Origin of the sequence: Oryzomicrobium sp., assembly GCF_036820405.1 — a bacterium.
Taxonomy (GTDB): domain Bacteria; phylum Pseudomonadota; class Gammaproteobacteria; order Burkholderiales; family Rhodocyclaceae; genus Oryzomicrobium.
Genome location: NZ_DAISLS010000001.1, coordinates 57,672 through 113,172, shown reverse-complemented (window position 1 = coordinate 113,172; position 55,501 = coordinate 57,672). Strand labels below are relative to the sequence as shown.

Genomic DNA, 55,501 nt, shown 5'->3' with positions numbered 1-55,501 from the left:
ATGGCCACGTCGAGCACGCTGCGCGAGGTGTGGCCGAGCAGGTCCAGGGCCAGGTCGCGGCGCAGTTCGTCCTTGATCGACTGGTAGGACTGGCCTTCGTCCTCCAGATGGCGGCGCAGAGTCGAGGCGGCCATGTTCAGATGCCGGGCCATGCGTTCCAGGTCGGGCCAATCGGCCGGCGCGGTCTGGCGCAGGCGGTGGCGCAGGCGGGCGGTGAGGCTGCGCGGGTTGCGGTACTTCACCAGCAGGTTGGCCGGGGCTTCGCGCAGGAATTCCTTGAGGGTACGTTCGTTCTGCACCACCGGCAGGGTCAGGTAGCGGGCGTCGAAGGCCACCACCGTGGCCGGCCCGCCGTCGCTCAAACTGGGGCCGAAGAACACCCGGTATTCATCCTCGGTGCCCGGCGGCAGGGCATCGCGGAACACCACCGACTGGTAGGGGATGCGCCGGCCCACCAGCCAGCAGGCCAGGCCGAACAGCAGCAGCAGGAAGGTGGCGTGGGCGAAGAAGCGCTGCGGCCCCCGGTGCTGGTGCAGGGTCAATTCGGCCCGGCCGTCGCGCACCTCCAGGGAACCGCCCAGGTCGTCGAGCACCAGGCCGAAGAAGCGCAGGGCCCGGGTCAGGGCCCGGCCCAGGTTGGGAGCGTCCAGGGTGGCGTGGCCGAGCAGGGTGAAGCAGCCGGGCTTCATGCCGTGGGAGTCCATGGCGAAGAATTCGTCGTCAAGCACCCGGGTCAGGCCGTGCCACAGGATGGCGTACTGGCCGGCGGAGACCCGGGCCTGGGGCACGTCGAGCAGGCGCGGGGCAATGCCGGCCTCGGCCAGCAGGGCGTCCACGCCGATCCCCCGCTGCCGGGCCACGAGCAGGGCTTCATTGACGAAATTGACGGCGATGGTGCCCTTTTCGGAAGCGGTGAGGGCGGTGGAAGCGGCGGCGGGCATGGACGGAAACGACGGTGGGAGACAGGTGGGAGCGGGGCAGGGCGGGATGCTGCTTTGCAGTATGGCAAAAACGCTCAGTCATTTTGACCGATTTTGGCATGGAGAGGGGGCCGGGGGCTTTCTAGACTCTGCGTTTTCCGGGCGTCCGTGGGCATCCGGACGTGTTGCCAGAATTTCCAGAATTGCCCGAAGGAGCGAGAGAGACACCATGAGCATTCCCAATTACGCCGACGCCATTGCCAATTTCCGCGTCGAGGACGTGGCCGCCCTGTTCGACGGCGATCTGGAAAAGGGCATCAACGCCTGTTACGAATGCTGTGACCGCCACGTGGCCCCGGGCAAGGTGGCGCTGCAATGGGAAGGCAAGGACGGCGATTCCGCTACCTACACCTTCGCCCAGCTCAAGGAGCTCTCCGCCAAGTTCGCCAACTACCTGGTGAGCCGGGGCGTGAAACCGGGCGACCGAGTGGCCGGGCTGATGCCCCGGGTGCCGGAACTGCTGATGGTCATTCTCGGCACCTGGCGTGCCGGAGCTGTCTATCAACCTCTGTTCACCGCCTTCGGCCCCAAGGCCATCGAATACCGCCTCGACCGCAGCGAAGCCAAGCTGGTGGTGACCGACAGCGTCAACCGCAGCAAGCTCGACGACGTGCACGGCTGCCCGCCGGTGCTCACCGTGGTGCGCAGCAACGCCACCCTGGCTGCCGGCGACGCCGACTTCTGGGCCGAGGTGGACAAGCAATCCACCGAATTCGCCCCGGTCATGCTGCGCGGCGACGACCTGTGCATGATGCTGTTCACCTCCGGCACCACCGGCCTCGCCAAGGGTGTGCCGGTGCCGATCAAGGCCCTGATGGGCCTGGGCCAGTACATGCGCCAGGCGGTGGATCTGCGCCACGGCGACGTCTACTGGAACATCGCCGACCCGGGCTGGGCCTACGGCCTGTACTTCGGCGTCACCGGCCCCCTGCTGCAAGGCCACGCCACCACCTTCTACGACGGCCCGTTCACGGTGGAATCCACCTACCGGATGATCGAGAAGTACAAGATCACCAACCTGGCCGGCGCCCCCACCGCCTACCGCCTGCTGATCGCCGCCGGCGAACAGGCGGCCCTGCCGGTGAAGGGCAAGCTGCGGGTGGTGAGCAGCGCCGGCGAACCCCTCAACCCGGAAGTGATCCGCTGGTTCGAGGAGCACCTGGCCTGCCCGATCTATGACCACTACGGCCAGACCGAAATCGCCATGGTGGTGTGCAACCACCATGCCCTGAAGCACCACGTCCAGCCCGGTTCCGCCGGCTTTGCCCTGCCCGGTTACCGGGTGGCGGTGGTGGCGGAAGAGGGCGGCGAAGCGGTGGAACTGCCCCCGGGCAAGCCCGGCATCCTGGCGGTGGACCGATCCCAATCGCCCCTGTTCTGGTTCCCCGGCTACTGGCAGCAGGACACCAAGTCCTTCGTCGGCCCCTACTACCTGACCGGCGACACCGTGGAACTGAACGACGACGGCAGCATCAGCTTCGTCGGCCGCAGCGACGACATCATCACCTCGTCGGGCTACCGCATCGGCCCCTTCGACGTGGAAAGCTGCCTGATCGAGCACGAGGCGGTGATGGAAACCGCCGTGGTGGGCAAGCCCGACCCGGAGCGCACCGAGCTGGTCAAGGCCTTCGTCATCCTGCGCGACGGCTACAAGGCCAGCCCGGAACTGGCCGAGGAACTACAGATGTACGTCAAGCACCGCCTGGCCGCCCACGCCTATCCGCGGGAAATCGAATTCGTCGCCGAACTGCCCAAGACCCCCAGCGGCAAGATCCAGCGCTTCCTGCTGCGCAAGCAGGAGGCCGAAAAGGTCAATCCGCCGGCCCAGCACTCCTGATTGCCGAATCCCCGGGGACGGCCTAAGGTGGTCCCCGGGGCCCTGTTCCGCCGCGCCCGCCCCATGCGGGCGCGGCACCATGCACAACTCCCAACACTCCACTAAGAAGGACGACTCCATGCAACTCGAAAACAGCGTCTTCATCGTCACCGGCGGTGCTTCCGGCCTGGGTGCCGCCACCGCCCGCATGGTGGTGCAAGCCGGCGGCCGCGCCGTGCTCGCCGACATGAACGCCGAGGCCGGCCAGGCCCTGGCTGCCGAGCTGGGCGCCAACGTCCGCTTCGTGCAGACCGACGTGGCCGACGAAGCCAGCGCCAAGGGGGCCGTGGATGCGGCCGTGGCCGCCTTCGGCAAGGTCGATGGCCTGGTCAACTGTGCCGGCGTGGCCCCCGCCGAGAAGGTGCTGGGCAAGGAAGGCCCCCACCGTCTGGCCAGTTTCGCCAAGGTCATCAACATCAACCTGGTGGGCAGCTTCAACATGATCCGCCTGGCCGCCGAAGCCATGGCCAAGAATGAGCCCAACGGTCAGGGCGAGCGCGGCGTGATCGTCAGCACCGCCTCGGTGGCCGCCTTCGACGGCCAGATCGGCCAGGCCGCCTACGCCGCCTCCAAGGGCGGCATCGTCGCCCTGACCCTGCCTATCGCCCGGGAACTGGCCCGCTCCGGCATCCGCGTCATGACCATTGCCCCGGGCATCATGGAAACCCCGATGCTGCTCGGCATGCCTGCCGAAGTGCAGGACGCTCTGGGCAAGATGGTTCCCTTCCCCTCGCGCCTGGGCAAGCCGGCGGAGTACGCCTCCCTGGTCAAGCACATCGCAGAAAACAGCTACCTGAACGGCGAAGTGATTCGCCTCGATGGTTCCATCCGCATGGCGGCAAAGTAATTTAAACAAGGAATTAGCGATGATTCTTAATCAAGAACATCAGATGATCCGGGACACCATGCGCGCCTTCGCGCAGGAGCGCCTGGCCCCCTTCGCCGCCGAGTGGGACAAGAACCACACCTTCCCCGCTCAGGCCCTCAAGGAGTTGGGCGAGCTGGGTGCCCTGGGCATGGTGGTGCCCGAGGAGTGGGACGGCGCCGGCATGGACTACATGAGCCTGGTGCTGACCCTGGAAGAGATCGCCGCCGGCGACGGCGCCACCTCCACCATCGTCTCGGTGCAGAACTCCCTGGCCTGCGGCATCACCATGAAGTACGGCAGCGATGCCCAGAAGGAAGAGTGGCTCAAGCCTCTGGCCCGGGGTGAAAAGCTCGGCTGCTTCTGCCTGACCGAACCCCACACCGGCTCCGACGCCGCCGCCATCACCACCCGGGCCGACCGGGACGGCGACCATTTCGTGCTCAACGGCGTCAAGCAATTCATCACCACCGGCAAGCACGCCCACATGGCCATCGTCTTCGCCGTCACCGACAAGGCCGCCGGCAAGAAGGGCATCTCCTGCTTCCTGGTGCCCACCGACACCAAGGGCTTCGTCGTCGGCCGCACCGAAGAGAAGATGGGCCAGCACGCTTCCGACACCGTGCAGATCATCTTCGAGGATTGCCGCGTTCCCGCCTCCGCCCTGCTGGGCAAGGAAGGGGAGGGCTACAAGATCGCTCTGTCCAATCTGGAAGCCGGCCGCATCGGCATCGCCGCCCAGTCCATCGGCATGGCCCGGGCCGCCTATGAGGCCGCCGTGCGCTACGCCAAGGAGCGGGTCACCTTCGGCGTGCCGATCATCGAGCACCAGGCGGTGAATTTCCGCCTGGCCGACATGGCCACCCTGCTCGACGCCGCCCGCCTGATGGTGTGGCGTGCCGCCCAACTCAAGGACGCCGGCCAGCCCTGCCTGAAGGAAGCTTCCATGGCCAAGATGTTCGCCTCGGAAGCCGCCGAGAAGATCGCCTCCGACGCCATCCAGATTCACGGCGGGGTTGGCTATACTGCCGACTTCCCGGTGGAACGCATCTATCGGGACGTGCGCATCTGCCAGATCTACGAGGGTGCCAACGACATCCAGCGCCTGGTGATCGGCCGCTCCATCGCCAGCGAATAAGGCTGGGGCCGAGACCGATCGGCAACCACAACAGGATCAACGAGACATGAGTTACGAAAACATTCTGGTCGAGACCCGCGGCAAGGTGGGCCTCATCACCCTCAATCGGCCCAAGCAGCTGAACGCCCTCAACGACGCCCTGATGGACGAAGTGGGTGCCGCCCTGGCCGTGTTCGAAGCCGACGAAGGCATCGGCGCGGTGGTCATCACCGGCTCCGAGAAGGCCTTCGCCGCCGGCGCCGACATCGGCATGATGGCCCAGTTCAGCTACATGGATGCCTACAAGGGCGACTACATCACCCGCAACTGGGAAAAGGTGAAGACCTGCCGCAAGCCGATCATCGCCGCGGTGGCCGGCTTCGCCCTGGGCGGCGGCTGCGAACTGGCGATGACCTGCGACATCATCATCGCCGCCGACACCGCCAAGTTCGGCCAGCCCGAAGTCAAGCTGGGCATCCTGCCCGGCGCCGGCGGCACCCAGCGCCTGCCCCGCGCCGTGTCCAAGGCCAAGGCCATGGACCTGTGCCTGACCGCCCGCATGATGGGCGCCGAGGAAGCCGAGCGCGCCGGCCTGGTGTCCCGCGTGGTCCCCGCCGACAAGCTGCTCGACGAGGCCCTGACCGCGGCCGCCCAGATCGCCGAGTACTCCCTGCCGGTGGTGATGATGATCAAGGAAAGCGTCAACCGCGCCTTCGAATCCGGCCTGGCCGAAGGCCTGCTGTTCGAGCGCCGCGCCTTCCACAGCTGCTTCGCCCTGGACGACCAGAAGGAAGGCATGGCCGCCTTCGTCGAAAAGCGCAAGCCCAGCTTCAAGAACAGCTAATCGCCGTTCTCCGCCGCAACGAAAACCCCCGGTCCAGGCCGGGGGTTTTCGTTTTGTGCTTCGTACTTAGTGTTTCGGGGATCAGAAGCCGATGCGCAGCCCCAGCCGCACCGTGCGCGGCTCCAGAGGGTGGATCAGCCGGCCGTCGATGCCGGTGCCGCCGCCGCAGGCCCCGGCGTTCAGTTCGTTGCGGGTGCAGGCCCCGCCCCAGTACTCGATGTCGTTGGCCTTGCGGTCGAACAGGTTGAGCACGTCCAGGGTCAGCTGGACCCGCCGGTCGAAGCGGTAGCCGAGCCGCAGGTTGGCCATCCAGAACGGGGACGATTTCTCCTGGCCCGTCTCCTCCAGATCGTAGGCCCCCAGGTAGCGCAGGCGCAGGCCGCCGGACCAGGGGCCGCCCTGGTCGTAGCTCAGGGCCACGGATGCGGTGCGCGGAATGGCGTTGGGCACCCGGTCGCCGCCGTTGACCGGCGTCTTGAAGCGGGCCTGGGACAGGGCCAGGTCGGCGTCGAGCAGGAAACCCCGGCCCAGGGCGACGCTGTTCGACCATTCCAGCCCATGGCGGCGCGAGGCGCCCCGGGGCTCGGTGACGCCCTCGTCGCCGACGAACACCAGCTCCGAATCCAGGTCCATGCGCCACACGGCCAGGGTGGATTGCCAGCCCGGCAACAGGGTGGTGCGCACCCCGATCTCGCTGCCCTGGGTGCGCACCATCAGGGGCACCGCGTCCACCGGCGTGCCGTCCTTGGGATTGACCCGGGCCGTGGCGCCCCGGGCGTCGTTGCTGTGGAAGCCCCGGCCCCAGTTGGCGTAGTACTCGGTGCCGGAGAAGGGGCCGAAGGCCACGCCGAGCTTGGGGCTGGTCTGGCGGCCCGTGGCGCTGCCGCCGTTGTCCATGTTGAAGACGCCGGCCAGGGGCGTCACCTCGGCGCGGATCTGGTCGTGGCGCAGGCCCAGGGTGGAACGCAGCCAGGGCAGCCAGGGAGTCTTCAGCGCCGTGTAGAGCGCCGTGGCGGTCTGGCGGATGCGGTCTTCCCGGACAGTATCGGTGCGCTGGCGCAGCACGGTGTCGTAGAGGCCGACGCTGCCGATCTCGTCGCGGCGCAGTTGGCCGCCCAGCACCAGTTCCGAATCCAGCAGCCGGGGGCCGAGGAACCAGCTGCGGCTGGCCTGGCCGCCCCACACGGTGCGCCGGTCGGCCTGCTCGTGCTGGTCGCCCTGGGGGCCGTTGATGAAGCCGGAAGGGCTGCTGAACAGGTTGAGGCCGTAGTCGATGACGTACACGCTGGCCTGGGTGGCGGTGTCCACACCGAACTGGCTGCCGCTGGCGGCCCATTCGCCGGACAGGCTATAGCGGTGGGTGCTGCCGCCGTCCTTGGGCGACAGGGCGCCGTAGCGGCCGATCTCGCCGCTGGCGATGGCCCGTTCCGGCACGTGCTCGGTGGCGGTCCAGCGGGCCTCGTAGGCCAGGGCCGAGATCGAGTAACCGTCCCGGGCGGTGCCGGACGACAGGCGCAGCACGGCGTTGGTGCGGCCCAGGTGCTCGGGCTGCTCCCAGGGACCGTTGTTGCTCGATGCCTCCACGGCACCGAGGAAAGTCAGCCCACCCAAGGGCATGCTGGCGGCGCCCAGGGCGCGCCGGTAGCCGTTCTGGCCGGCGCCCAGCTCGACGAAGTTGGACGGCAGGGCACGCTGATAGTCGATGCGCGCCGAGCCGGTGGCGGAAAAATCGCCGTCCTCCACCGCATAGACTCCCTTGCGGTACTGGATGCCGCTGACCAGCTCGGGAATCAGGAAGTTGAGGTCCATGTAGCCCTGGCCGTGGGCATGGCTGACCATGTTCACCGGCATACCCAGGACGCTGGTGGCAAAGTCGCTGCCGTGGTCCAGGTTGAAGCCGCGCAGAAAGTACTGGTTGGCCTTGCCGTCGCCGGAATGCTGGGTGACGATCAGCCCCGGCACGGCTTCGAGCACCTCGGCCGGGCGCAGCAGAGGCCGGTTGGCCAGTTGTTCGGCGCTGACGCTGCCTTCGCTGGCGGTGTCGGCGATGCCGACCAGGGCCTGCTTGCTGGCCTGGACGGTGACTTCGCCCAGGGTTTCGGCGCCCATGGCCTGGAAGGGCAGGGCGGCCAGCAGCCATGACCAGCGGTTGAGCCGGAGGCGGGTGCGCCCGGCTGTGTGGCGATGCTTCATGAAAGACTCCCGTTCGGCGACCCGGCCGATGACGGAAGCGCGCGGAGGCGAGTGGCGGGCCTTGACCCACCTGCACCTCGACATATCCCTGCGTCGTCGCGCTTTCGTCTGCATCCCCGCAGCCGGTCGCATGGTTCGGCGCCCTTCCCAAGGCGCTCTGGATTGCAGCAGGCCGGTCTCCGGGCTTGCGGGTCTTGAACGATCGCCTTCCCATGGGGCGAGCCTGGCGGAGCATTGCTCCGACAAACCCGATGACCACAGTGGCTGCGCCTTCCGGGGAGGAAGGGGCATGACCGTTCCGCACTCGCTTACCGTTGCGGGGGCAGCCAGGGCTTGGCGGCGAGGAGCTCGCCGCGCACCCTGTTCCCGTTTCACCCGCGTTGCCGCGGGCACCTGCTGGTTTGTTGTTTGCCCGATGGGGTATTTGCTGCGCACTGCGGCGGCAATCGGCGGCCTCGGGCCGGGCCGCCGCGCCGTTTTTCAACGTTTATTGAGACCGATCACTCCGCATCCGCGCAGTCGCCGGGCCCCTGATGGAACACCAGATCGGCCACGGGCCGGCCATCCCGCAGATGCTCGGCGACGATGCGGTCCATGTTTGCGGCGGTAACGTTGTAGTACCAGGTGCCGTCGGGCTGCACGCACATCACCGGGCCGCCCTTGCAGGCGGCGAAGCAATTGACCCGGGAGCGCTTCACCCGCAGATCGCCCTCGGTCAGGCCGGCGGCCTTGAGCTTGTCGCCCAGGCTGTCGAAAAGGGCCTGGCCCTCGCCGTTCTCGGTGCAGCGGGGGCCGGTGCATACCAGCAGGTGGCGCCGGTAGGCCCCGATCTTGGGTTTGACCGCCTCGCTCATGCCTCGGCCTCGGCGCTTTCGGCGACGTCCTCTTCCGGGCCGGCAGCCAGGGCGGAAGCAATGTAGTCCTCGGGCAGACGGTACTCGCGGGCCAGCTCGGCGGCGCTCTTGCCGCTCTCGCGAATGGCTTCCAGCCAGCCGTTGAGGCCGGTGGACAGGGACCGGCCGGCCTTCTCGCCGTCCTTGGTGGCGCGCTCGCCGTCTTCCACCGCGTACTTGTTGGCGTAGCCCCGGGGCGTGACCATCAGGCCGCCGCGGAAGAAGGTGTTGGAGTTGCCGATGAGCACGGTGGACAGCATGCCGATGTCGGCCTCGGCCATCTTTTCCAGGGTGGTGAATTCCAGGCGCTGCTTGGGACGGAAGGCGCTCTTGACGATGGCCACCGGGGTGTTCGGGTCGCGGTGGCGCAGGAAGATGCGCTGGGCTTCCTGAATCTGGCGGGTGCGGCGGCCGCTCTTGGGGTTGTAGAGGGCCACCACGAAGTCGGCGTAGGCCACGGCGTCCAGGCGGCGGGCGATGGTGGGCCAGGGGGTGAGCAGGTCCGAGAGGGAAATGGCGCAGAAATCGTGGGTCAGGGGGGCGCCAACGAGGGCGGCGCAGGTGTTGAGCGCCGAAGCGCCGGGGACGATTTCCACCTCGATGTCGGAATCGGGCGTCCAGCCGGCCTGGAACAGCACCTCGAAGGTGGGGCCGGCCATGCCGTACACGCCGGCGTCGCCGGAGGAGATCAACGCCACCTTCTTGCCCTGCTTGGCCCGGTCCAGGGCTTCGATGGCCCGGTCCAGCTCCTCGGTCATGGACTTCTTGATCACTTCCTTGCCGTCGATCAGGTCAGCCACCAGGCGCACGTAGGTGACGTAGCCGATGATGGTATCGGCTTCGGCGATGGCGGCCCGGGCGCGGCCGGTCATGTGGTCCACGGCGCCGGGGCCCAGGCCCACCAGCATGATCTTGCCGGTCTTGGCCGGGGCGTCGGTGTTGCCGCTTGTTTGAATTTCGCTCATGAAGTCGCTCCTCGGAATTTCAGTGAATGCAGTTGTCGGGCTCAGGGCAGCAGGGCGATGGAGACGGTGGCATTGCGCCCGTCCGGGCCCCGCAGCTTGTGTTTTTCGATCAGCAGCCGGCTCATGTCGGTGCCGGCGGCCAGCAGGGCGGCAGCCTCCGAGACGGAAGGGGTGCCGGTGTATTTGCGTACCGTCTCCGACGGGTTGGGCACGGGCACGGTGGCCAGCACTTCCGGCGGGTAGAAGGCGAGGGTGAGGCCGAAACGCTCGGCAAAACCGAGCAGCCCCACCTCGTCCGCCTTCAAGGTGATGCTGGCGCCCGCCGCCACCTGTTCAGGGGCGAGGCCGGCGGCGGCCAGGGCCTCCTGCACCGCCTGGGCAATGGTGGCTTCCGGGGTGCCCCGGTCGCAGCCAAGGCCCAGGGCCACTTTCCGGCTGGCCTGGTATTCGTCGCTCAAACGCCTTGCTCCACGGGCGGCCGGTAGGTGACCAGGCGGCCCGCCAGGCGGGGCGCCAGTTGCGGCGGCAGGGTACGGTGGCTGATCCACAGCACGGCGGCGACGGCGTCGAGATTCACGTCTTCCAGGCGGCTGAACCGTTTGATGTTGGCGGGCACCGGGCCGCTGCGGCCGTTGGCGTGGCGGGGCCACCAGTCGGGGCTGCCGGCTTCCTGCACCAGGGCCACCGGCTCGTCGTTTACCACGGCGGCGCTGGCTTTCACCACTTCGTCGTGGCTGGCCTCGAAGGTCCAGCCCAGTTCCCGTCCCAGCAGGTCCACGCCCAGGGTCTGGCGGGAATCGGAGGCGGTCGTGAGCACCGGCGTGGCGCCCAGGTTTGCGGCCAGGATGCCGGCCAGGGCGTTGGCGCCGCCCAGGTGGCCGGAGAGCATGGGGATGGCAAAGCGGCCGGCCTCGTCCACCACCACCACGCCCGGGTCCTGTTCCTTGTCCTTGAGGTGGGGGGCGATGAGGCGCACCAGGGCGCCCAGGGAGACGATGGCGACGATGCCGTCGAAGTTGGCGAAAAGGGCGGGAATCTGGTCGCCGGTCTTGCCGCTGTAGCAGGAGGCGACACCGGGAGCAGCGGCTTCCGCCTCGGCCCGGAATTTTTCCGGGGCAAACAGGTGGGCGCCGGGCAGGGCCGCTACCACCTTGCCCGCCAGGGCGATGCCGTGGCGGGTGATGGAGACGACGGCGATTCTCTCGTTGGGGAAGGGGAGGTGTTGGATCATTCTTATTTTGGGGTTGCGGCCGGGTTGGGGAAAGGCGGGCGCTGCATTGGCACATAACGCACGCCGTTGCGCTGCTGCACCCCGGCGGTGGCGGCAAAGCCTAGGCGTTGATAGACCGGTACTGCGTATTCGGAGGAATTGACCGTCACCGGCATGGCCGGATCGAGGTGGGGTTCCAGGGTCTGCCATAGCTGGCGGGCAATGCCCCGGCGATGGGCGGCAGGGGCAACGAACAGGTGGTGCAGGTGGGCCGGCCGGTGCAGAGTCAGCACGCCGAGCAGCTGGCCACCCTTTTGCCCCTGCTCCTCGGCGCACAGGCAGAGGTAGTCCCCATCGGCCAGCAGGCCGGCGATGGCGGCCGGGCTGAAGGTGGAGAGAAAAGGCTGGGCAGCCGGGGCACTGCCGTCGGCGACGAAATAATGGGTCAGGCTGCCGATGAGGGCAGCGATGGCCCCGGCATCCGCTGCGGTGGCCGGGCGGATCGACTCAAGCACTGGCCGCTTCCTTGCGCTTGCGGCAGCCCCGGCGCAGTTCGCCGCGCTGGCGCTTGGGGTTTTGCACCAGCATGAGGGAGAGGTAGTTCACCTTCTCGCCCTTCAAGGAAGCCACGTCGCGCACGATGCGCTCGTCGGGGGAGCCCACCTTTTCGATGAAGCAGCTGGTGGTGAGCAGCTCGCGCCGCTCCAAGAGGTCCAGCACCTCATCCACCAGGGGCTTCACCTTGAGCAGCACCAGGGTGTCGAATTCGTCCAGCAGGTGGTCGATGACCTCCACGCCGTAGGCGGCGGGGATTACCGCCAGGGTTTCGTCTTCCTCGGCCAGGGTAGTGCCGGTGGTGGCAGCCGCAGCAGCAAAGGAGGACACGCCGGGGATGGTTTCCACTTCAACTTCCGGCACCAGCTCCCGCACCACCCGGGCCAGGTGGCCGAAGGTGGCGAAGGTGGAGGCGTCGCCTTCCACCAGGAACACCAAGTCCCGGCCTTCGCCGAGAAGCTCCACGGTGCGGGCAGCGGCCCGGGCCCAGGCCTTGGCCAGGATTTCCGCATCCCGGGTCATGGGGAACACCAGTTCCACCGCGTCGTCGGGCGTTGCCAGCCCGCCCCGGGTGACGATGGACAGGGCGTAGGAGCTTTCCTCGGCCTTCTTCACCGGGTACAGCCAGCGGGCGCCGGAGTTGAGCACGGCCCAAGCGCGGCGGGTGATCAATTCGGGGTCGCCGGGACCAAGGGAGGCGCCGATGAGGCGGCCGTATTTTTTCTCAGTCATCGCTTAATTCTTCTTTGCGGAAACAATCCAGATCGGGTTTTGCGCCGCCATGCGGTGCATGTCGAGGATGGGCTGGCTGCGGCTGGCCTGGAGCTGGGTCACGTCCCAGGCGACGCCGAATTTCTCCACGGCGGCGTTGAGAGCCGTGGTGGCAGTGGCCAGGTTCTCCAGGGTGACGAAGTTCATCACCAGGCGGCCATTGGGCTTGAGGCGGGTGAGGATCAGGTCGATGAGGCCGGCCAGTTCGCCGCCGGAACCGCCGACGAACACCGCATCCGGGTCCGGCCAGGCGTCCAGCCCTTCCGGGGCCTTGCCGTGGCGCAGGGTGTAGTTGGTGGCCTGGAAACGCAGGGCGTTTTCCCAGGCATTGGCGGCGTCGCCCTCGTTCTTTTCGATGGCGTACACGTGGCCGTGGCGGCACAGGCGGCTGGCTTCCAGGCCCACGGAGCCGGAACCGGCGCCGATGTCCCAGACCACGCTGTCGGGTTTCAAGCCCAGCTTGGCCAGGGATAGGGCCCGGGCTTCCAGCTTGGTGATGAGGCCTTTCTCCGGCTGGCGCTGCACGAAGTCCAGATCATCGAAGCCGAAGATGGCGCGGGGGTCGGCAACCCTGCGTTCCACCAGCACCACGTTGGGGTCGGGGAAGGTCATGGCCGCTGCCTGCTCCAGGGTCAGATCGGGGAACAGCTGCTCGTCGGGCAGGGCCAGCTTGGCGGCCACGGAAAGGCGCACTTCGTCATCGTAGCCAGCAGTCCAAAGCGCCCGGGCCAGGCGGGCCGGGTTGTTGTCCGGGCTGGTGAAGGCAGCCACTTTCGGATACTCGGCAATGGCCCGGATCAGCTTGTACAAGCCGTTATCCGGCGTTGCGCCGGCCTGCCATTCCCCGGCGTCGGCATTGTGGCAGGAGGCGATGCGGTAGTCCTGCCAGGGCCGCTGGAAGCGGGCGAAGGCCAGTTGTAGGGTGGACAGTGCCGGCTGCACGGCAACCGCCTCGGCCCCCAGCTTGCCCACCAGGTAGCTGGCCATGCCGTGGCAGAGAGGGTCGCCGGTGGCCAGGACCACGGTGTGCAAGCCGTCGGCCGCCGCGGCCTGAATCCAGCCCGGAACCTGGCCCAGGGCCCCGTCCATGTCGCGCAATGCGGCGCTTTGCGGCAGGTGGGGCTGGACCAGGGCCAGGGTGCGGCCGGCGCCGACGATCAGGCCGGCGGATTGCAGGCCGTGGCGGGCGGCGTCGTTCAGGCCGGCCCAGCCGTCGTCCAGGATGCCAAGGACGGTGCAGATTGGCTTACTCAATTTCGCTCTCTTCGACGCGGACGATCAGCTGGCCGTCGAAATCGCAGACCAGCACGGTGAGTTGGTAGGGGCCAGGGTGGCAGGAACGCAGGCTCTTCATGGCGCGGATCGCCAAGGCCCGGTGGAAGGCCACGGTCAGGCCCAGGCCGGCCAGGCGCTCGGCGGCGAAGCGGGCGGTCTCGGCATTGCGGATTTCCTCCACCAGGTCGGGGGGCGCCCCCACCTCGGTGGCGCAATCCGCCAGCAGATCCCGGTCCACCGCTTCCTTCCAGGCGTGGGTCACGGCCAGGCCCTGGCCCATCTTGGTCAGCTTGCCCACCATGGCGCCGATGTAGACGTGCTGCATCTGGCGCTTGATGGCGGTCTGGAAGGCGGCCTTGACGAAGTCCCCCATCTGCACGAAGCAGGATTCCTCCAGTTGGGGCAGCTGGCGCATGGCGAATTTCTCGGTACGGCCACCGGTGGTGAACACCACGCTGGTCTGGCCCTGGCGCGCCGCCACGTCGATGGCCTGGACCACCGAGGCGCGGAAGGCGGCGGTGGAGTAGGGCCGGACGATGCCGGTGGTGCCGAGGATGGAGATGCCGCCCAGGATGCCCAGGCGGGCATTGAGGGTCTTCTTCGCCATCTCCTCGCCGCCGGGCACCGAGATAGTCACCTCCAGGCTATCGCCGGCATCCAGGATCGGCGCGCCGGCCCGGGCCACGTTGTCGCTGATGTTGCGCCGGGGCACCGGGTTGATGGCCGGCCCGCCCACTTCCAGGCCCAGCCCTTCCTTGGTGACGATGCCGACGCCGGCGCCGCCCTTGAGGATGACCTGGCCGCCACCGCCGGGAATGCGCACCACGTCGGCGGTCATGTGGGCGCCGTGGGTGGCGTCCGGGTCGTCGCCGGCATCCTTGATGCTCACGGCGTGGGCGCGCAGGGGCACGCCTTCGCCTTCGACCCGGCCGTCGTTGATGTTGAAGGGAGTTTCCTGGCCGTTGGGCAGGCGGCAAAAAATCTGGGCCGGCACCTGGCCCTGGACCAGGCCCAGGGTGGCGGCCACCGCCGCCGCCGCCGAATTGGCGCCGGTGGTGAAGCCGCTGCGGTTGCCCCGGTCCCGCCTGGCCGTGCCCTTGCGGACCTTTTCGGCTGGCTTGTCCGCTGCTTTTTCCATCGCTTCCGGAGGAGCGCTGTTGCTGGCTTCAGGCGGCATTGCGCTGGCGGGCTTCGGCAATGCCGAGGAGGGCGTGGATGGCGGCCACCACCAGGGTGGAGCCGCCCTTGCGGCCACGGATGACGATCCAGGGCACGTCCTTCACCTCGGCCATCAGGTCCTTGGATTCGGCGGCGGAGACGAAACCCACGGGCATACCCACCACCAGGGCGGGGCGGGCGCCTTCTTCCTTGATCAGGCGCACCACTTCAATCAGCGCTGTGGGCGCGTTGCCGATGCCGATGATGGCGCCGTTCAGCAGCCCCCGGCGGTGGGCCTTGCGCATCGCCTGCACGGCCCGGGTGGTGTCCTCGGCCTTGGCGGCGTCAATCACGTCGTCGTCGGAGATGAACTGATGGGTGGTCAGGCCGAAGTGCTTGAGGCGGGTGGCGGAAAGGCCGACGCAGATCATCTCCACGTCCGCCACGATGGGCGTGCTGCCCTTGAGGATGGCGGCCAGGCCCGCTTCCACCGCGCCGGGATGGAAGTCGGTGAGGCCGTTGAATTCGAAGTCGGCGTTGGCGTGGATCATGCGCCGCACTACCGGCCACTGGTCCTCGGCGTAACGATGAGGACCGGCTTCGGCGTCGATGATGGCGAAGGAATCGTGCTCGATGGCGCGGCCGGCGGCGGTGAGCTGTTCGGTGACGACGTTGCTGTTCTGGTTCATGGCTTAGGCGTGAGCGTGATGATCGTGGCTGTGAGTGTGCCCATGGCAATGGCCGTGGCCATGATCGGCATCATGTTTGTGGCCGCAGCCGCCATGGCCGTGATCGTGGGTGGCGGTGTGGCTGTGGTCGTGCAGGTGCTCGTCCTCGGCGGCCAGGCGGTATTTGCAGCCGTCGCATTCGAGCAGGGCCCCCTCCGGCAGCTCGGTCCCGCCCACCTTGGCGTCGAGCAGGTCGAAGACGCCCTTGTCGAAGCCGAAGTGGGTGCCCAGGGCGAAGGCCACCTGGGGGTACTGGCGTTGCAGGCGCTCGGCCTGGGCCTTGATGCGCTCCATGAGTACGCCGGTGAAGAGATAGACGGGGACGATGGCTACCTGGGTCATGCCCAGCTTGACCTGGCGCTGCACGGCGGTCTCCAGGCGGGGCCAGGTGACGCCGGTGAAGGCGATGTCCACCAGTTCGTGGTCGTTTTCCTCGAAGATCCAGCGGGCCATCTTGGCCAGCTCGCCGTTGGCGCCGGCATCCGACGAACCCCGGCCGAGCAGGATGACGCCGGTGGTGCAGGGGTCGGGCATGTCCAGCTGCTTCATCAGCCTATCCAGCTGGCCTTGCAGCACCTCGAAAATCTCCCGGCCCATGCCCAGGTGGCGCACCACCTGGAAATCCACGCCAGGGTGGCGTGCCCGGGCCTCTTCCACGGCGTGGGGCAGTTCCATCTTCACGTGGCCGGCGGCATTGAGGATGAAGGGAATGACCACCACGCGCTTCGATCCGCTTTGGCCACCGCACCGCGCGGCCCGGTCTAGCCCCTCGTCCAGCAGCACCTCGGCGTGCTCGATGAAGCACACCTCGATGCGCCAGTCGGGGTGGCGGTCACGCCACTGGGCGGCGAAATGGAGGATTTCCTTGTTGCCGTCCCGATTGCGGGAACCGTGGCCGACCAGGAGCAGGGTGGTGTCTTGGGCACTGAAGGTCATGGGAATTCATTCCTCAGGAGGCCTCGCCCACGCTGGCCTTGCGGAAGCGGTGGGTGAAGCTGGGGTCGTAGAGCTTGGAGCGGGCGATGTCTTCCCAATCCCGGGCGCCAAGGGCCGGGCTGGCGATGATCATGGCCTGGGCGGCGATCTTCTCCGCCTGGCACTTTTTCTTGATGTCGGCGATGGTGCCGCGCACGATTTTTTCCTCGCCCGGCCAGGAGGCCTTCTGCACCACCAGGATGGGCGCGTCCTCGGGCCAGCCGGCGGCCAGCAGGGCGCGCTGCACCTCGTGCAGCAGGGTGATGGAAAGGAAGATGCACAGGGTCGAGCGGTGGGCCGCCAGGGCCTCCAGTTCCTCGCCCGGGGGCATGGGGGTGCGGCCGGCGACCCGGGTGAGGATCACCGTCTGGGTCACTTCCGGCAGGGTCAGGGTCTCGCCGGCGGCGGCGGCGGAAGCCAGGGCCGACGACACGCCCGGCACCACGGCCCAGGCGACGCCAGCGGCATCCAGGGGCCGGGTCATTTCCACCAGGGCGCCGTAGAGGCCCGGGTCGCCGGTCTGGAGGCGGATCACGATTGCATGGCGGCTGGCGGCGTCGAGCAGCCAGGCGGTCATTTCCTCCAGGGTCATGTCCTTGGAGTCGCGGATGTCGCAGCCCTCGGGAGCGTAGAGGGTGGCGGCCTGGTCCACCAGGGAGCCGGCGAAGAGGATGGCGCCGGCCTGTTCCAGCAGGCGGCGGCCCTTGACGGTGATCAGGTCGGGATCGCCGGGGCCGGCGCCGACGAACCAGACGGTGCCCGGGAGGGTAGGGGGCATGGGCATTCTTTCGTGGGTCTTAGGTCTAGCGTTGGATCTCCTGCAAGCGCGCCAGCAGCGCGGTGCAGCTGTGGAGGGGGGCGCCTTCGGCAAGCAGTCCCTGCTGGCGCAGGAGCCGTTGCAGGCCGATCACGGCGGGCAGGCGTAGACCGATGGCGGCCAGTTCGGCCTCGTGGTCGGCCAGGGCAGGCGCATCGAGGCTGGCGGTGCAGCGGCCGGCGGCCATGAGGTGGATGCGGTCGGCCCAGCGGTAGGCGAAGTGGATGTCGTGGGTGGCCAGCAGGATGGTCATGCCCCGGCCGTGCAGGCGCTCCAGCACCGCCAGCAGCTCTTCCTGCATGGCTTGGTCGAGGCCGGCCATGGGTTCGTCGAGCACCAGCAGCTCCGGCTCCATGGCCAATACGCCGGCGATGCACACCCGCTTCTTCTGGCCGAAGCTCAGGTTGTGCACCGGCTTGCGGGCCAGGTCGTCCATGCCCACGGCGGCCAGGGCGGCGTCCACCCGGGCGGCCACGGCGGCTTCGTCCAGCCCCAGGTTGATGGGGCCGAAGGACACGTCCTCCCGCACGCTGGCGGAAAAGAGCTGCCGGTCCGGGTTCTGGAAGACCATGCCCACCTTACTGCGCAGGGCACGCAGGCCGGCCCGGCCGTAGTCCACCGGGGCGCCGGCATAGCGCACCACGCCGGCGGTGGGGCGCAGCAGACCGTTGCAGTGCTGGAAGAGGGTGGTCTTGCCGGCGCCGTTGGCGCCGATCAATACGTTGCGGCTACCCCGGCGGATGGCCAGGGAGCAGCCGTCGAGCCCCATGCTGCCGTCCGGGTAGCGGAAGTCCACGCCGTCCAGTTCCAGGATCAGGTCGCTCACGCCGCGCCTCCATGGGCCAGCAGCCCGCCCAGGGCCGCCAGCAGGGCGCCGGCCAGTCCACCCAGGAGCGTATGGCGCCGAGCATGGGGATGGGGCGTGGGCAGAAAGCGCAGGGGGCCATCGCTGTTGCGGGCCAGAGCGGCCTGGTGCAAGGCGTGGGCGCGCTGCCAGATCTGCAAGGTCAGGTTGGCCGTCAGATCGCCCAGGGCGCGGAAGGTCAGGCGGGAATTGGCATAGCCGAGGCGGGCGGCCTGGGCGGTACGCATGTCGTGCAGGGCCCCGGAGAAGACGAACAGGGTGCGGTAGCACAGCACCATGATGTCGAGCAGCACCTCGGGCGTCCGCAGGCGGCGGGCCAGCACGATCAGGTCGGTCAGGGGCGTGGTCAGCACCAGGAAGAGCAGGGCGGCCAGCCCGGCGAGGGAGCGGCCCGTCACCCGGCCCACCTGATCCAGCCCGGCGCCGGTGACGTGGACGCCCAGACCATCGCCGGGGGCGCGATCCACCGACAGGGCCAGGGAGAGGGCGCTGACCGCGAGGAAGAGCAGGGCGGGGAAGGCCACCCGCAGGTAGAGCCCCAGGGGTACCCGGGCGCCCAGGACGGTCGCCGCGACCACTGCGGCCGTCACTGCCAGGGCCGCTTCCAGCCGTCCGGCGGCGGCGAAGGCGGCCACCAGGCCGCCCAGGGCGAACAGCCCCTTGGCCTCGGGGGCTACGGTGCGCCAGCGGTTGGCGTAGGCCGACTGCTCAATCCGCATGGACGCCCGTTCCGCCGTCCGCGGGCTGGTTGTGCCGCTCGAACTCACGCTTGAGCCGTTCCCGAGTGACCGATACCCCCAGGTAATAGCCGATGAAGCCGGCGCCCAGGGCGGCCTGCAAGGCGAACAGCAGGGAGGCGATCTCCTCGCTGGCGGGTTCCAGCAGGGGCTCGAACCAGGGTTTGTAGTCCGGGGCGATGCGGCCGATCAGGTCCCGGGCCTGGTTGTCGGCGCCGCCGAAAAGCTCCACCGGCTTGCCGTCCGCATCCACGGCGTCCGGGGCCGGCTTGTCCACCAGCCACAGGGGCAGCACCGCCAGCAGGGCCACGGCGGCGAGCAGAAGGAGGTTCTGGCGCTTCTTCATGCCTTGGCCTCCGGCGTGCCCAGCACCCGCATGTCGCGCAGCTCCTGGGGGTTGAAGCGGGCCAGGGCGTTGAAAATGACCACGGTGAGCAGCCCTTCGCTGATGGCCAGGGGAACCTGGGTGACGGCGAAAATGCCGGCGAACTTGAGGAATGAAGCGGTAAAGCCGCCCACCGGGTCGGGAAAGGCCAGGGCCAGTTGGACCGAGGTGGTGACGTAGGTGAGCAGGTCGGCCAGGCTGGCGGCCAGGAAGATGCCCAGGGCGAAGGGCAGCTTCAGCGCCTGGGCCAGGCGGAACACGCCCCAGGCGGCGAAGGGGCCGACCACGGCCATGGAGAAGATGTTCGCCCCCAGGGTGGTGAGGCCGCCGTGGGCCAGCAGCAGGGCCTGGAAGAGCAGCACCACGGCGCCGATGGGGGCCATGGCCGCCGGGCCGAACAGTATGGCGCCCAGGCCGGTGCCGGTGGGATGAGAACAGCTGCCGGTGACCGAGGGCAGCTTGAGGGCCGACAGGACGAAGGTGAACGCGGCGGCCACTCCCAGCAGCATGCGCTGCTCCGGGTTGGCGCGGATGCGCCGGTTGACCGAGCGGATGCCCCAGGCGACGAAGGGGGCGGACGCGATGCTCCAGCCCACGGCGTGCGCCACGGGCAGGAAGCCTTCCATGATGTGCAAGCGGGTTCTCCCTCGGCGAACTCGAATGGACGCACCAAGGGGATAAAGGCGGATCGGGATCGGACTACAGAGGCGGCGCGGGCAGACCGCGGGAGCGGAAAGCGGGCCGTATGCGGCGAATCATCGAAACCTTCCCGTCACCCCGGGGAATGGTGCAGCTAATGACTCAGGCCGGTCTTCTGGCTCGCCTTCGTTCTCGTCCGCCGGCCTTCCCATGCGCGAAGCACAGTGGCGTGGGGCGGAGTCGTCAGGCTTACAGCAGCGGGGGCTGCGCCGGAATGGTCGAGGATATGGAGGATATCGACGTCACCGGTCTTCCCGTTTCACCAGCGGCATAGGACACGCGGCTGGCACCCGAATCAGCGCGCATGCTAACCGAGAAGCCGCCGGCGAACAACCGGAAAGCCAGGAAGCACGGGGTGAAGCGGCATTGCGGCCGGTTGTAATGAAGTGGTCATGCGCGGTTGGGAGAATGCCGCGTCTCCAGCGAAAAGCATTGCCTGCCATGAAATACTTCGACGACGATTGCATCAGCAACGACAGCGCCAACCCGATTCTCGACAAGTTCGTGCAGAACTCCCGCCGCCACTTCCTGTTGGGCGGTATTTCCGCCGCGGCCCTGGCCGGCATGGGCGTGTCCATGCCCACCCTGGCGGCCCAGGCAGCGGCCAGCGCCGGCCGGGTAATGCGCGGCAAGGCCGGCCCGGCCATCGGCTTCCTGCCCGTTTCGGTTTCCCAGGACGACCTGGTGCGGGTGCCCGACGACTACCAGGTGGAAGTGGTCTACGCCTGGGGCGACCCCATCTCCGACGGCCCGGCGTTCAAGCCCGACGCCTCCAACACCGCCGCGGAACAAGCCCTTCAGGCCGGCATGCACCACGACGGCATGCACTTCTTCCCCTTCGTCAAGGACGGCAAGCCCGTTTCCGACCGGGGGCTGCTGGTGGTCAACCACGAGTACGTGGACGATGGTCTGCTCCACCCGAGCGGCATGAACGGTTGGAGCGCCGACAAGGTGGCCAAGTCCCAGGCCGCCCATGGCGTCTCGGTGGTGGAAGTGCGCAAGCAGGGCAACCGCTGGGAGGTGGTGCGCCCCTCCAAGTACGCCCGCCGCGTCACCGCCGCCACGCCGATCTGGCTGTCCGGCCCGGTGGCCGGCTCCGACTGGGTCAAGACCGCCGCCGACCCCAAGGGCCACCTGGCCTTCGGCACCTTCAACAACTGCGCCATGGGCGTCACCCCCTGGGGCACCTACCTGACCTGCGAAGAGAACTTCAACAACTACTTCGAAGGCTCGGCCAAGCCTGCCAGCGCCGCTTCCAGCGCCCTGGAAAAGCGCTACGGCATCAAGAAGGGCGGCAGCATCTACCGCTGGAACGAATTCGACGCCCGCTTCGACCTGAACCGGCACCCCAACGAAGCCAACCGCTTCGGCTGGGTGGTGGAGATCGATCCGTGGAACCCGATGAAGCCCCCGGTCAAGCGCACCGCCCTGGGCCGCATCAAGCACGAGGGCGCCACCGTGACCCTGGCCAAGGACGGCCGGGTGGTGGTGTACATGGGCGACGACGAGCGCTTCGAGTACCTCTACAAGTTCGTTTCCAAGGACCGCTACGACCCGGCCCGGCCCGGCGCCAACGCTGACCTGCTCGACCGGGGCACCCTGTACGTGGCCCGTTTCGGCGATGACGGCAAGGGCCGCTGGCTGCCCCTGGTGCACGGCCGCCCGGGCCTGACCAGCGACAACGGTTTCGCCGACCAGGCCGACGTGCTGGTCAAGACCCGCCTAGCCGCCGACGCCGTGGGCGCCACCAAGATGGACCGGCCCGAGTGGATCGCCGTCCATCCGGTCACCGGCGAGGTGTATTGCTCCCTGACCAACAACACCAAGCGCGGCGCGGCCGACGCGGCCGCCACGGACAAGGCCAACCCCCGCGTCGACAACGTGTTCGGCCACATCATCCGCTGGCGCGACGAAGGCGGCGCGGCCGGGGATGCCTTCGGCTGGGACATCTTCGCCCTGGCCGGCGACCCGGCCAATCCGGACCCGGCCAAGCGCGGCAACGTCAAGGGCGACGCCTTCGGCAGCCCGGACGGCCTGTGGTTCGACCCGGAAGGCCGGCTGTGGATTCAGACCGACGTGTCCACCTCGGTGCTCAACCAGGGCGACTACGCCAACCTGGGCAACAACCAGATGCTCTGCGCCGACGTGGAAACCGGCCAGATCAAGCGCTTCCTCACCGGTCCCAAGGGTTGCGAGATCACCGGCATCACCCGCACCCCGGACGGCACCACCCTGTTCATCAACATCCAGCACCCGGGGGAGAATCCCCAGGAGCGCAGCGACCCGGCCAACCCCACGGCCATTTCCGCCTGGCCGGGCAACCAGTTCAGCAGCGTCGCCGGGGGGCGGCCCCGCTCGGCCACCATTGCCATCTCGCGCAAGGACGGCAAGGTGGTGGGGATTTAAAGCGGCAGCAACGATTGGCCAGGTAGAAACGACAGAGGCCGCCGGAGCGATCCGGCGGCCTCTGTCTTTTGCAAGCGGGGCAGTCAGCCCCGATGGGTCAGAACTTCAGGTTCAGCCCGGCGTAAAGCGAGCGCCCCATCCCGGGCACCGGAATGCCGTAGGGAGCTCCAGCGCCGTTCAGCGACATGGTAGCGCCCTGGCCGATGTAGGCGCCGCCCAGGGGCAGGGCGTACTGCTTGTTCAGGACGTTCTCGATGCCGATGTCGATCCGGTAGTGCTTGGCTTCATAGCTGCTGCGCAGGTTCAGGAGCCCGTAACCGGCAGTCTTCATTTCGTTGCGCACCTGGGAGACGTCGTTCTTGGCGCTGACCAGGACCTCTTCGACCGTGTTGGTCCAGTTGCCCAGGCGATGCTCGATGGACAGGCGGGCATTGAACGGCATGATGTTGTACAGGCGGTCGCCGGTGCTCGTGTTCTTGCCGTTCACGTAACCGATCACGCCCTTGCCGATGAATTCACCCACGCCGTCGATCCGGCCCAGCTTGGCGAAGCCGGACAGGTCGATACCGAACAGGCGCGCCTCGGCATTCGTCAGCTTCAGGTAGTTGAACTTGTTGGATGCGCAGGTCGTCAGGCACTTGGCGTCGATGTAGTTATCGACCTTGCTGTAGTACGGCGTGGCCTTGACGCCCCATTCCTTCTGGCTGGCATCGTGCAGGTCGGCGCTGAAGCTCAGGGTGTTGGCCACCTCGGGTTTGAGGTTCACGTCGCCCACATAGCCGTTGCCGTCGTTGACCCAGTTGTTCATGGTCATGGCCATGCCGTTGGTGGACCATGTATAGCGCTCGTACAGGCTCGGCGAACGGGTCTTGCGCGAGAAGCCGCCTTCGTAGGTCTGGCGTGCGTCCGGGGTGAAGCGGACCAGGGCTGTCGCGTCGATGTTGTTGTCGGTTTTCGCCCGGTCGGCGGCGTTGAGGCGGGCCGCGTCGGCGCCGTACATCGGGTTGTAGCCCTGGACGGTGCCGGTATCCATCTTCACCGTGCTGCTGCGCAGGCCCGCCAGGGTCAGCCACTTGGGCGACCAGAGCGCCTCCCATTCGGCGAAGACGTCGAAGCGGTCCCGCTGCCCGTTGTTGATGTTCTGGAAGGTGTTCGGCGACATCATCATGGAGTTGGCGACCGGCGCCCACCAGTCGCTCAGGCGGTAGCGCTGGTATTCGCTGCCGACCTTGAGGGTGTCCCGTTCGTTCAGGACGATATCCGCCTTGACCAGGGCGCCGGTGTTGCGCCCCTTGGTGTCCATGGGCATGCCGGCGACGTTGTGGGTCATGCCGTACCAGTACAGCTTGTCCTCGGCGAAGTTCATCTTGTGCCGGGTTTCTTCGTTATAAACCCGGGCCTGCAAGGAGCCCCAGCCGAATTTCCCCGTGTAGCCGAGATTGACCTGGGTGCTCTTGTTGTCGGTCATGTCCATGTGCTGGTTGGGGAAGCCCTGGTAAGGGATGTGCTGGAACCCCACCTTGAAATCGATCAGGTGGTTTTCACTGCGCAGCGCCACGCCGAGGGATTGGTTCTCCGTCTTGTAGGCGGACGAGCCGACTTCGTCACCGGCGATCCAGTGGGTGCCCGCCGTGGTGAAGGTGGCGTTGGTACCCTGCTTGAAGTCGCGGGCGGCCCGGTAATTCTTGGATTCCGCGGTGGAGCCGCTGTAGGTGACGCTCAGGTTCTCGTTGGCGAAGGTGGCCGAGGCGTTGGCGCCCTTGGCATCGCCGTTGGAGCGGTAGAAGGTGCCCAGTTCGCCGGTGGTCAGCAACCCTTCGCCCGGGTTGGCGAAACGCGGCCCCTTGGAATTGACCACGATGGTCCCGCCGATGCTGTCGCCGCCGACGCTGACTGGGGTGACCCCGGCATAGACCTTGATGCTCTCCACGTTGGTCGGGTCGATATAGGAGAGGGGCGGATTCATGTGGTTGCCGCAGGCCGAGATCAGGTCCATGCCATCCACCTTGATCCGGTTGCGGTCGTCCGCCAGGCCGTGGATCACCGGCAGGCTGGATACGCCACCGGCGCTCGACAGGGCCACGCCGGGCACGTCGCGCAACAGTTCCGCCGTATCGCTGGTGGCCGCGCGCTTGGCCGCGATATCGCCCTTACCCAGCTCGGTAGCTACCGGTGCCGCCTGGATTTTCCGGGCCGTGACGACGACCTCGGACAACTCGCCCGGATTGTCGGCGGCGAAGCCGTTGGAGGCGGCGGCCAAGGGGAAGACCGCTGCCAGTGCCATGACCAATGCCTTGGGCTGAAACTCCCGTGCGCGCATGAAATGCTCCCTGATATTTTAAGTGCGCGCATTGTCGGCTCCAGGCCATTCCAGGGGAATGTGGCAATTTGCCGCACTCCGTCAGGTTGGATGAAGAAACCTCTATCGTGACTGACGCCGCAACCGGCGTCGGCGGGCCGGCTACCCAGTTCAGTTTTCGCCGGAAGGCAGCCTCCGTTCCGCCTACCTCGGCTCCACCTTTTTCCCGCCTTCATCGTGCAGCAGGGTCGAGAACTGCCGCAGTTCGTCGCCGTTCAGGTCGGAAACGATCCAGTACTGCATGCCGGCGCCGCTCAAGGCGATCAGGTTGTAACCGTCCCGCTCGGTCGTCAGGGACTGGGCCTCGCCACGGAGCGGCCAGACGAACACGTTGATGACATGGCCCCGGCGACGATAGACCAGGGCCGCCACCGGCCGTTGGCCGATATAGTCCAGGCGCCCGCCCGACAACATGAACCCCTGGCCGGCGAAGTCGCTGACGGGCGGCGAATAGTCCAGCTTGCCCCCGAACCAAGGCTTGACGGTGTGTTGATCGGTGGATTCCACGTCCTCAAGGTGGGCCACCATCATCGACCGGACGTGGGCGGCCACCACCTGCTCGGCCAGCGGGTTCGCAGTACGGAGCAGAACCCCCTGCTGCATCAGCAAAAAGCTCAACACCACGCCGCAGGCGAAGGCCGCGCCCAGCTTGAGCCATGCCCCTATCGGCATCGGTCGCCGCTTCGCTGTGGGCGCCTGCCCGATCGCTGCCGCCGCCTGGGCGACGTCGCTGCGGATGGCTGCGCGCAATTCGTCGGGCGCCGGGTGGCGGGTGGCGCCGGCCTTGATCGCGGCGCTCAGGTCGTCGTCTTCCCGCTCGCGGGTCATTCCCATTCCCCGTCCGGGCGGCCGAGCAGGTCGCGCAGCATGCGGCGGGCCCGGGCCAGGCGCGACATGACGGTACCGGCCGGTATCGCGGCGACCTGGGCAATTTCCTCGTACGACATTTCCTCGATCTCTCTCAAAATCAGCACCTCGCGAAACGCCGGCGGCAGCTTTTCGATGGCCGCGTCGATCCGTTCGCGCTCGACTTTTTGCAACAGCAATTGCTCCGGGTTGCCCGGGTTTCCCGACGCACCGGGAAAGCCGGGCAGGGCCGATTCGCTGTCCCGCTCCTCGTCGAATTCCACCTGCTCCGGGTCGTGCCCGCGATCCCGCAGCCAGGTGAAGCAGGCGTTGCGGACGATCGCCAGAAGCCATGGGCGCGCATCGCCGCCGTAAAAACCGTCGAAAAACCGGAAGGCCCGCAGGTACGCCTCCTGCACCACGTCCCGGGCCCCCTGGTCGTCCCGCAGCAGCCAGCGCGCCAGGTTGAACGCGGTATCGAGATGCGGCAGCACGGCCGCTTCGAAGCGTCGGGTTCTGTCAGTCAAACGAGCCTCCTGCATGGAATACCGCCGGCCGCCCGGTTTTATTCCCGTCCGGGCGGGGAGGGCGGGAATAAAGCCACCCCGCGGCCGGTAGTGCATTGCGAGGCCGGCCGATTCCGGCGGGCCTGTCATTCCTTTCTGGTTTCAGGAGGCTGAAATGATCGATCGCAGAAGTTTCATGAAGCTGACCGCCCTGGGCGGCGGCGCCGTTTTTGCCAGCGGCCTGCTCGGGCGGGCGCAGGCGGCCGCGGGCAAGGCCGCACGCCTCTCCGGTTACAGCGATTTCTACTTCGTCCAAATGTCGGACTCCCACTGGGGCTACACCGGTCCCGACAACCCCAATGCCGAGATCACGCTGAAAGAGGCCGTAGCGACGGTCAACGCCCTGGAAATCCAGCCCGACTTCATCATTTACACCGGCGACCTGACCCATACCACCGACGACCCGGTGGAGCGGCGCCAGCGCCTGCGGGAATTTCAGGAGATCGTGCGCCCGCTCAAGGTGCGCGACATCCATTTCATTCCCGGTGAGCACGACGCCGGCCTGGACGGCGGCGCGGCCTTCAAGGAGATCATCGGTCCGACGCACTACTCCTTCGACCACAAAGGCGTGCACTTCATCGCCATAGACAACGTTTCCCAGCCGGGTTCCACCATCGGCGACCCGCAGCTGGCATGGCTCAAGGCCGACCTGAGCCGCCAAGCCAAGGACCAGCCCATCGTGGTCATCACCCACCGCCCCCTGTTCGACCTGGTGCCCAAGTGGGATTGGGCGACCCGCGACGGCGACAAGGCCATCGCCCTGCTGATGCCCTACACCAACGTCACGGTGTTCTACGGCCACATCCACCAGGAAAACCACCACATGACCGGGCATATCGCCCACCACTCCGCCAAGTCCCTGATCTTCCCGCTGCCGGCACCGGGCTCCCAGGACAAGCGCGAGGCGCTGCCGTGGGACCCCGCCATGCCCTACAAAGGCTTGGGGTTCCGTGAAGTGGAGGCCGAAAACAAGGCGAGCGAATACAAGATCGCCGAATATCCGGTGGTAAGGCGCTGACCATGGCTCGCCGAAAAATAATCGCCGTTGGCGCCGGCATCCTGGCCGCACTGGGACTCCTGGTTGGAGCGAACGTGGCGGCCAGGAATTCCACGCCGGCGGCCAGCCAGGAAACAGTGGTCAAGGTCGTGGTGCAGCGCTTCGTCTTCACGCCCACCGAGATCGTGCTGCGCACCGGGCAACCCACCGTGCTGGAATTCCAGTCCCTGGACTTCACCCATGGCTTCAACATCCCGGACCTCAAGATTCGCGCGGACCTTCCGCCCGGCCAGATCACCCGGGTCCACCTGACGCCCCTGAAGCCCGGCGTCTACGACTTTCTCTGCGATAACTTCTGCGGTGCGGGGCATGAGCAGATGAACGGCAAGATCATCGTGAAAAACTGAGAGGGAAACTGGGCGCCCAACGACTACCAGGCCAGGCGCATTCTTTACGCGTACGCCCAGCCCAAAGCTATCGGACAAGGCATGGCGGCACATTTATATGGACACAATTGACGCGTATTTCTTGTTGAGCGCTGAATACCTTAAGCATAATTAGTTCATAAACACGAACTTAACGGTTTCAACGGATGAGTACATTACTTCGGATCATTGCTTGGTGTGTGTTGGTGCTTAGTGGTTTTGGTATCGGCGCAATTACTGCCGTGGTACGGGGCTGGGGGTCGCCAGTCGTTACCCTTGAGCTTGCCAACCAATCAGGCCGCTCAATTCAGTCTTTCGTAGTTCGCTACGACACCTGTGGCAACAAGGCTTCCATCACCAGCGAAGGACCGTCAGCCGGCCAATCCAAGAGAATCTATTTCTCAGTCTGCGGCGAGGGGGGCTATGCGCTTGAAGTCGTTTTCTCAGATGGGCAACGTATGGTCAGCCGGAACAGCTATGTCGAGTCGGGTTACTCCATAACCGAGGTTGTAACTGCCAATACGATTGACTCAAAACAACCCATCTATGGCTTGTAGGGCCGGCGCGACCCGATAGCAAGCATCCGCCCCGTAGCTTGCCAATTCCTCGGTCAAGGCCGGTGGCAAGGGGTGATCCGGCGCCGTAAAGCCAAAGCGCTCCCAGAACGCCCCGGACTGTTGCACTGCCACCAGGGTGAGCCGGGCCAGGCCCGCCTCGCGCGCCGCGGCGAAGGCCTGGGCCACCAGCCGTTCGCCCAGGGCCAGGCCCCGGGCGGTGCGGTCCACGGCCAGATCGTGCAGGTGCAGGACAAGGTCCGCGCCAGTATTGGCTTTCCGGGCAGCGGCGGGATCGCCGTCGGGGGCGCTGTCCAGGCGCGGCGGGTGCAGGTAGGCCGCTGGCTGGGCGAACAGATAGGCGAGCTGGCGGTTGGCACCGTCGCAGGCCACCCAGCAGGTGTCGCCGCTGTAACGCAGCTTGGCGGCGAAGGTGGCGGCGGATTCGAGCAGGTCGGCGTGGTAACAACGGGCCTGGATGGCCAGCACCGCCGGCAGGTCGTCGGCCGTCATCGGGCGAATGACGACCTCGCAGCCGGAATGGGGCAGGGGAGAAGTCATGGGGACGTCCGGGAGCGGGGCAAGGCGCGGGCTCGATGCCTTCCCTGGCGCTCCCTGTGGGTACGATTTAAGATAACGTTATCGCTATTCTACCATGTGCCGCCATGCCCCCCACCGACACGCCCCCGGGCACCGCCGTTGCCGATGCCTCCGAGGCTGCCACTCTGAGTGAAGTTACGGACTCGGCAGCACCAGCCACCCGCCCGGCGGAAGGAAACAGCGAAGAAACTGAACACAATCCCGCCAAGCCTCGCGGGCGTCCCCGGACCCGGGCGTCCGACCGGGCCGAGCAGGTGCGCCAGAACATGCGCCTCTACCGGGCCCGCCGTACCGCCGAGCTGGCCGCTCTGGGGCGGGAGCTTGAAGTCCTGTCCCAGGCCGTGGCCAGCGGCGACCCGCGCCAGACCTACGCGGCGGCGGCGGCCGTGGTCGGCGTGTGGAGCAACAGCATACTTAAAGATAACGTTATCAAAACAAAAGCCGAGCGCCTCGCCGATGGCGCAATTGGGGCCGCCGATCCAGCGTAAAGGATCGCCCGCAGGCACCGTCGCCATGCAGTACACTTCCGCCCCAGTCCATTTGTCGCCCCGTCCCGTGTCCGCCGAAGCCCTTTCCGACGAATTCTTCATGCGCGAAGCCCTGTCCCTGGCGCAGGCCGCCGGCTGCCTGGGGGAAGTGCCGGTGGGCGCCGTGGTGGTCAAGGACGGAGTGATCGTCGGCCGGGGCTTCAACGCCCCCATCGGCGAGCACGACCCGACGGCCCACGCCGAGGTGGTGGCGCTGCGCGATGCGGCGCGCAACCTGGGCAACTACCGGCTCACCGGCTGCGACCTGTATGTGACCATCGAGCCCTGCCTGATGTGCACTGGCGCCATCTTCCACGCCCGCATCCGCCGGGTGGTCTATGGCGCCCGGGACGCCAAGACCGGCGTGGCGGGCAGCGTGACCGACCTGTACGCCGAGGAAAAGCTCAACCACCACGCGCAAATCGTCGGTGGCGTGCTGGCCGAGGAATGCGGCGGAGTGGTGTCCGCCTTCTTCGCCGAGCGACGCAAGGCGGGCCGGGCGGCGCGCAAGGCCACCAAGGCCCGCTACGCGGCGGGGGCGAATCCCTCCGGCGGCGCCGTGGCGGAAATCGTTGTGGAAGCCAGCGTCGAGACAGTGGAAGTGATCGAACTGGAGCCCTTGGGAGCGGAGCGGGAATGAGCGCGGATCGGCCTTACATCCGGGTATCCCTGGCTCGCCAGGTGCTGGAACTGCGCGACGGCGACGACCGGGTGCTGGCCGCCTACCCGATCTCGACCGCGGCCCGGGGCGCCGGGGAGCAGAGCGGCAGCTACCAGACCCCCCGGGGCGAACATTACGTGCGGGCCCGCATCGGCCAGGGCCAGCCGGCCAAGACCGTGTTCGTGGCGCGGCGCCCCACCGGCGAGGTGTGGACCCCGGCCCTGGGCGAACAGGCGCCGGAGCGGGACTGGATCCTGAGCCGCATCCTCTGGCTGTGCGGCAGGGAGCCCGGGCATAACCGCCTGGGCCAGTGCGACTCGATGCGCCGCTACATCTACATCCACGGCACCGCCGACGAACACCTGCTCGGCCAGCCGGCCTCCCATGGCTGCATCCGCATGGCCAACGCCGACGTGATCGACCTGTTCGAGCGGGTGCCGGCTGGCACCCGGGTGCTGATCGCCGAAGACGACGCCTAACGCCCCGGCTTGGCGGGGCAGGCCTGGACGCCGTCCAGGCGCTCGAAGCGCTCCACCACCAGGGTCGGCTGGGGGGGCTGGCTTTCTTCCATGCCCGTCTGCCGCACCAGACGGGCCTCCACCGCAGCGCGCAGGGGTGCGCCGGGCTTGAGCTTGAGCCGGCCGCGCAAGGCGCCATAGGCCCGTTCCAGGGTCGGATAATCACCGCTCGCGGCCACAGGCCAGGTCCGTCCCGTGGCGCACTCGCGGAAGAAGGGCGCATCGGCCTGGTAGGAGAGCTGCCCCACCAGCCGCAAGGGGTCCTCGACCTCGGCGTATTCCACCATGCGCAGTTCCCGGGCGGGACGTTGCAGGCGGTCGTCGTTATCTAGCCGCAGCAGGGTGCGGGCATCCACCAGGCCGAAGCGGTGGGGCACCTCGGACCCACCGAAGAGGGTCAGGCGGGTGCCTTCGGCGTTGAAGCGGAAGGTGCCGAAATCGGTGTAGGGCGCCACGCCCCCGCCGATGGCGACGCGAAAGACGTAGGTGCCGTCCTCGCGCAGGTCCAGGGCCAGGTCGTTGCCGCCGGTGCCGTCGGCATCGTCGCCGTCGAAACGGGCCGGCAGCATGATCTCGCCGCGCCCGGGCAGGACCAGCCGGGAGGTGGCAACCCGGTCCAGACGGTAGCTGAAGGTGGATTTGATCCGCCGGCCGTTGCGGTCGAGCATGACCAGGGCGGAACGCTCGCCGCTATCGTCGAACAGAAAGCCGCGCCGGTTTTCCTTGTTCTGGGGATCGAGCCACAACTGGGTGCGACCGTTGCCGGCCCGGGTCAGGGCGTACTCACCTCGGGAATCGAAGCTCTGGTCGCCGTCCCGGGTGGCCAGGTAGGTTTCCCGCAGGCGGAATTCCCGGGGCTGGCCGCTTTCCGCCTCGTGCACCAGGGTCAGGTCCATGCGGATGCCGGCGCAGTCGGCGCAGGGCAGGGTGCCGGCATAGCGGGTGAGCAGGGTGCTCACCGCTTCCTGGGACGTGGGCAGGGGCGTCGCCGGCGCAGCGTGCACGGCAGGCGCCAGGGCCAGGGCGGCCCACAGGAGCAGGGTCGGGGCGCGGACGGAAAGGCTCATGTCGTCATGGGGGAATCGGAACGGGCGGGCGGTGCCTACAAGGTGCCCAGGATAACCGGCGGCCCCTCGGCCCCGCCAGGGCCGAAGGCCTGTTCATGGAGCAGCACCGCCCCGTCGCGCCGGCGCAGGGCCACGGTGGAAGCCCGGGTGCCGTAGGCCACCTCGGCCGTGCCGCGCACGAACACCGAGGACAGGCGCCGTTCCCATTCCAGCCCCACGCCGGTATCCGGCAGGCAGGCGTCGGGCACGATCTCGTCGTCGGCCAGCAGGGCCAGGCAGGGTGCCGGGTCCGGCAAGCGAGAAAGGGCCTGGGCAAAGGCCGCCTTGGCGCTGGTCAGCTTGGGCCAGGGGGTGTCCAGCAGGTGGTTGGAAACCCCGTAGATGCCCGGCGGCAGCAAGCGCACCCGGCTTGCGCGGCCTTGCCCGCCATCCTTGCCGGCGGGGTCGCGGTTGGACAGGTAGCCCAGAGTGTCGCCGTCCGCCACCAGCAGGTTGAAGCCCGAATAGCGTTCAAACGGGGCGTCGGCCAGTTCCGCCAGGTAATCCTCCGGGGTCGCGTCGCCGGCGAGGAAGGCTCTGGTGAGGCTCCCCCGGGAATGGGTTCCCTTGGGCGCGTTGCGGCCTTCGCGCACATTGGTTACGGCGGCGAAGCGCCCGCCCCGGGTCAGCCCCAGCCAGGTGCCGCCGGCTTCCAGGTCCCGGCCCGCCAGGATGTCGGGCGCATCGCTCCAGGGGGCCGCCGGGGCCGTGGGCCGGGCGTACCACTCATCCCGGTTGGCGGCCACCGCCAGGGGGTAGTCCGGATGCACCTGCCAGGCGACGACGATCAGGCACATGGGTTCAAGCCGCCGGAGCTTCGCTCATGTAGGCGGGCAGGCGGGGTGCCGCCAGTTCGACCGGCGCCTCGCCGCCGCTGTGGATCGAAGCGTCCAGGGCGTTTTCCTGGATCACCGCCAGCACTTCGAAGCCCCCCGCCGGCGACGGGGCGGAAATCACCACCTGGCCGCAGGACTGGTCGGGCAGGGCGGACGAGAACAGCTCGGCCCCGGGGGCCAGGTCTGCGGCGGCGGTGGCCTGGTACATGTGGCGCTTGACCTTGCCCAGGTACTGGGTGCGGGCGACGATCTCCTGGCCCGGGTAGCAGCCCTTGTGGAAGGACACGCCGCCGATGCGCTCGAAGTTGGCCATCTGGGGCACGAAGGCCTCCTGGGTGGCGGCGGACAGGTGGGGCACCCCGGCGCGCACATCGAGCAGGTGCCAGGCCTGGGCGCCCACCGGACGGGCCACTGCGGCGAGCCGGTCCCAGGTGGCGGCGGCCTGGTCGGCCGGCACCGCCAGCTCGAAGCGGGCGGCGTCGATGCGCAGCACCTCGCCGACGGCGCCGGCGGCGGTCTTGCCCACCTCGGGCACGGCCAGGCCCAGGCCGGCCACCAGTTCGGCGGCCCGGGCACCGGCCAGGCCGAACACGGCCACGTCGTCGCTGCGGTCGGCCAGGGTCACCTTGGCGCGCAGCACGAACATGGTCAGGCGCTTCTTGACGAAGGCCATCTGGTCGGCGGCAAAGCGCAGCCGGTAGGTGCCCGCGTCGGCGCCGCGCCAGATGGCGAAGGTGGTGTACATGCGCCCCTTGGCCGAGCACCAGGCCGCCCGCAGCCACTGCTCCGGCGCCAGGTGGTTGATGTCGTTGGTCATCTGGTTGTGCAGGAAGCTTGCGGCATCGGCGCCGCTGGCGTCGAGCACCGCCAGGTGGGTCAGGGGCGCGACCACGGTGCCGGCGGCATCCGCGACGGCAGCGGCCTCGGCCCGGGCGTCGCCGAAATCGCTCACCGCGCGGCCGGCCTCCGGGCGGCGGGCGCCGGCGGCGTCGAGCCGGTCGAACAGGGAAGCCAGGGGGGAGGGGAGGGTTTGTTCTGCGCTCATCGGGGAATCTCCGGGGGGAGTTGCTTGTAGTGTTGGGCCGGACCGGCTGTCGCCGCCCGGCGGGCGGTAAGGATCGCCGCCAAGACGCGGTATTATAGGCACCCCGCCCGGCGCCGTTGCGCCATGCCCTTCGTTGGTGCGGGATTCCGACCGTCCTATGCCACCCCGTCCGCCTTCCTCCGCATCGTCGCGCAAGACGCCCGCTGCCCGCGAGCCCAAGTCTTCCAAGCCCCGCAAGGCCGCCTCCCGCCGCCGGGGGGGCAATTCCGGCTTTTCCCTGCCGCGCTTCCTGTTCAAGCTGCTGGCCCTGGCGCTCCTGCTCGGCGGCCTGGCCGCGGCGGCGGTGGCCTGGCTACCCCTGCCCCTGGCCAGTTCGCCCCTGGACTTTCACATCGAGCGGGGCAGCAGCCTGAAGAGCGTGGCCCGGCAGGTGAACGAGGCCGGCGTCGGCGCTCCGCCCCTGGCCCTGGAACTGCTCGGCCGCCTCACCGGTTCCGCCGCCATGATCAAGGCCGGCAGCTACGAGGTGCACAAGGGGGTGACCCTGTGGACCCTACTCGCCAAGCTGACCCGGGGCGACACCAGCCAGGGCGAACTGGCGGTGATCGAGGGCTGGACCTTCCGCCAACTGCGCGAAAAGCTCGACGCCAATCCGGACCTGCGCCACGACACCGCCGGCCTGAGCAACGCGGAACTGCTGCGCCGCCTTGAAATTCCCGACGCCCATCCCGAGGGCCTGTTCCTGCCCGACACCTATCTGTTCGACAAGCGCTCCAGCGACCTGGACCTGCTCAAGCGCGCTCACCGGGCGATGCAGGCGCGCCTGGCCGAGGAATGGGCGGTGCGGGCGCCGGGGCTGCCCTACAAGTCGCCCTATGAGGCCCTGATCATGGCCTCCATCGTCGAGAAGGAAACGGGCCGGGCCGAAGACCGGCCCATGGTGGCCGCCGTGTTCGTCAACCGGCTGCGCCGCGGCATGCTGCTGCAGACCGATCCCAGCGTAATCTACGGCATGGGCGAGAGCTACGCCGGCAACATCCGCCGCCGCGACCTGCTGGCCGACACCCCCTACAATACCTACACCCGCCCCGGCCTGACGCCGACCCCGATCGCCCTGCCGGGCGTGGCCGCCCTGCGCGCCGCCCTGCATCCGGCGGCTAGCGAGGCGCTGTACTTCGTGGCCCGGGGCGACGGCTCCAGCCAGTTTTCCGCCACCCTGGACGAGCACAACCAGGCTGTGAACCGCTACATCCTCAAACGGGCCCCGCAAACGCCATGACCCCATCGTCCCCCACCCGCGGCAAGTTCATCACCTTCGAAGGGATCGACGGCGCCGGCAAGAGCACCCACATCGACTGGCTGTGCCACTGGCTGCGCGGCCAGGGCAGGGAGGTGGTGTCCACCCGGGAACCCGGCGGCACACCGCTGGGCGAAAAGCTGCGCACCCTGATCCTCAACGAGCCGATGCACCTGGAAACCGAAGCCCTGCTGGTGTTCGCCGCCCGCCGCGAGCACCTGGCCGAGGTGATCGAGCCGGCCCTGGCCCGGGGCGCCTGGGTGGTCTCGGACCGCTTCACCGACGCCACCTTCGCCTACCAGGGCGGCGGCCGGGGCATTTCCCGGGACAAGCTGCAAACCCTGGAAACCTGGACCCACGGCCATCTCCAGCCTGACCTGACCCTGCTCTTCGACCTGCCCCTGGAAGTGGCCCGCCAGCGCATCATCGCCGAGCGCAACCTGGACCGCTTCGAGCGGGAGCAGGCCGAATTCCACGAGCGGGTGCGCCTGGCCTACCTGGACCGGGCCGCCAAATCCCACGGCCGGATGCGCGTCCTGCAATCGGACCGGACGCCGGACGAAATTCGCAAATCGCTCGAAGAAATTGTCGTAGCGTTCTGTAAATGAACGTACTTTCCCTTCATCAACCCCTCTGGGAAAAGCTCCAGGCGCGCCGCGCCCAGCTTCCCCATGCCTTGCTGCTGCACGGCCAGCAGGGGCTGGGCAAGCTGGCCCTGGCCCGGGCCTTTGCCGCCTCGCTGCTGTGCGACGCCCCCCGGAGCGACGGCCAGGCCTGCGGCGACTGCCCGGCCTGCCACTGGCTGGCCCAGGGCAACCACCCGGACTTCCGCCTGCTCCAGCCTGCCGCCCTGGCCGAGGACGACGGGGAAGGGGAGGGTTCCACCGCCGCCAGCGGCAGCAAGAAGCCCAGCCAGCAGATCACCATCGACCAGGTGCGCGGGCTGGACGACTTCCTCCACGTCGGCACCCACCGCCAGGGCCTGCGGGTGGTGATCGTGTGCCCGGCCGAGGCGATGAACCGCAACACCGCCAACGCCTTGCTGAAGACCCTGGAAGAGCCCCTGGCTTCCACCCACTTCCTGCTTGTCAGCCATGAGCCGGATCGGCTGCTGCCCACCATTCGCAGCCGCTGCCAGACGGTGGCCGTGGCCACCCCGGACCGTTCCGCCGGCAGCGCCTGGCTGGAAGCGGCTGTGGCCGGCCTAGGCCACGACGAAGCCCAGCGCTGGCTGGCCCTGGCCGGAGGCGCCCCCTTGCTGGCGGCCGAACTGGCGGCCCCGCCGGGAGGTGGGCGCAAGGGCAGCAAGGGCGGTGAAAACCGCAACCTGGCCCTGCTCACCGAACTCAACGCCCAGCTTGCCCAGGGGGCACGCCTGAGCCCCCTGGCTGCGGCGGCGACCCTGGACAAGACCCTCAAGGCCGACAAGGAGGAGGGCGGGGCCGGTGGCCTCAAGCAGCTGGTGATCTGGTGGCAGAAGTGGCTGGTGGACCTGACCCTGGCCCGGGCCGGCAATCCGGCCCGCTACTTCCTCGCCGAAGGCGGGGCCCTGCGCCAGTTGGGCGAACAGGCCGACACGGAAGAACTCTTCCGATTCAACAGGCTGCTGACGAAATACAAAGCACTTTCTGAGCATCCGCTGAACACCCGGCTGTTCCTCGAAGAGCTGTTTTCCGGCTATGCTGGCGTCTTCCAGCAAGGGCGGGGCCGCAGGTCCTGACCCCTTCCACCTTGCACCTACGAGGTCGCGGAATGTCCGATACCGGCAAAAACCACGGCAGCGCGAGCGCCATCGCGCCGCGGCCGAGCGTACTGTCCCTCAACATCAACTCCAAGTCGGCCCTCTACGCCGCCTACATGCCCCACCTCAAGAACGGGGGAATCTTCATTCCCACCAACCGGGGCTACCACCTGGGGGACGAAGTGTTCATGCTGCTGTCCCTGATGGAAGACCCGACCAAGCTGCCGATCGCCGGCAGCGTGGTGTGGCTCACCCCCGCCGGCGCCCAGAACGGCAAAGCCCAGGGCATCGGCGTCCATTTCAAGGACGACGAGAGCGGCAAGGAAGCGCGCCGCAAGATCGAGGGCCTGCTGGGCGGCGTGCTTCAGTCGAGCCGCCCGACCCACACCCTGTAACCTGCCGCCGGCATCCTTCCAGTTCTTCCCGTTCCAACCGTAACCGGCGCCCCCTGGGGCGCCCGCACCGCCCCATGTCCGCCGAAACATCCACGCCCCAATCCCCCCTGCGCCTGATCGATTCCCACTGCCACCTGGACTTCGACGACCTGGCCGTCCAATTGCCCCAGGTGCTCCAGGCCATGAGGGACAACGGCGTGGTCGGCGCCATGGCCATCGGCGTGAACCTGGAGGATTTCCCCCGGGTTCTGGCCATCGCCGAGGCGCACCCTCACATCTTCGCCAGCGTCGGCGTGCATCCCGAGTACAACGACTGCCAGGAGCCCGACGAGGCCACCCTGGTCCGGCTGGCCAGCCACCCGAAAGTGATCGCCATCGGCGAGACCGGCCTTGATTACTACTGGCAGAAGGAAAAGCCCGAGTGGCAGCGGGAACGCTTTCGCCGGCACATCCGGGCCGCCGTGGCCGTGGGCAAGCCCCTGGTAATCCACACCCGGGACTCTGCCGAGGACACCCTGCGGGTGCTGCGGGAAGAGGGCGCCGACCGGGTCGGCGGGATAATGCACTGCTTCACCGAGAACTGGGAGGTGGCCGACCAGGCCCTGGAACTGGGCTTCCACCTGTCGTTTTCAGGCATCGTCACCTTCAAAAACGCCCAGACTGTCAAGGAAGTCGCCGCCAAGGCTCCCCTGGAGCGCATCCTGGTGGAGACCGATTCCCCCTATCTGGCGCCCGTGCCTTACCGGGGCAAGCTCAATCAGCCCGCCTACGTGCGCTACGTGGCCGAGGAAATCGCTGCCCTGCGCGGCCTGACGGTGGAGGAGGTGGCCCAGGCCACCACCGCGAACTTCATCGCCCTGTTTCCCCAGACCCGCGCCGCCCTGGCGGCCTGACCCGGAGCCCCCTCATGGTCCGCCGCACCTTTGCCGCCATTGCCCTAACCCTCGCGGCCACCCTGCCGCTCCCGGTCCGGGCCGAAGCCCTGGACGACGTCCTCAAGGCCGCCACCATGGGCGATACGCCCGAAGTGGTTTCCTGGTTGCGCCGCGGCGTCGAGCCTGACACCTCCGACGCCAACGGCAACACCCTGCTGGCCCTGGCGGCCAAGAACGGCCACACCGAACTGGTGGCGCTGCTGCTCAAGGCCCACGCCAATCCCAGTCAGGCCAACCGCTTCGGCGAAGATCCCCTGCTTCAGGCCGCCTACAACGGCCGCCTGGACGTGGTGAAGCTGCTGGTCCGCGCCGGCGTCGACATCAACCGCAGCAAGGGCTGGACGCCCCTAGGCTACGCGACCTACCAGGGGCATGAAGAAGTAGCCGACTACCTGCTCGACCAAGGCGCCGACGTGGACGTGGCGCTGCACAACGGCACCACCCCGCTGATGCTGGCCGCCCGTAACGGCCACCTGGGGCTGGTCAAGCTGCTGCTCGAATACAAGGCCGACACCACCCTGCGCAACGACGCCGGCCTTTCGGCCAAGGACTGGGCGCTCAAGGCCAAGAACACCGACATTGCCGACCTGATCGACCAGGCGGCGAAGCGGCAGGGGCACTGACGTCAATAACGCCCATTCTCCCGAGCACAACCGCACTGCCAAATGAAAAAAGCCCCCCACCCGCAAGGATGGGGGGCTTTGCTTTGGCAGGCTGCCATCAACGGTTGCCCTTGCCCCGGGCGAGCCGGTGCAGCACGGCCACCAGGGTATCGACCTCCTCGCAGGTGTTGTAGAAGGCCAGGGACGGGCGCACCGTCGCTTCCAGTCCGAAGCGACGCAGGATCGGCTGGGCGCAGTGGTGGCCGGAGCGCACCGCGATGCCCTCCCGGTTGAGGGCCGTGCCCACCTCCTCGGTGCGATAGCCTTCGAGCACGAAGGACAGCACGCTGGTCTTGTCCCGGGCGGTGCCCACCTGGCGCAGCCCGGGGACGGTCTTCAGCCCCTGGGTGGCGTAGTCGAGCAGCAGGTGCTCGTACTGGGCGATGGCCTCCAGGCCGATCCGCTCCACGTAGTCCAGGGCGGCTCCCAGGCCCACCGCGTCGGCGATGTTGCCGGTGCCGGCCTCGAACTTGTTGGGCGGGGGCTGGTACAGGGTCCGCTCGAAGGTCACGTCGGCGATCATGTTGCCGCCGCCCTGCCAGGGAGGCATCGACTCCAGCAGCGCCTTCTTGGCGTAGACCACGCCAATGCCGGTGGGGGCGAACACCTTGTGCCCGGAGAAGACGAAGAAGTCCGCATCCAGGGCCACCACGTCAGTGCGCAGGTGGGAAACGGACTGGGCCCCGTCCACCAGCACCTTGGCGCCCGCCTGGTGGGCCAGTTCCACGATCTGCCGGACCGGGGTGACCGTGCCCAGGGCGTTGGATACCTGGGTGATGGCCACCAGCCTGGTCCGCCCGTTGAGCAGCTTCCGGAACTCGTCGAGCAGGATCTGGCCGTCGTCGTCCACCGGGATCACCCGCAGGGTGGCGCCTTTTTCCGCCGCCAACTGCTGCCAGGGAACAATGTTGGCGTGGTGCTCCAACAGCGACACCAGGATCTCGTCCCCGGCCCCCACGTTCTGGATGCCCCAGGTCTTGGCCACCAGATTGATGGCCTCGGTGGCGCCGCGCACGAAAACGATCTCTTCCGGCGAGCCGGCGCCGATGAAGCGGGCCACCTTGTGCCGCGCCGCCTCGTAGGCGTCCGTGGCCCGGGCGGCCAATTCGTGGGCGGCCCGGTGGATGTTGGAGTTCTCGTGGGCGTAGAACCAGGCCAGCCGGTCGATCACCGCCTGGGGCTTGTGGGTGGTGGCGGCGTTGTCGAACCAGATCAGGGGCCGGCCGTTCACCCGCTCGGCCAGGATCGGAAAATCCCGCCGCACCGCGTTGATGTCGAAGGGCGGCCGCACCGGCTGGATCTGGGCGGGAGCCTCCGGCGGCGCAGCGTAGCGCTGCCCCTGGGGTCCGCCGACGTCGAGGAAGTAGAACCCGGGAGCCGTGGCCTCCTGGCGCACTGCCTCGCCCCGGCTGGAACCGGCTCCGGCCTCTGCCAACAGGGCCTTGAGCGCCGCATCCCCAGGCAGGCTGAAGGATTCGGGCGCGGCGGAGCCGCCGGGCAGCAGGGCCGCCTCGGACAAGCCGAAGGGAGCGTTCCGGTGAGCGCTCGATTCACCGGCGAAGTAGTAGGGGCTGGCCGGCCCCGGCACCCCGGAAAGGGGCACCGTGGGCAGGGCTGCCGCGTAGGCGGCGGGAACGGCCGGCGCTGCGCTGCCGCCCCGGGGCGGGGCGACGGCAGCCACCGGTTCGGGCGGGGGCTGGTCGAGAGCCGCGCCGGGAGAAGCCCCCACCACGGGGGGCGCAGCCGAAGGGGCGGCCGGGGCGAAGGCGGGGGAGGCCCCGCCCCCCGGCAGCGCGGCGAAGAACTCGCCCGCCAGCCGGCTCAGGGTCGCCACGTCGGGCAAGCCCGGCGGTGCGGCGAGCCCGGCCACGCCATTACTTGTAGGTGTCGGGGTAGTCATGGTACTTGCCGATCTCCACGTCATCGAGAACCGCCAGGGCATCTTCGGTCAGCACCGCCAGCGAGCAATACAGCGAAATCAGGTAGGAGGCGATGGCGTTGCGGTTGATGCCCATGAAGCGCACCGACAGGCCCGGGCTCTGCTCGCCGGCCAGACCGGGCTGGTACAGGCCGACCACGCCCTGACGCTTGTCGCCGACGCGCAGCAGCAGGATCTTGGTCTTGCCGTCCTCGTCGATGGGCACCTTGTCCGAGGGGATCAGGGGCAAGCCGCGCCAGGTGAGGAATTGGGAGCCGAACAGACTCACCGTCGGCGGGGGCACGCCGCGGCGGGTGCATTCCCGGCCGAAGGCGGCGATCGCCAGGGGGTGGGCGAGGAAGAAACCCGGCTCCTTCCACACCTTGGCGATCAGCTCGTCCAGGTCGTCCGGGGTCGGGGCGCCGGTGAGGGTGGAAATGCGCTGGGTCGGGTCCACGTTGGCGAGCAGCCCGTATTCCGGGTTGTTGATCAACTCGCTTTCCTGGCGCTCCTTGATGGTCTCGATGGTGAGGCGCAGCTGCTCCTTGATCTGGTCGTGGGGGCTGCTGTAGAGGTCCGAGACCCGGGTGTGTACGTCCAGGATGGTGGTGACGGCGTTGAGGAAGTATTCCCGGGGCTGGTCCTCGTAATCGACAAAGGTCTGGGGCAGCTCGGCCTCGTCGCGGCGGGAGCAGGCCACCCGGATCTGGGCGGCGTTCTTGACCTTGTTGAGGCGGAAGATGCCGGCCTCCACGGGTTGCCATTGCAGCAGATGCACCAGCCAGCGAGGGGTGATGATCGAATACTGGGGAACGGTCTTGGTGGCGTTGGCCAACTGCCGCGCGGCGTGGTCGCCGAGGGCCTGGCGTACGTCCTGGTTTTCAGCCATGTCGTGCTCCTGAGCAGGTTAATGGGGGATGCAACAGCCGTAGAGCAGCAGCGGGTGGGTCATGGGCGGAGGGACGGCCGCTAGGCCGCGGCGGTGGAGGGAGAAGGAGAAGGGGTCAGGGGCTCGCGCAGCAGGTTGGCCTGGGTGACGTTGCTGCCCGGGGGCACGCTGCGGGTCAGCCAGACGTTGCCGCCGATCACCGAGCCCCGGCCGATGGTGATGCGCCCGAGGATGGTGGCGCCGGCGTAGATCACCACGTCGTCCTCGACGATCGGGTGGCGGGGCTGCCCCTTGGCCAAAGCGCCGCTGTCGCTCTCGGCGTCCACCTCGAAGCGCTTGGCCCCGAGGGTGACGGCCTGGTAAAGACGCACCCGGGCGCCGATCACCGCCGTTTCGCCGATCACCACACCGGTGCCGTGGTCGATGAAGAAGCCGGGGCCGATCCGAGCGCCGGGATGGATGTCGATGCCGGTTTCGCCATGGGCGATCTCGGCCACCATGCGCGCCAGCAGGGGCACGCCCAGGGCATACAGGCTGTGGGCCAGCCGGTGGTGGGTCACCGCCACCACGCCCGGGTAGCAGAGCAGCACTTCGTCCACGCTGCGGGCCGCCGGGTCGCCCTGGAAAGCGGCCACCACGTCGCTGTCGAGCAGGCCGCGGATGCCGGGCAGGCCAGCGGCGAAGCGGCGCACGATGTCCACCGCGTCGGCCTCGGCCCGGGCGCTGTCCCGCCCCAGCTGGCGGGCCTGGTAGGCCAGCTCCAGGCGCACCTGGGCGAGCAGGGCGTTGAGGGCCGCGTCCAGGGTGTGGCCCACGTAGTAGTCCTCGCTCTCGTCGCGCAAGTCGGGGGGGCCCAGGCGCATGGGAAAGAGGGTGCCGCACAGGGCCTGGACGATCTGGGCCAGGGCCTCCCGGGAGGGGAGCTCCCGGGCACGCAATTCCCGCAGCCGGCCGTGGGCGCCGCGCCAGCGCAGGCGGGCCTGGCGCAGCTCGGCGACGATGGCGTCCAGATTCCAGTGCTGGTCGGCGGCCGGCACCGGGAGGGGATGATGAAGATCGCTCATGGCTCAGTCCTGCACCCAGGGCAGGCCCCAGTGCCGCCAGCCACCGGAATCGCCGCGCCGCTGCTGGCCGTCCAGGTCGCCCTCGAAGCCTTCGAGGATGTTGAAGACCTGGGTGAAGCCCTTGGCGGCGGCAGCCTCGGCGGCGGCGGCGGAACGCTTGCCGCTGCGGCACAGGAACAGCACCACGTCGTCCTTGCCGACCTTGGATTCCAACTCGCGCAGGAAGCGCGGGTTCTTGATCATGGCCGGCCCGGTCTGCCAGGCCGCGTGGAGGGCGCCGGGCACCCGGCCGACGTACTTCAGCTCTTCGGCGGTGCGCACGTCCACCAGCACGGCGGCGCCGCTCGACACCAGTTGCCAGGCCTCGGGCGGATAGACTCCGCCGGCGTAGGCCAGCCCGTCCCGGCGCGCCCGCTCCCGGGCCTCGTCGAGAATGCGTTGGGGATCGGTTTCCCGAGCGGCCAGGACGGTTGTCTCGGCGGCGTCAGTGTCGGGGGCAGGGGAGGCGAGCGTGGCGGCGGTCATGGCGATGTCCTTGAAACGGGTCGAATGCCCCGCGGTAGCAAGGTTTCGCCCGGGGCCAGCGACAATCTACGGCCGGCCCTTTTCGCCACGAACGAAGGAAATCTTTGTTGCTTATGCCGGAATGCGCAGAAAGGCCCCTCTCCGCATTCCGCGCAGCTTCATCCCCGGTCGCCCATCAACTGGCGCAGCAGCTGCACCATGCGCGCCGCCGCCGGCGACAGGGCCTGGCCGCGCAGGGTGATCACCGCCAGTTCCCGCACCAGGGGCGGATTGACGATGCGCAAGGGGAGCGCGGCGTCGTCCTCCCCCTCGGGCAGGGCCACCCGGGGCAGGATGGCGGCGCCCAGGCCCGCCCGGGCCATGGAGATCAGGCTCTGCACCTGGGTGAACTGGTAGCGGGACGAAAAATCCAGGTCGTGGCTGCGCAGGGCGCCCTCGAACAGCCGGCGCAAGGCGCTGGCCTTGTCGAGCAGCAGCAGGGGCATGCGCGCCAGGGTGGGCAGGGCGATGGCCTTGGTCGCCGAACCGGCGAAACGCTTGGGAACCAAGGCGTAGAGCGCGTCTTCGAGAATCGTCTCGAAATGGAACTCGCCGGTCTCGACCACCGGGCCGAAGGCGAAATCCACCTCCCGCTGGCGCACGCACTCGAACATGGCCTCGGACGACAGCTCCCGGACGAACACCTGCACCCCCGGGTAGTCCCGCTCGAAGGCGGCCAGCACCCGGGCCAGGCGGGTGCCGGCGATGGTCGGCGAACAGGCCAGGGCGATGCGCCCGCGCTGGATGTCGGCGGATTCCTGGATCTTGCGCAGCCCCAGCTCCATCTCCTGCACGGCGCGCCGGGCGCATTCGAGCAACTGGGCGCCTTCGACGGTGAGGCTGACTCGCCGGGTGGTGCGGTGGAAGAGGGCCACGCCGAGCTGTTCTTCGAGCTGGCGAATCTGGGTGCTCACCGCCGACTGGGAACGGTGGGCCCGTTCGGCCGCTTCGCGGAAGCTGCCGTGCTCGCCCACCAGCATGAAGGTGTGCAGCAGCTTGAGATTGACGTTGGCCATGGCGGCCAGGGGCGTTTTCACAGGCGTTCTCCGCAATGGGGGCTAGCGTTGGGGAAGGACGGCTCGTCACCTGATGCCGCCCCTCCGCTCGGCAACGAGCTTACGCATTTATGCGAAAAAACAGAATAATCGTTCTCATATTTCCGTTTGTTGCTTGATTCGGCCGTCCGTAGAGTGGGCTCCGCCGCGTCCGGGCACTTCCGTCCGGCGCGCCACGACCCAACCGAGGAGCCGGCTGTGCAAGCGAACGAAATGAGAGAAGAGGGCGCCCAGCCCCTGGAAGCCCTGGCGGGACTGCGTGTCCTGGATATCGCCACCTTCGTGGCGGCGCCGTTCTGCGGAACCATCCTGGCCGACTTCGGCGCCGAGGTGATCAAGATCGAGCAGCCCGGCGCGGGGGACTCCCTGCGCCAGTTCGGCACCCCCACCGAATGCGGCGACAGCCTGGTGTGGATGAGCGAGTCGCGCAACAAGAAGACCGTCACCCTGGACCTGCGCACGCCCGAGGGCGCGGCCATCTTTCGCCGCCTGGCAACCCAGGCCGACGTGGTTCTGGAGAACTTCCGCCCCGGCACCCTGGAGAAGTGGGGCCTGGGCTACGAAGACCTGAAGGCCCTCAATCCGCGCCTGATCATGCTGCGCATCACCGCCTACGGCCAGACCGGCCCGAAGCGGAATGAACCGGGTTTTGCCCGCATTGCCCACGCTTTCTCCGGGCTTTCCGACCTGGCCGGTGAGGCCGATGGGCCGCCGGTGGTGCCCGGCTCGACCTCCATGGCCGACTACGTGTCCGGCATGTGGGGCGCCATTGGCATCCTGACCGCCCTGCGGGCCCTGGAAAAGACCGGGGAGGGCCAGTACATCGACATCGGCCTGTACGAATCGGTGTTCCGGCTCCTGGACGAGATCGCCCCGGCCTACGCCAAGTTCGGCGTGGTGCGGCGGCGCATGGGGGCCGACACCATCAACGTGGTGCCCCACAGCCATTACCAGACCGCCAGTGGCGAATGGGTGGCCCTGGCCTGCACCAACGACCGCATGTTCGCCCGCTTGGCCGAGGTGATGGGACGCCCCGAACTGGCCACCGAATACCCGAGCAGCACTGCCCGGGTGGCCGGCCGGGAGCGCATCAACGGGCTGGTGGGGGAATGGATCGGCCGCCACCCCCTGGCCCAGGTGCTGGCCCTGACCCGGGAAGGCGGGGTGCCCTGCGCCCAGGTCTATTCGATCGCCGACATCTTTGCCGATCCCCAGTACGCCGCCCGGGGCAACCTGATGGAAGTCGACGACCCCCGGGTCGGCCATCTGGTGTTGCCGGCCGCCGTGCCGCACCTGTCGGCCACGCCGGCCACCTTCAAGCACGCCGGCCGTGCCCTGGGGGCCGACAACCGGGACGTGCTCGGCGGCCTGCTGGGCCTGGACGACGGCGAACTGGCCGCCCTGGCCACTGCCGGGGTGATCTAGCAGCCGGCTTCATTCCAACGGTTTCGCACCACCCGCATCACCCATGACCCTGACCATAAAAGCGAGGAGACCATGAACCATTTCATCCGCACCTGTTGCACCGCCCTGGTCCTGCTGGCCGCCGGCGGCGCCGCGGCCCAGCAGCCGATCGTCATCAAGTTCAGCCACACCACCACCCCGGACACCCCCAAGGGCAAGGGCGGCGAGTATTTCAAGAAACTGGTGGAAGAGCGCACCAAGGGGCGCGTCCGGGTGGAGCTGTACCCGAACAGCACCCTGTACAAGGACAAAGAGGAAATGGAGGCGCTGCAACTGGGGGCGGTGCAGATGCTGGCCCCGTCCCCCGCCAAGTTCGGCCCCCTGGGGGTGAAGGAATTCGAGGTGTTCGACCTGCCGTTCATCTTCGACGACTACGCCGAGTTGCATAAGATCACCCAGGGCCCCGTGGGCCGGGAACTGCTGCGCAAGCTGGAGCCCAAGGGCGCCCTGGGGCTGGCCTTCTGGGACAACGGCTTCAAGCAGATGACCGCCAACCGCCCCCTGAAGGCCGTGACCGACTTCAAAGGTCTGAAGATGCGCATTCAGTCGTCCAAGGTGCTGGATTCGCAGATGCGGGCCATCGGGGCGATTCCCCAGATCCTAGCGTTCTCGGAGGTCTATCCGGCGCTCCAGACCGGGGTAGTGGATGGCACCGAGAACACCGCCTCGAACATCTACACCCAGAAGATGCACGAGGTGCAGAAATACCTGACGGTGTCGGACCACGGCTACATCGGCTACGCGGTGATCGTGAACAAGCGGTTCTGGGAAGGCCTGCCGCCGGACCTGCGCGCCACGGTGGATGGCGCGCTCCAGGAGGCAACCCAGTACGTGTCGGAAATCGCCAAGAAGGAAAACGACGACGCCCTGGAAGCGATCCGCAAGAGCGGCAAGACCCAGGTGATTACCCTGACGCCCCAGGAACGGGCCGAGTGGAAGAAGGCCATGCTCAAGGTGCACAAGGAGATGGAGGCCCGGGTCGGCAAGGAGCTGATCCAGTCCATCTACCGCGAAACCGGCTTCGATCCCAACAAGCTCTGATCGCTACCACCCATCCCGATACCGCCGGTGGGAAGCAGGCTGCCGCTCTTCGGCTCTCCCACGCTCCCACCGCATCGACAGGAAAAACCATGAGCGCCACCTTCTTCCCCCCCGCCACACCCCGCCTGCAACGCTCCCAGCTGGCCGTGCCCGCATCCAATCCGGCCTTCTTCGAAAAGGCCGCCCGATCCGGCGCCGACGTGATCTTTCTCGACTGCGAGGACGCGGTGGCCCCGGACGAAAAGGCCCGGGCCCGGCGCAACGCCATCGAGGCCCTGAACGACATCGACTGGGGCGACAAGACCCTGCAAGTGCGCATCAACGGCCTGGACACCGAATACATGTACCGGGACGTGGTGGACATCGTCGAGAACTGCCCGCGCCTGGACATGCTGCTAATCCCCAAGGTGGGCGTGCCGGCCGACGTCTACGCCGTGGACATGCTGGTCAGCCAGATCGAGGCCGCCAAGAAACGCAGCAAGCGCCTGGGGTTCGACGTGCTGATCGAGACCGCCCTGGGCATGGCCAACGTGGAGGCCATCGCCCAGAGCTCGCCCCGACTCGAAGCCCTCAGCTTCGGGGTGGGGGATTACGCCGCCTCGACCCGAGCCCGATCGACTATCATCGGCGCCGGCCACCCCGACTACGGCATGTTGGGCGGCGGCAAGGCAGACCGGGCGCGCAGCTTCACCCCCGGCGACCCCTGGCATTACGCCCAGAGCCGGGTCCTGGTCGCCTGCCGGGCCTACGGCCTGCGCCCGGTGGACGGCCCGTTCGGCGACTTTTCCGATCCGGCCGGTTATAGTGCGGCGGCGCGGCGCGCGGCGGCGCTGGGCTTTGAAGGCAAGTGGGCCATCCACCCCAGCCAGATCGCCCTGGCCAACGATGCCTTCAGCCCCACCGAGGGCGAGCTGGCCAACGCCCGGCGCATCGTGGACGCCATGGAAAGCGCCCAGCGCGAGGGCAGGGGAGCCGTCAGCCTCGACGGCCGCCTGATCGACATCGCCAGCATCAAACTGGCCGAAAACCTGTTGCGCAAGGCCGACGCCATCGGCCCGGCATCCGCCTAGAAAATTAAAGCGTTGAAAAAGATAAGGAGCATTCCATGAGCAGCAAGTCCCGTCCCCGCCGTTCGGCCCTCTACATGCCCGGAGCCAACGCCCGGGCCCTGGAGAAGGCCCGCACCCTGCCGGCGGACTGCCTGATCCTGGACCTGGAAGACGCGGTGGCCCCCGATGCCAAATCCCTCGCCCGGGAACAGGTGGCCGCCGCCGTTCGTGCCGGTGGCTACGGGCACCGGGAGGTGGTGGTCCGGGTCAACGGCCTGACCACGCACTGGGGCCGTGACGATGTGGCGGCCGTGGCCGACTGCGGCGCCAACGCCATTCTTTTTCCCAAGATCGAGCGGGCGGAACAGGTCCATGAGGCCGTTGCCGCCCTGGATGCAGCCGGGGCGCCGGCCGATCTGCCGGTGTGGATCATGGCGGAAACGCCCCGGGCCTTTCTCGAAATCAACGCCATTGCCGCCGCCCATCCGCGCCTTGAGGCCATCGTCATCGGTACCTCGGACCTGGCCAAGGAGTTGCGTGCCCGCCATACCCTGGACCGGGTGGGCATGATCGGCGCCCTGTCGCTGGGTGTACTGGCCGCCCGGGCCTACGGCCTGGTAATCCTGGATGGGGTCTATCTCGATTTGAACGACGATGCCGGCCTGCACCAGGCCTGTGCCCAGGGGCGCGACATGGGCTTCGACGGCAAGACCCTGATCCACCCCAAGCAACTGGACGCGGCCAATACCGCCTTCGCCCCCACCGCCCAGGAAGCGGCCGATGCCCGCCGGCTGATCGACGCATGGCAACAAGCCCGCGCAGCGGGCCAAGGCGTGGTGGTGGTGGATGGCAAGCTGGTGGAAAACCTGCACGTGGAAGAGGCCCAGCGCATCCTGGCCCTGGCCGAGGCCATTGCCGCCATCGAGTGACATTTTTCCCTGGCGAATGAGAAAGGGCAGGTTAGCTGCAAGCGCCTTGCCCTTTTCATTTAACGACGGGCAGATCGTTTCTTGGCGCAACATCTTTTGCACGCCACCAGACCGCTACAAACCGGCACAGCTCCTTTGTTTCAGTCGAACTAGGATGTAAACATTGGTTCCAAACCTATATCCAGGAAGGAGAGCACCATGATCAAGAAACGTAGCGCACTCATCGGTCTGACCCTCGCGCTCATTAGCCCCTGGGTGATGGCCGACCTGGGCAAGGCCGGGCACGAGATCAAGGAATCGGCCGTTGAAGCGGTAGACAAGACCGTGGAAGTCAGCAAGGAAATCGGCCACGCCACGGCCGAAACCGCCAAGTCGGTAGGCCATGCAGTGGCCAACGGCGCACGCAAGGGCTATCGCGCAACCCGTGAAGCCATCAGCGGCAACTCATCGGCAACTCCCGCCGCCAAGAGCGAAGCCGCGCCGGACTCCGAAGCGAAAAGCAAGTAATGCGAATGAGGCGAATGTTGAACCATTCGTTTTCACTGGGCACAACCAGCAGGCCAAGCAGATCGTGGCTGGATGCGCCACGGTGGGCCTCATGGCCCTTTTTCTTCGCCGCCGTTACTTTCTATAATTTGTATTATGTAAAATAAACTAAGGTTCTTTTAGAGCAACAAGCTTGGCGATGGTCTCCTCGCCGTGGCAGGTGCTTAGCCGATACACTTAACCAAAAACGAATAGGCAATGACGATCAGGAGACGCCATGAGACCACAAGAATTGCTTTGCGGACTGGATGATGAGCCCAACAACGGCGGAGGCAGTAATGCAACCTTCGCCAACCTGCTGCGTTATGAGCGGCAGGCGCCGGTGCGGCAGATTTCGTACTACGTCTGCGGCGAAATCCAGGAGCCCCAGTACTACACCGAGCTGTTCTACACTCTGCGCAGCGCCGGCCCTACGGACCTGATCTACCTTCACCTCAACTCGCCTGGCGGGGATTTCGATACCGGGCTGCAGATCATCAACAACATGCTGGCTTCCGAAGCCCAGGTCATCACGGTACTCGAGGCCCGCGCCTACTCGATGGCGGCCATGATTTTCCTGGCCGGGGACGAATTGATCGTCCATGACAACTGCCAGCTCATGTTCCATACCTATTCCGGCAATTTTGTCGGCAAAGGCAACGAACAGCAGGCCCAGGTGGTGGCCATCGCCAGTTGGTTCGAGAAGGTGATGACCAGAATCTGCACGCCGTTCCTCACCAAAGGGGAAATCGACCGCATCCAACACGGCAGCGATGTTTGGCTGGACTCGGACGAAATCCGCCGCCGGCTGGCGCGTATCAAGCGTAACCAAGGCAAATCCATCGTGCGGCAGAGAAAGGAACACCCCGCTTCGGAAGATGGACAAGGTTGAGCCCTCTTCTTCCGCCCAGTCGGTTTCCTACCTCTCCAGCCCGTTCAGCTGCAACAAAACGCCACGTAGGCGAGTTGCCTTTCGACGAAATTTCGCCTTTTTATCAATGAGATAATTCGTCGTTGCTGTCATTTTTTTGCAACGTGGACAATGCCAACGTAATCGGTTCAGAATTGGCTATAGTGAAGTCGTGAAGTCATATTCACAGGGTCGATGCAATTGGCCCGCATATCCAATCTGCTGAACCGGGGAAGCCCTCTGACACGCTGCCCCCGCCGGAGACAAGGCAATGGGCGGTTTGCGCATACTGCACCTCGAAGATAATTCGGATGACAGCGAGCTCATCCGGATCACCCTGTCCCTGGCCGGTATCGATGCCGAGATCCGGCTGGTGGCAAGCCGCCAGGATTACGTGGCGGGCCTGCACGACTTCACCCCCGACATCATCCTGGCGGACTACAACCTACCGGGATTCAGCGGCCTGGAAGGCCTGGAAATCCGCAACGAGCAGGCCCCGGACATCCCCCTCATCTTCGTTACCGGTTCCCTCGGCGACGATCTGGCGGTAACCACCCTGCGCCTTGGCGCTACCGATTTCGTCCTCAAGGACCGCATGGCCCGGCTGCCGGATGCCATCCAGCGGGCCCGTCAGGAATCCGAGCAACGGCTCGAACGCCGCCGCCTCGACGTCGAACTGGCTGCCGAGCGGGAAGTGATGCGCGCCACCCTCGATTCGGCCCAGGCCGCCATTGTCGTCCTCGACGGATTGGGCACCATCGTCAGCGCCAATCCCCGGGCGGCCAGCATGGTGGGTGCCACCCCCGCAAGCCTACCAGGGTGGGCGTTCTGGGAGGTGTTCCCCTCCCCTTCCAACGCCGGTAATGCCCGGGAGCAAGTGCGCCTCGCCCTGGAATGGCCCCACTTGCCCGCCCGGGACAGTTGGACCATGACCACCGTGGGCGGACGGGTCGTCACCTGGACCTCCGGCACCATAACCAGCCCGGGGCGCGCCGAACGGGTGGTGCTGAGCGGCATCGACATCACCGAGCAACGCCAGGCGGAGCACCGGGTTCATTACCTGGGCCACTTCGACCAGACCACTGGATTACCGAACCGCCAGCACTTTCTCCAGAACCTGGAAGAACGGTGCGGCAAACGGAATGTCGGCACGCCCTCGGTGCTCGCCGTCATGCTTATCGCCTTGCAGCGGCTGGAAGAAATCACTGACAGCGACGGTGAGGAGGCCATCGACCGCATTTGCCAGGCCATGACCGAGCGACTGAAGGAAAGCCAGGAACAGGAGCCCCTGCTGGCGCGGGTGTCGGAAAACGGATTCGCCCTTGCCACCGAGCTCGTCCGGGGATGCGACCTGGACGATTTCGCCCAGCACATCATCGAGGCCCTGTCAGCTCCCGTGGCGGTGGGAGGACGCCAGCAGGTGGTCCCGGTTCGTAGCGGCGTGGCCCTTCTGCCCGACGACGCCGCCGATCCGCGCCAGCTGATGCGCGCCGCCGAAGCGGCCCTGCACTATGCCGAGACGAGCGCCGAACGCAGCTATTCGTTTTACACGCCTCTGCTCTCGGACCAGGCCCGGGAGCGGTTGCAGCTGGAAAGCGAACTGCGCGCCGCCCTGATCGCCGAAAATCAATTGGCCCTCCACTACCAGCCCCAGGTGAATCTCGATACCGGCCGCATCGAAGGCCTGGAAGCCCTGATCCGCTGGCAGCACCCCCAACTGGGATGGCTGCCGCCAGGGCGCTTCATTCCCCTGGCAGAAGTCTGCGGTTTGATGAACGAGCTGGGCGCCTGGGTGCTTCAGGAAGCCTGCCGCCAACTGGTGCAATGGGACCACGCCGAAATTGCGGCCCCCACGGTTGCCATCAACCTGTCCGCCAGCCAGTTCACCTCGCCCAGCCTGTTCGTCGATATCGACCAGACACTGGCCCGGTTCGGCATCGCGCCCGAGCGGCTTGAACTCGAACTGACCGAATCCACCAGCATGCGCGATCCCCAGGCCAGCGTGGCCATCATGGCCCAGTTCCGCGAACGGGGCCTGAAGATCGCCATCGACGACTTCGGCACCGGCTATTCCAACCTGAGCTACCTGAAACGCTTTCCAGTAAACCGCCTGAAACTGGACCAGGCGTTCGTGCGCGACATCGTCAGCGATGCCGACGACCAGGCCATCTCCCGGGCCATCATCGCCATGGCGCATCAACTGCGCCTGGAAGTCATCGCCGAGGGCGTCGAAACCGCCGAGCAGCGCGACTTCCTCAAAGCGGCGGGATGCGACATCGCCCAAGGCTTTCTGCTGAGCCGCCCCATTCCGGCCGCCGAATGCGCCCTGCTGCTGGGCCAGCCGGTCTCCCTGATCTGAGCCTCCCCTCCCCTGCCGCCCTGCCCCCCCCTTTTCGGAGCGCATCCATGGACACCCTGCGCATTCTTCATCTGGAAGACAATCCTGACGACGCCGGTCTGGTCCAACAGGCTCTCGCCCTGCCCGAGACCACGCCAATCCTCACCCGGGTCGACTCTCGGGCTGGGTTTGCCGCTGCCTTGAGCAAAGGTGAATTCGATCTCGTGCTTTCCGACAGCAGCCTCCCCGGCCTGGACGGCCAGCAGGCCCTGACCCTGGTCCGTGAGCAAAGGCCGGACACTCCCTTCATCTTCGTCAGCGGCAGCGCCGATCCGCGCTGGGTTCAGCAGAGCTACCATCTGGGCGCCTTCGACGTCGTTTCCAAGGAACAGTTGTGGCGGCTTCCGCCGGTGCTGAAGAACGTCCGGGCAACCCGGCAGAACCGGCGCCTCAACCAATTGGCTACGTCCCGCGCGTTGCTGGTGGAAATCGTCAAGCAATTGTCCCTGGCCCGCAGCCTCGATGCCATCGTGGATATCGTCAAAACCGGCGCCCGGCAGCTCAACGGCGCCGACGGAGCCACCTTCATCCTGCGCGACGGCGACCAGTGCTACTACGTCGCGGAAGACGCCATCGGCCCCCTGTGGCAAGGGCGGCGCTTCCCCCTGCGCGCCTGCATCAGCGGTTGGGCCATGCTCGAACGCAAGGCTGCGGTAATCCCGGACATCTACCAGGACCCGCGCATCCCCCACGACGCCTACCGCCCCACCTTCGTCAAAAGCCTAGTGATGGTGCCGATCCGTACCGAGGCCCCCATCGGTGCCATCGGCAACTACTGGGCCAACAACCGGCAACCCAACGAGGACGAGGTGGCCCTGATCCAGGCCCTTGCCGATTCCACCTCCCTGGCCATGGAAAACCTGGAACTGTACAAGGACCTGGAACGACGCGTGCAAGACCGCACCCAGCGCCTGCAAGCCGCCAACGAGGAGCTGGAGGCCTTTTCCTATTCGGTCTCCCACGACCTGCGGGCGCCGCTACGAGCCCTGCAAGGCTATTCGGACCTGCTCCTCAGCCAGGTTCAGCCTCCGCTCCAGGGGCAGGCCCAGAGCTATGCAGAGCGGTTGCGCAAATCGGCGTTGCGCATGCAGGTGTTGATCGACGACCTGCTCAACCTCTCCAAGGTGTCCCGGGCCGAATTGCACTACGGCCAAACCTCCATCGGGCGCATCGCCCAGGAAATCATGGCCAGCCTGCAGAATACCTCCCCCCCCAGGGAAGGCCTGCAACTGGACGTGGATGCTAGCCTGCAAGCCCAGGGGGATCCAGGGTTGCTGCGCATCGCCTTGGAAAACCTGCTGTCCAACGCCTGGAAATACACCGGCAAGACCGCCGCGCCCCACATCGAATTCTTCGCCGAAACGCCCCCGGGAGGCGGCGCTCCCACCTACGTGGTGCGGGACAACGGTGCCGGCTTCGACATGGCCTACGCCGGCGAACTGTTCCAAGCCTTCCGCCGCCTGCACACCGAAGCGGAATTTCCCGGCACCGGCGTCGGGCTCACCATCGTCCAGCGCATCGTCCGCAAACACGGGGGGCATATCTGGGCCGAAGCGGCTCCCGGCAAGGGCGCCACATTCCGCTTCACTTTAGGCAGCGGTCCGTCCTGAAGGGCCGGCCTCTCTGGCGACTGCGCCAAACAAAAAGGCCCTTGAATGATCAAGGGCCTTTCTTTTCATGCGCAGAGTGCGAGCGTATCCGCGCTCACTCCCACTCAATGGTCGCCGGCGGCTTGCCGGAGATGTCGTAGACCACGCGGTTGATACCGCGCACCTCGTTGATGATGCGGTTGGACACCTTGCCGAGCAGGCTATGAGGTAGTTCAGCCCAGTGGGCGGTCATGAAGTCCTGGGTCTGCACGGCGCGCAGGGCCACCACGTATTCGTAGGTGCGGCCGTCGCCCATCACGCCCACGCTCTTCACTGGCAGGAACACGGCAAACGCCTGGCTGGTCTTGTCGTACCAGTCGGCAGCGCGCAGTTCGTCGATGAAGATGGCGTCGGCGCGGCGCAGCAGGTCGGCGAATTCCTTCTTCACCTCACCCAGAATACGCACCCCCAGGCCGGGGCCCGGGAACGGGTGACGGTACACCATCTCGTGGGGCAGGCCCAGGGCGATGCCCAGCTCGCGCACCTCGTCCTTGAACAGCTCGCGCAACGGTTCGAGCAGCTTGAGGTTGAGGGTTTCCGGCAGGCCGCCCACGTTGTGGTGGCTCTTGATGGTGTGGGCCTTGCCGGTCTTGGAGCCGGCGGATTCGATCACGTCCGGGTAGATGGTGCCTTGGGCCAGCCACTTGGCGTTGGGCAGCTTCTTGGCTTCGGCCTGGAAGACCTCGACGAACTCGCGGCCGATGATCTTGCGCTTGGCCTCGGGGTCGGAAACGCCCTTCAGATGACCCATGAACTGCTCGGTGGCATCGACGTGGATGACCTTGACGCCGAGGTTGCGGGCGAACATCTGCATGACCATCTCGCCCTCGTTGAGGCGCAGCAGGCCGTTGTCCACGAACACGCAGGTGAGCTTGTCGCCGATGGCCCGGTGCAGCAGCGCCGCCACCACGGAAGAATCGACGCCGCCGGACAGGCCGAGGATCACTTCCTCGTCGCCCACCTGGGCGCGCACCTTCTTGATGGCCTCGTTCACGTAGTCCGGCATGTTCCAGTCGTGGCCGCAGCCGCAGATCTCGTGCACGAAGCGGGAGATCATTTCCTTGCCCTTGATCGTGTGGGTGACCTCGGGGTGGAACTGTACGGCGTAGAACTTGCGGTCCTCGTCGGCCATCGCCGCCACCGGGCAAGAATCGCTGCTGCCGATGACCTTGAAGCCGGCCGGCAGGTCGGTGACCTTGTCGCCGTGGCTCATCCACACTTCGAGCAGGCCGTGGCCTTCGGCGTTGGTGCGGTCCTCGATACCGTTGAACAGGGCAGAATGGCCCCGGGCGCGCACTTCGGCAAAGCCGAATTCGCGCTTGCCCGAGCTTTCCACCTTGCCGCCCAGTTGCTGGGCCATGGTCTGCATGCCGTAGCAGATGCCGAGCACCGGCACCCCCAGCTCGAAGACAGCCTGGGGCGCCTTCCAGTCCAGGGCTTCATACACCGAGTTCGGGCCGCCCGAGAGGATGATGCCCTGGGGGTTGAACTGGCGGACGAACTCGTCGCTGACGTCGAAGGGATGCAGCTCGCAATAGACCTGCTGCTCGCGCACGCGGCGGGCGATGAGCTGGGTGACCTGGGAGCCGAAATCGAGGATGAGGATTTTCTGGTGAGCCATGGCGAAATGCTCTGGTAAAAACGCGAAGGGCGGCCGCGCTG

54 protein-coding genes and 2 riboswitches (1 of these 56 running past the window's edge) are annotated in these 55,501 nt (G+C 67.3%); of the genes, 24 read left to right on the top strand and 30 right to left on the bottom strand.

From position 1 onward, the window contains the following. On the bottom strand, positions 1-941 hold the 5' portion of the coding sequence (locus tag V7Z98_RS00520) for an AraC family transcriptional regulator (protein WP_293262923.1). The gene continues 115 nt to the left of window position 1, outside the view; 941 of the gene's 1,056 nt are visible here — the first part of the coding sequence; it begins with the start codon at positions 939-941; its stop codon lies off the left edge, out of view. 208 nt (positions 942-1,149) lie between these two features. Here V7Z98_RS00520 and V7Z98_RS00515 point away from each other — a divergent pair, with 208 nt between their 5' ends. From V7Z98_RS00515 to V7Z98_RS00500, 4 genes are all read left to right on the top strand, one after another. Beyond that, the gene (locus V7Z98_RS00515) at positions 1,150-2,817 is read left to right on the top strand and encodes an AMP-binding protein (RefSeq protein ID WP_334156577.1); all 1,668 of its coding nucleotides are present in this window, start codon (positions 1,150-1,152) and stop codon (positions 2,815-2,817) included. A 118-nt stretch (positions 2,818-2,935) separates the two neighbouring features. Further along, positions 2,936-3,703, top strand: coding sequence for a 3-hydroxyacyl-CoA dehydrogenase (locus tag V7Z98_RS00510; protein WP_334156727.1), 768 nt, complete (start codon positions 2,936-2,938; stop codon positions 3,701-3,703). Positions 3,704-3,722: 19 nt separating this feature from the next. Continuing rightward, complete coding sequence (locus V7Z98_RS00505) at positions 3,723-4,859, top strand: acyl-CoA dehydrogenase (protein WP_293262917.1); 1,137 nt, start codon at positions 3,723-3,725, stop codon at positions 4,857-4,859. A gap of 46 nt (positions 4,860-4,905) precedes the next feature. Further along, a complete protein-coding gene (locus V7Z98_RS00500; protein WP_293262914.1) occupies positions 4,906-5,682 on the top strand; it encodes an enoyl-CoA hydratase in 777 nt (258 codons plus the stop codon). An 81-nt stretch (positions 5,683-5,763) separates the two neighbouring features. On the opposite strand, the gene V7Z98_RS00495 is transcribed toward V7Z98_RS00500, so the two are convergent. From V7Z98_RS00495 to V7Z98_RS00420, 16 genes are all read right to left on the bottom strand, one after another. Continuing rightward, positions 5,764-7,875, bottom strand: coding sequence for a TonB-dependent receptor (locus V7Z98_RS00495; protein ID WP_334156576.1), 2,112 nt, complete (start codon positions 7,873-7,875; stop codon positions 5,764-5,766). A gap of 153 nt (positions 7,876-8,028) precedes the next feature. Next, a riboswitch (cobalamin riboswitch) is annotated at positions 8,029-8,287 on the bottom strand. A gap of 88 nt (positions 8,288-8,375) precedes the next feature. Then, positions 8,376-8,729 carry a (2Fe-2S) ferredoxin domain-containing protein gene (locus V7Z98_RS00490; RefSeq protein WP_293262908.1) on the bottom strand — a complete coding sequence of 118 codons (354 nt, stop codon included), beginning with the start codon at positions 8,727-8,729 and terminating at the stop codon, positions 8,376-8,378. Next, positions 8,726-9,733, bottom strand: coding sequence for a precorrin-3B C(17)-methyltransferase (cobJ, locus tag V7Z98_RS00485; RefSeq protein ID WP_334156575.1), 1,008 nt, complete (start codon positions 9,731-9,733; stop codon positions 8,726-8,728). The genes V7Z98_RS00490 and cobJ overlap by 4 nt, the downstream gene beginning before the upstream one ends. A 41-nt stretch (positions 9,734-9,774) precedes the next feature. Next, positions 9,775-10,191, bottom strand: coding sequence for a cobalamin biosynthesis protein (locus tag V7Z98_RS00480; RefSeq protein ID WP_334156574.1), 417 nt, complete (start codon positions 10,189-10,191; stop codon positions 9,775-9,777). Next, the gene (locus V7Z98_RS00475; RefSeq protein WP_334156573.1) at positions 10,188-10,964 is read right to left on the bottom strand and encodes a cobalamin biosynthesis central domain-containing protein; all 777 of its coding nucleotides are present in this window, start codon (positions 10,962-10,964) and stop codon (positions 10,188-10,190) included. The genes V7Z98_RS00480 and V7Z98_RS00475 overlap by 4 nt, the downstream gene beginning before the upstream one ends. Before the next feature lie 2 nt (positions 10,965-10,966). Then, entirely contained in the window at positions 10,967-11,458 is a 492-nt protein-coding gene (locus tag V7Z98_RS00470; RefSeq protein WP_334156572.1) for a GNAT family N-acetyltransferase, read from the bottom strand. Further along, positions 11,451-12,230, bottom strand: a complete 780-nt coding sequence (gene cobI, locus V7Z98_RS00465) for a precorrin-2 C(20)-methyltransferase (protein WP_293262893.1) — start codon at positions 12,228-12,230, stop codon at positions 11,451-11,453. Before cobI ends, V7Z98_RS00470 begins: the two co-directional genes overlap by 8 nt. Before the next feature lie 3 nt (positions 12,231-12,233). Then, positions 12,234-13,523, bottom strand: a complete 1,290-nt coding sequence (cbiE, locus tag V7Z98_RS00460; protein ID WP_293262890.1) for a precorrin-6y C5,15-methyltransferase (decarboxylating) subunit CbiE — start codon at positions 13,521-13,523, stop codon at positions 12,234-12,236. Continuing rightward, positions 13,516-14,682: a cobalt-precorrin-5B (C(1))-methyltransferase gene (locus tag V7Z98_RS00455; protein ID WP_334156726.1), complete on the bottom strand. Its 1,167-nt coding sequence runs from the start codon at positions 14,680-14,682 to the stop codon at positions 13,516-13,518. Before V7Z98_RS00455 ends, cbiE begins: the two co-directional genes overlap by 8 nt. A gap of 28 nt (positions 14,683-14,710) precedes the next feature. After that, on the bottom strand, positions 14,711-15,391 hold the full coding sequence (locus tag V7Z98_RS00450) for a precorrin-8X methylmutase (protein WP_334156571.1): 681 nt from the start codon (positions 15,389-15,391) through the stop codon (positions 14,711-14,713). Positions 15,392-15,394: 3 nt separating this feature from the next. Further along, positions 15,395-16,366, bottom strand: coding sequence for a sirohydrochlorin chelatase (locus V7Z98_RS00445; RefSeq protein ID WP_334156570.1), 972 nt, complete (start codon positions 16,364-16,366; stop codon positions 15,395-15,397). A 13-nt stretch (positions 16,367-16,379) separates the two neighbouring features. Continuing rightward, on the bottom strand, positions 16,380-17,183 hold the full coding sequence (cobM, locus tag V7Z98_RS00440; protein WP_293262881.1) for a precorrin-4 C(11)-methyltransferase: 804 nt from the start codon (positions 17,181-17,183) through the stop codon (positions 16,380-16,382). 25 nt (positions 17,184-17,208) lie between these two features. Further along, positions 17,209-18,048 (bottom strand): energy-coupling factor ABC transporter ATP-binding protein, encoded by an 840-nt coding sequence (locus V7Z98_RS00435; RefSeq protein WP_334156569.1) that lies wholly within the window; start codon positions 18,046-18,048, stop codon positions 17,209-17,211. Continuing rightward, positions 18,045-18,806, bottom strand: coding sequence for a cobalt ECF transporter T component CbiQ (gene cbiQ, locus V7Z98_RS00430; protein ID WP_334156568.1), 762 nt, complete (start codon positions 18,804-18,806; stop codon positions 18,045-18,047). Before cbiQ ends, V7Z98_RS00435 begins: the two co-directional genes overlap by 4 nt. Next, on the bottom strand, positions 18,796-19,170 hold the full coding sequence (locus V7Z98_RS00425) for an energy-coupling factor ABC transporter substrate-binding protein (protein WP_293262872.1): 375 nt from the start codon (positions 19,168-19,170) through the stop codon (positions 18,796-18,798). The genes cbiQ and V7Z98_RS00425 overlap by 11 nt, the downstream gene beginning before the upstream one ends. Then, positions 19,167-19,835 (bottom strand): energy-coupling factor ABC transporter permease, encoded by a 669-nt coding sequence (locus V7Z98_RS00420; protein WP_334156725.1) that lies wholly within the window; start codon positions 19,833-19,835, stop codon positions 19,167-19,169. Before V7Z98_RS00420 ends, V7Z98_RS00425 begins: the two co-directional genes overlap by 4 nt. A 161-nt stretch (positions 19,836-19,996) precedes the next feature. Further along, positions 19,997-20,217: riboswitch (cobalamin riboswitch) on the bottom strand. A gap of 132 nt (positions 20,218-20,349) precedes the next feature. Between V7Z98_RS00420 and V7Z98_RS00415 the strand changes: the two genes are divergently transcribed. Beyond that, a complete protein-coding gene (locus V7Z98_RS00415; RefSeq protein ID WP_334156567.1) occupies positions 20,350-22,314 on the top strand; it encodes a PhoX family protein in 1,965 nt (654 codons plus the stop codon). A 97-nt stretch (positions 22,315-22,411) separates the two neighbouring features. Here V7Z98_RS00415 and V7Z98_RS00410 read toward each other — a convergent pair whose 3' ends face one another. The 3 genes from V7Z98_RS00410 to V7Z98_RS00400 all read right to left on the bottom strand — a co-directional run bounded on the left by V7Z98_RS00410 (position 22,412) and on the right by V7Z98_RS00400 (position 26,046). Next, positions 22,412-24,598, bottom strand: coding sequence for a TonB-dependent receptor plug domain-containing protein (locus V7Z98_RS00410; RefSeq protein ID WP_334156566.1), 2,187 nt, complete (start codon positions 24,596-24,598; stop codon positions 22,412-22,414). 219 nt (positions 24,599-24,817) lie between these two features. Continuing rightward, positions 24,818-25,501 (bottom strand): anti-sigma factor family protein, encoded by a 684-nt coding sequence (locus V7Z98_RS00405; RefSeq protein ID WP_334156565.1) that lies wholly within the window; start codon positions 25,499-25,501, stop codon positions 24,818-24,820. After that, complete coding sequence (locus V7Z98_RS00400) at positions 25,498-26,046, bottom strand: sigma-70 family RNA polymerase sigma factor (protein ID WP_334156564.1); 549 nt, start codon at positions 26,044-26,046, stop codon at positions 25,498-25,500. Before V7Z98_RS00400 ends, V7Z98_RS00405 begins: the two co-directional genes overlap by 4 nt. A 154-nt stretch (positions 26,047-26,200) precedes the next feature. On the opposite strand from V7Z98_RS00400, the gene V7Z98_RS00395 reads away from it, so the two are divergent. Together V7Z98_RS00395 and V7Z98_RS00390 are read left to right on the top strand one after the other, a co-directional pair. After that, positions 26,201-27,103, top strand: coding sequence for a metallophosphoesterase family protein (locus tag V7Z98_RS00395; RefSeq protein ID WP_334156563.1), 903 nt, complete (start codon positions 26,201-26,203; stop codon positions 27,101-27,103). Between the two features lie 2 nt (positions 27,104-27,105). Further along, the gene (locus tag V7Z98_RS00390) at positions 27,106-27,489 is read left to right on the top strand and encodes a cupredoxin domain-containing protein (RefSeq protein WP_334156562.1); all 384 of its coding nucleotides are present in this window, start codon (positions 27,106-27,108) and stop codon (positions 27,487-27,489) included. A gap of 548 nt (positions 27,490-28,037) precedes the next feature. Here V7Z98_RS00390 and V7Z98_RS00385 read toward each other — a convergent pair. Then, positions 28,038-28,622, bottom strand: a complete 585-nt coding sequence (locus tag V7Z98_RS00385; RefSeq protein ID WP_334156561.1) for a GNAT family N-acetyltransferase — start codon at positions 28,620-28,622, stop codon at positions 28,038-28,040. A gap of 104 nt (positions 28,623-28,726) precedes the next feature. On the opposite strand from V7Z98_RS00385, the gene V7Z98_RS00380 reads away from it, so the two are divergent. Genes V7Z98_RS00380 through V7Z98_RS00370 form a run of 3 tightly spaced genes read left to right on the top strand, consistent with a single transcriptional unit; the run spans position 28,727 to position 30,328 of the window. Next, on the top strand, positions 28,727-29,149 hold the full coding sequence (locus V7Z98_RS00380; RefSeq protein WP_334156560.1) for a hypothetical protein: 423 nt from the start codon (positions 28,727-28,729) through the stop codon (positions 29,147-29,149). A 25-nt stretch (positions 29,150-29,174) separates the two neighbouring features. Then, complete coding sequence (gene tadA / locus V7Z98_RS00375; RefSeq protein ID WP_334156559.1) at positions 29,175-29,828, top strand: tRNA adenosine(34) deaminase TadA; 654 nt, start codon at positions 29,175-29,177, stop codon at positions 29,826-29,828. Then, positions 29,825-30,328, top strand: coding sequence for a L,D-transpeptidase (locus V7Z98_RS00370; RefSeq protein ID WP_334156558.1), 504 nt, complete (start codon positions 29,825-29,827; stop codon positions 30,326-30,328). Before tadA ends, V7Z98_RS00370 begins: the two co-directional genes overlap by 4 nt. Here the strand turns inward: V7Z98_RS00370 and V7Z98_RS00365 are convergent. Genes V7Z98_RS00365 through ygfZ form a run of 3 tightly spaced genes read right to left on the bottom strand, consistent with a single transcriptional unit; the run spans position 30,325 to position 33,354 of the window. Then, positions 30,325-31,434, bottom strand: coding sequence for a copper resistance protein NlpE N-terminal domain-containing protein (locus tag V7Z98_RS00365; RefSeq protein ID WP_334156557.1), 1,110 nt, complete (start codon positions 31,432-31,434; stop codon positions 30,325-30,327). The two genes, V7Z98_RS00370 and V7Z98_RS00365, sit on opposite strands and share 4 nt — an antisense overlap. A 35-nt stretch (positions 31,435-31,469) precedes the next feature. After that, positions 31,470-32,270 carry an NRDE family protein gene (locus tag V7Z98_RS00360; protein WP_334156556.1) on the bottom strand — a complete coding sequence of 267 codons (801 nt, stop codon included), beginning with the start codon at positions 32,268-32,270 and terminating at the stop codon, positions 31,470-31,472. A 4-nt stretch (positions 32,271-32,274) separates the two neighbouring features. Beyond that, positions 32,275-33,354 (bottom strand): CAF17-like 4Fe-4S cluster assembly/insertion protein YgfZ, encoded by a 1,080-nt coding sequence (gene ygfZ / locus V7Z98_RS00355; RefSeq protein ID WP_334156555.1) that lies wholly within the window; start codon positions 33,352-33,354, stop codon positions 32,275-32,277. Positions 33,355-33,631: 277 nt separating this feature from the next. Here ygfZ and mltG point away from each other — a divergent pair, with 277 nt between their 5' ends. The 6 genes from mltG to V7Z98_RS00325 all read left to right on the top strand — a co-directional run bounded on the left by mltG (position 33,632) and on the right by V7Z98_RS00325 (position 38,345). Further along, positions 33,632-34,633 (top strand): endolytic transglycosylase MltG, encoded by a 1,002-nt coding sequence (mltG, locus tag V7Z98_RS00350; RefSeq protein WP_334156724.1) that lies wholly within the window; start codon positions 33,632-33,634, stop codon positions 34,631-34,633. Continuing rightward, a complete protein-coding gene (gene tmk, locus V7Z98_RS00345; RefSeq protein ID WP_334156554.1) occupies positions 34,630-35,259 on the top strand; it encodes a dTMP kinase in 630 nt (209 codons plus the stop codon). The genes mltG and tmk overlap by 4 nt, the downstream gene beginning before the upstream one ends. Continuing rightward, entirely contained in the window at positions 35,256-36,371 is a 1,116-nt protein-coding gene (holB, locus tag V7Z98_RS00340; RefSeq protein ID WP_334156553.1) for a DNA polymerase III subunit delta', read from the top strand. Before tmk ends, holB begins: the two co-directional genes overlap by 4 nt. A 32-nt stretch (positions 36,372-36,403) precedes the next feature. Next, positions 36,404-36,787, top strand: coding sequence for a PilZ domain-containing protein (locus V7Z98_RS00335; RefSeq protein ID WP_293262820.1), 384 nt, complete (start codon positions 36,404-36,406; stop codon positions 36,785-36,787). 74 nt (positions 36,788-36,861) lie between these two features. After that, positions 36,862-37,680 (top strand): TatD family hydrolase, encoded by an 819-nt coding sequence (locus V7Z98_RS00330; protein ID WP_334156552.1) that lies wholly within the window; start codon positions 36,862-36,864, stop codon positions 37,678-37,680. A 14-nt stretch (positions 37,681-37,694) separates the two neighbouring features. After that, positions 37,695-38,345: an ankyrin repeat domain-containing protein gene (locus V7Z98_RS00325; RefSeq protein WP_334156551.1), complete on the top strand. Its 651-nt coding sequence runs from the start codon at positions 37,695-37,697 to the stop codon at positions 38,343-38,345. Between the two features lie 97 nt (positions 38,346-38,442). Here the strand turns inward: V7Z98_RS00325 and V7Z98_RS00320 are convergent, their stop codons facing one another. The 5 genes from V7Z98_RS00320 to V7Z98_RS00300 form a co-directional block, all read right to left on the bottom strand. Continuing rightward, the gene (locus V7Z98_RS00320; RefSeq protein ID WP_334156550.1) at positions 38,443-40,284 is read right to left on the bottom strand and encodes a family 2A encapsulin nanocompartment cargo protein cysteine desulfurase; all 1,842 of its coding nucleotides are present in this window, start codon (positions 40,282-40,284) and stop codon (positions 38,443-38,445) included. Next, a complete protein-coding gene (locus V7Z98_RS00315) occupies positions 40,259-41,191 on the bottom strand; it encodes a family 2A encapsulin nanocompartment shell protein (protein WP_293262808.1) in 933 nt (310 codons plus the stop codon). Before V7Z98_RS00315 ends, V7Z98_RS00320 begins: the two co-directional genes overlap by 26 nt. Positions 41,192-41,271: 80 nt before the next feature. Further along, positions 41,272-42,255, bottom strand: a complete 984-nt coding sequence (epsC, locus tag V7Z98_RS00310) for a serine O-acetyltransferase EpsC (protein WP_334156549.1) — start codon at positions 42,253-42,255, stop codon at positions 41,272-41,274. A gap of 3 nt (positions 42,256-42,258) precedes the next feature. Next, positions 42,259-42,780 (bottom strand): rhodanese-like domain-containing protein, encoded by a 522-nt coding sequence (locus V7Z98_RS00305; protein ID WP_293262802.1) that lies wholly within the window; start codon positions 42,778-42,780, stop codon positions 42,259-42,261. A gap of 158 nt (positions 42,781-42,938) precedes the next feature. Continuing rightward, a complete protein-coding gene (locus V7Z98_RS00300) occupies positions 42,939-43,856 on the bottom strand; it encodes a LysR family transcriptional regulator (RefSeq protein ID WP_334156548.1) in 918 nt (305 codons plus the stop codon). A 216-nt stretch (positions 43,857-44,072) separates the two neighbouring features. On the opposite strand from V7Z98_RS00300, the gene V7Z98_RS00295 reads away from it, so the two are divergent. The 8 genes from V7Z98_RS00295 (at position 44,073) to V7Z98_RS00260 (ending at position 53,800) form a co-directional block, all read left to right on the top strand. Beyond that, positions 44,073-45,299, top strand: a complete 1,227-nt coding sequence (locus V7Z98_RS00295; RefSeq protein WP_334156547.1) for a CaiB/BaiF CoA transferase family protein — start codon at positions 44,073-44,075, stop codon at positions 45,297-45,299. Positions 45,300-45,371: 72 nt separating this feature from the next. Beyond that, entirely contained in the window at positions 45,372-46,379 is a 1,008-nt protein-coding gene (locus V7Z98_RS00290; protein WP_334156546.1) for a TRAP transporter substrate-binding protein, read from the top strand. A gap of 89 nt (positions 46,380-46,468) precedes the next feature. Further along, a complete protein-coding gene (locus V7Z98_RS00285; RefSeq protein WP_334156545.1) occupies positions 46,469-47,449 on the top strand; it encodes an HpcH/HpaI aldolase/citrate lyase family protein in 981 nt (326 codons plus the stop codon). 35 nt (positions 47,450-47,484) lie between these two features. Next, positions 47,485-48,357, top strand: a complete 873-nt coding sequence (locus V7Z98_RS00280) for an HpcH/HpaI aldolase/citrate lyase family protein (RefSeq protein ID WP_334156544.1) — start codon at positions 47,485-47,487, stop codon at positions 48,355-48,357. 198 nt (positions 48,358-48,555) lie between these two features. Then, a complete protein-coding gene (locus tag V7Z98_RS00275) occupies positions 48,556-48,864 on the top strand; it encodes a hypothetical protein (protein WP_334156543.1) in 309 nt (102 codons plus the stop codon). A 256-nt stretch (positions 48,865-49,120) separates the two neighbouring features. After that, a complete protein-coding gene (locus V7Z98_RS00270; protein WP_334156542.1) occupies positions 49,121-49,774 on the top strand; it encodes a Clp protease ClpP in 654 nt (217 codons plus the stop codon). A 298-nt stretch (positions 49,775-50,072) separates the two neighbouring features. After that, positions 50,073-52,151 (top strand): putative bifunctional diguanylate cyclase/phosphodiesterase, encoded by a 2,079-nt coding sequence (locus tag V7Z98_RS00265; RefSeq protein WP_334156541.1) that lies wholly within the window; start codon positions 50,073-50,075, stop codon positions 52,149-52,151. A 47-nt stretch (positions 52,152-52,198) separates the two neighbouring features. Then, positions 52,199-53,800 (top strand): sensor histidine kinase, encoded by a 1,602-nt coding sequence (locus V7Z98_RS00260; RefSeq protein ID WP_334156540.1) that lies wholly within the window; start codon positions 52,199-52,201, stop codon positions 53,798-53,800. A gap of 94 nt (positions 53,801-53,894) precedes the next feature. Here V7Z98_RS00260 and guaA read toward each other — a convergent pair whose 3' ends face one another. After that, positions 53,895-55,460, bottom strand: coding sequence for a glutamine-hydrolyzing GMP synthase (guaA, locus tag V7Z98_RS00255; RefSeq protein ID WP_334156539.1), 1,566 nt, complete (start codon positions 55,458-55,460; stop codon positions 53,895-53,897). Between the last annotated feature and the right edge of the window lie 41 nt (positions 55,461-55,501).

Bases quoted from the DNA above. Each gene is read 5' to 3' on its own strand.
- V7Z98_RS00515 (WP_334156577.1), top strand. From the start codon at position 1,150: ATGAGCATTCCCAATTACGCCGACGCCATTGCCAATTTCCGCGTCGAG.
- V7Z98_RS00510 (WP_334156727.1), top strand. From the start codon at position 2,936: ATGCAACTCGAAAACAGCGTCTTCATCGTCACCGGCGGTGCTTCCGGC.
- V7Z98_RS00505 (WP_293262917.1), top strand. From the start codon at position 3,723: ATGATTCTTAATCAAGAACATCAGATGATCCGGGACACCATGCGCGCC.
- V7Z98_RS00500 (WP_293262914.1), top strand. From the start codon at position 4,906: ATGAGTTACGAAAACATTCTGGTCGAGACCCGCGGCAAGGTGGGCCTC.
- V7Z98_RS00495 (WP_334156576.1), bottom strand. From the start codon at position 7,875: ATGAAGCATCGCCACACAGCCGGGCGCACCCGCCTCCGGCTCAACCGC.
- V7Z98_RS00490 (WP_293262908.1), bottom strand. From the start codon at position 8,729: ATGAGCGAGGCGGTCAAACCCAAGATCGGGGCCTACCGGCGCCACCTG.
- cobJ (WP_334156575.1), bottom strand. From the start codon at position 9,733: ATGAGCGAAATTCAAACAAGCGGCAACACCGACGCCCCGGCCAAGACC.
- V7Z98_RS00475 (WP_334156573.1), bottom strand. From the start codon at position 10,964: ATGATCCAACACCTCCCCTTCCCCAACGAGAGAATCGCCGTCGTCTCC.
- cobI (WP_293262893.1), bottom strand. From the start codon at position 12,230: ATGACTGAGAAAAAATACGGCCGCCTCATCGGCGCCTCCCTTGGTCCC.
- V7Z98_RS00455 (WP_334156726.1), bottom strand. From the start codon at position 14,682: ATGGAAAAAGCAGCGGACAAGCCAGCCGAAAAGGTCCGCAAGGGCACG.
- V7Z98_RS00450 (WP_334156571.1), bottom strand. From the start codon at position 15,391: ATGAACCAGAACAGCAACGTCGTCACCGAACAGCTCACCGCCGCCGGC.
- V7Z98_RS00445 (WP_334156570.1), bottom strand. From the start codon at position 16,366: ATGACCTTCAGTGCCCAAGACACCACCCTGCTCCTGGTCGGCCACGGT.
- cobM (WP_293262881.1), bottom strand. From the start codon at position 17,183: ATGCCCCCTACCCTCCCGGGCACCGTCTGGTTCGTCGGCGCCGGCCCC.
- cbiQ (WP_334156568.1), bottom strand. From the start codon at position 18,806: ATGCGGATTGAGCAGTCGGCCTACGCCAACCGCTGGCGCACCGTAGCC.
- V7Z98_RS00425 (WP_293262872.1), bottom strand. From the start codon at position 19,170: ATGAAGAAGCGCCAGAACCTCCTTCTGCTCGCCGCCGTGGCCCTGCTG.
- V7Z98_RS00420 (WP_334156725.1), bottom strand. From the start codon at position 19,835: ATGGAAGGCTTCCTGCCCGTGGCGCACGCCGTGGGCTGGAGCATCGCG.
- V7Z98_RS00415 (WP_334156567.1), top strand. From the start codon at position 20,350: ATGAAATACTTCGACGACGATTGCATCAGCAACGACAGCGCCAACCCG.
- V7Z98_RS00410 (WP_334156566.1), bottom strand. From the start codon at position 24,598: ATGGCACTGGCAGCGGTCTTCCCCTTGGCCGCCGCCTCCAACGGCTTC.
- V7Z98_RS00405 (WP_334156565.1), bottom strand. From the start codon at position 25,501: ATGACCCGCGAGCGGGAAGACGACGACCTGAGCGCCGCGATCAAGGCC.
- V7Z98_RS00395 (WP_334156563.1), top strand. From the start codon at position 26,201: ATGATCGATCGCAGAAGTTTCATGAAGCTGACCGCCCTGGGCGGCGGC.
- V7Z98_RS00390 (WP_334156562.1), top strand. From the start codon at position 27,106: ATGGCTCGCCGAAAAATAATCGCCGTTGGCGCCGGCATCCTGGCCGCA.
- V7Z98_RS00385 (WP_334156561.1), bottom strand. From the start codon at position 28,622: ATGACTTCTCCCCTGCCCCATTCCGGCTGCGAGGTCGTCATTCGCCCG.
- V7Z98_RS00380 (WP_334156560.1), top strand. From the start codon at position 28,727: ATGCCCCCCACCGACACGCCCCCGGGCACCGCCGTTGCCGATGCCTCC.
- tadA (WP_334156559.1), top strand. From the start codon at position 29,175: ATGCAGTACACTTCCGCCCCAGTCCATTTGTCGCCCCGTCCCGTGTCC.
- V7Z98_RS00370 (WP_334156558.1), top strand. From the start codon at position 29,825: ATGAGCGCGGATCGGCCTTACATCCGGGTATCCCTGGCTCGCCAGGTG.
- V7Z98_RS00365 (WP_334156557.1), bottom strand. From the start codon at position 31,434: ATGAGCCTTTCCGTCCGCGCCCCGACCCTGCTCCTGTGGGCCGCCCTG.
- V7Z98_RS00360 (WP_334156556.1), bottom strand. From the start codon at position 32,270: ATGTGCCTGATCGTCGTCGCCTGGCAGGTGCATCCGGACTACCCCCTG.
- ygfZ (WP_334156555.1), bottom strand. From the start codon at position 33,354: ATGAGCGCAGAACAAACCCTCCCCTCCCCCCTGGCTTCCCTGTTCGAC.
- tmk (WP_334156554.1), top strand. From the start codon at position 34,630: ATGACCCCATCGTCCCCCACCCGCGGCAAGTTCATCACCTTCGAAGGG.
- holB (WP_334156553.1), top strand. From the start codon at position 35,256: ATGAACGTACTTTCCCTTCATCAACCCCTCTGGGAAAAGCTCCAGGCG.
- V7Z98_RS00335 (WP_293262820.1), top strand. From the start codon at position 36,404: ATGTCCGATACCGGCAAAAACCACGGCAGCGCGAGCGCCATCGCGCCG.
- V7Z98_RS00330 (WP_334156552.1), top strand. From the start codon at position 36,862: ATGTCCGCCGAAACATCCACGCCCCAATCCCCCCTGCGCCTGATCGAT.
- V7Z98_RS00325 (WP_334156551.1), top strand. From the start codon at position 37,695: ATGGTCCGCCGCACCTTTGCCGCCATTGCCCTAACCCTCGCGGCCACC.
- V7Z98_RS00320 (WP_334156550.1), bottom strand. From the start codon at position 40,284: ATGACTACCCCGACACCTACAAGTAATGGCGTGGCCGGGCTCGCCGCA.
- V7Z98_RS00315 (WP_293262808.1), bottom strand. From the start codon at position 41,191: ATGGCTGAAAACCAGGACGTACGCCAGGCCCTCGGCGACCACGCCGCG.
- epsC (WP_334156549.1), bottom strand. From the start codon at position 42,255: ATGAGCGATCTTCATCATCCCCTCCCGGTGCCGGCCGCCGACCAGCAC.
- V7Z98_RS00305 (WP_293262802.1), bottom strand. From the start codon at position 42,780: ATGACCGCCGCCACGCTCGCCTCCCCTGCCCCCGACACTGACGCCGCC.
- V7Z98_RS00290 (WP_334156546.1), top strand. From the start codon at position 45,372: ATGAACCATTTCATCCGCACCTGTTGCACCGCCCTGGTCCTGCTGGCC.
- V7Z98_RS00285 (WP_334156545.1), top strand. From the start codon at position 46,469: ATGAGCGCCACCTTCTTCCCCCCCGCCACACCCCGCCTGCAACGCTCC.
- V7Z98_RS00280 (WP_334156544.1), top strand. From the start codon at position 47,485: ATGAGCAGCAAGTCCCGTCCCCGCCGTTCGGCCCTCTACATGCCCGGA.
- V7Z98_RS00275 (WP_334156543.1), top strand. From the start codon at position 48,556: ATGATCAAGAAACGTAGCGCACTCATCGGTCTGACCCTCGCGCTCATT.
- V7Z98_RS00270 (WP_334156542.1), top strand. From the start codon at position 49,121: ATGAGACCACAAGAATTGCTTTGCGGACTGGATGATGAGCCCAACAAC.
- V7Z98_RS00260 (WP_334156540.1), top strand. From the start codon at position 52,199: ATGGACACCCTGCGCATTCTTCATCTGGAAGACAATCCTGACGACGCC.
- guaA (WP_334156539.1), bottom strand. From the start codon at position 55,460: ATGGCTCACCAGAAAATCCTCATCCTCGATTTCGGCTCCCAGGTCACC.